Source organism: Tuberibacillus calidus DSM 17572, from assembly GCF_000430685.1.
GTDB lineage: Bacteria > Bacillota > Bacilli > Bacillales > Sporolactobacillaceae > Tuberibacillus > Tuberibacillus calidus.
This window is the reverse complement of record NZ_KE387194.1, coordinates 61,962-115,540: the sequence shown is the minus strand read 5'-3', so window position 1 is coordinate 115,540 and position 53,579 is coordinate 61,962. Positions and strand designations below refer to the sequence as shown.

42 protein-coding genes, 2 pseudogenes and 2 riboswitches (1 of these 46 only partly in view) are annotated in these 53,579 nt (G+C 45.3%); of the genes and pseudogenes, 12 read left to right on the top strand and 32 right to left on the bottom strand.

Translation table 11 applies throughout. The features are described 5' to 3' along the window. Nucleotides 1-802: 802 nt before the first annotated feature. Nucleotides 803-1,177 (bottom strand): annotated as a pseudogene (locus tag H532_RS0115720) (DinB/UmuC family translesion DNA polymerase); the annotation flags it as partial. 454 nt (nt 1,178-1,631) lie between these two features. Here H532_RS0115720 and H532_RS0115715 point away from each other — a divergent pair. The 3 genes and pseudogenes from H532_RS0115715 to H532_RS20085 all read left to right on the top strand — a co-directional run. Next, nucleotides 1,632-1,946 carry a hypothetical protein gene (locus tag H532_RS0115715; protein WP_027726263.1) on the top strand — a complete coding sequence of 105 codons (315 nt, stop codon included), beginning with the start codon at nt 1,632-1,634 and terminating at the stop codon, nt 1,944-1,946. Nucleotides 1,947-1,961: 15 nt separating this feature from the next. Continuing rightward, nucleotides 1,962-2,438 carry a hypothetical protein gene (locus H532_RS0115710; RefSeq protein ID WP_027726262.1) on the top strand — a complete coding sequence of 159 codons (477 nt, stop codon included), beginning with the start codon at nt 1,962-1,964 and terminating at the stop codon, nt 2,436-2,438. Nucleotides 2,439-2,552: 114 nt separating this feature from the next. Further along, nucleotides 2,553-2,732 (top strand): annotated as a pseudogene (locus H532_RS20085) (tyrosine-type recombinase/integrase); the annotation flags it as partial. Nucleotides 2,733-2,793: 61 nt separating this feature from the next. Here the strand turns inward: H532_RS20085 and sufB are convergent. The 20 genes from sufB to H532_RS0115590 all read right to left on the bottom strand — a co-directional run bounded on the left by sufB (nt 2,794) and on the right by H532_RS0115590 (nt 25,037). Next, nucleotides 2,794-4,191 (bottom strand): Fe-S cluster assembly protein SufB, encoded by a 1,398-nt coding sequence (gene sufB, locus H532_RS0115705; protein ID WP_027726261.1) that lies wholly within the window; start codon nt 4,189-4,191, stop codon nt 2,794-2,796. A 106-nt stretch (nt 4,192-4,297) separates the two neighbouring features. Further along, nucleotides 4,298-4,753, bottom strand: coding sequence for a Fe-S cluster assembly sulfur transfer protein SufU (gene sufU / locus H532_RS0115700; RefSeq protein ID WP_027726260.1), 456 nt, complete (start codon nt 4,751-4,753; stop codon nt 4,298-4,300). Beyond that, nucleotides 4,743-5,966 carry a cysteine desulfurase gene (locus H532_RS0115695; protein ID WP_027726259.1) on the bottom strand — a complete coding sequence of 408 codons (1,224 nt, stop codon included), beginning with the start codon at nt 5,964-5,966 and terminating at the stop codon, nt 4,743-4,745. Before H532_RS0115695 ends, sufU begins: the two co-directional genes overlap by 11 nt. Then, nucleotides 5,966-7,276 carry a Fe-S cluster assembly protein SufD gene (gene sufD, locus H532_RS0115690; protein WP_027726258.1) on the bottom strand — a complete coding sequence of 437 codons (1,311 nt, stop codon included), beginning with the start codon at nt 7,274-7,276 and terminating at the stop codon, nt 5,966-5,968. The genes H532_RS0115695 and sufD overlap by 1 nt, the downstream gene beginning before the upstream one ends. 28 nt (nt 7,277-7,304) lie before the next feature. Next, the gene (sufC, locus tag H532_RS0115685; RefSeq protein ID WP_027726257.1) at nt 7,305-8,096 is read right to left on the bottom strand and encodes a Fe-S cluster assembly ATPase SufC; all 792 of its coding nucleotides are present in this window, start codon (nt 8,094-8,096) and stop codon (nt 7,305-7,307) included. A 915-nt stretch (nt 8,097-9,011) separates the two neighbouring features. Further along, nucleotides 9,012-10,127, bottom strand: coding sequence for a homoserine O-acetyltransferase MetX (metX, locus tag H532_RS19175; RefSeq protein WP_051263382.1), 1,116 nt, complete (start codon nt 10,125-10,127; stop codon nt 9,012-9,014). Nucleotides 10,128-10,140: 13 nt separating this feature from the next. Then, on the bottom strand, nt 10,141-11,439 hold the full coding sequence (locus H532_RS0115670) for a homocysteine synthase (protein WP_038112732.1): 1,299 nt from the start codon (nt 11,437-11,439) through the stop codon (nt 10,141-10,143). 80 nt (nt 11,440-11,519) lie between these two features. Beyond that, a riboswitch (SAM riboswitch) is annotated at nt 11,520-11,623 on the bottom strand. Nucleotides 11,624-11,693: 70 nt separating this feature from the next. Then, nucleotides 11,694-11,796: riboswitch (SAM riboswitch) on the bottom strand. A 91-nt stretch (nt 11,797-11,887) separates the two neighbouring features. Continuing rightward, nucleotides 11,888-12,238: a hypothetical protein gene (locus H532_RS0115660; protein WP_027726255.1), complete on the bottom strand. Its 351-nt coding sequence runs from the start codon at nt 12,236-12,238 to the stop codon at nt 11,888-11,890. A gap of 84 nt (nt 12,239-12,322) precedes the next feature. Next, a complete protein-coding gene (locus H532_RS0115655) occupies nt 12,323-13,276 on the bottom strand; it encodes an anti-sigma-I factor RsgI family protein (RefSeq protein ID WP_027726254.1) in 954 nt (317 codons plus the stop codon). 14 nt (nt 13,277-13,290) lie between these two features. Further along, nucleotides 13,291-13,443 carry an anti-sigma factor domain-containing protein gene (locus H532_RS20080; RefSeq protein ID WP_081412502.1) on the bottom strand — a complete coding sequence of 51 codons (153 nt, stop codon included), beginning with the start codon at nt 13,441-13,443 and terminating at the stop codon, nt 13,291-13,293. 47 nt (nt 13,444-13,490) lie between these two features. Then, nucleotides 13,491-14,243 carry an RNA polymerase sigma-I factor gene (sigI, locus tag H532_RS0115645; protein ID WP_027726253.1) on the bottom strand — a complete coding sequence of 251 codons (753 nt, stop codon included), beginning with the start codon at nt 14,241-14,243 and terminating at the stop codon, nt 13,491-13,493. A 203-nt stretch (nt 14,244-14,446) separates the two neighbouring features. Beyond that, nucleotides 14,447-14,758, bottom strand: a complete 312-nt coding sequence (locus H532_RS0115640; RefSeq protein WP_051263381.1) for a thioredoxin family protein — start codon at nt 14,756-14,758, stop codon at nt 14,447-14,449. A 350-nt stretch (nt 14,759-15,108) separates the two neighbouring features. Continuing rightward, nucleotides 15,109-15,492, bottom strand: coding sequence for a glycine cleavage system protein GcvH (gene gcvH, locus H532_RS0115630; RefSeq protein ID WP_027726250.1), 384 nt, complete (start codon nt 15,490-15,492; stop codon nt 15,109-15,111). Nucleotides 15,493-15,561: 69 nt separating this feature from the next. After that, entirely contained in the window at nt 15,562-15,927 is a 366-nt protein-coding gene (locus tag H532_RS0115625; RefSeq protein ID WP_027726249.1) for an arsenate reductase family protein, read from the bottom strand. Nucleotides 15,928-15,959: 32 nt separating this feature from the next. Beyond that, nucleotides 15,960-16,241, bottom strand: coding sequence for a hypothetical protein (locus H532_RS0115620; RefSeq protein WP_027726248.1), 282 nt, complete (start codon nt 16,239-16,241; stop codon nt 15,960-15,962). 361 nt (nt 16,242-16,602) lie between these two features. Then, entirely contained in the window at nt 16,603-17,028 is a 426-nt protein-coding gene (locus tag H532_RS0115615) for a hypothetical protein (protein WP_027726247.1), read from the bottom strand. An 844-nt stretch (nt 17,029-17,872) separates the two neighbouring features. After that, nucleotides 17,873-19,657: an acyl-CoA dehydrogenase family protein gene (locus tag H532_RS0115605; RefSeq protein ID WP_027726246.1), complete on the bottom strand. Its 1,785-nt coding sequence runs from the start codon at nt 19,655-19,657 to the stop codon at nt 17,873-17,875. A 22-nt stretch (nt 19,658-19,679) separates the two neighbouring features. Further along, complete coding sequence (locus H532_RS0115600) at nt 19,680-20,852, bottom strand: acetyl-CoA C-acetyltransferase (RefSeq protein ID WP_027726245.1); 1,173 nt, start codon at nt 20,850-20,852, stop codon at nt 19,680-19,682. Nucleotides 20,853-20,868: 16 nt separating this feature from the next. Continuing rightward, a complete protein-coding gene (locus tag H532_RS0115595; protein WP_051263380.1) occupies nt 20,869-23,292 on the bottom strand; it encodes a 3-hydroxyacyl-CoA dehydrogenase/enoyl-CoA hydratase family protein in 2,424 nt (807 codons plus the stop codon). Between the two features lie 821 nt (nt 23,293-24,113). After that, nucleotides 24,114-25,037: a proline dehydrogenase family protein gene (locus tag H532_RS0115590; RefSeq protein ID WP_027726243.1), complete on the bottom strand. Its 924-nt coding sequence runs from the start codon at nt 25,035-25,037 to the stop codon at nt 24,114-24,116. 311 nt (nt 25,038-25,348) lie between these two features. On the opposite strand from H532_RS0115590, the gene H532_RS0115585 reads away from it, so the two are divergent. The 3 genes from H532_RS0115585 (at nt 25,349) to H532_RS0115575 (ending at nt 28,341) form a co-directional block, all read left to right on the top strand. Continuing rightward, nucleotides 25,349-25,642 carry a hypothetical protein gene (locus H532_RS0115585; protein ID WP_027726242.1) on the top strand — a complete coding sequence of 98 codons (294 nt, stop codon included), beginning with the start codon at nt 25,349-25,351 and terminating at the stop codon, nt 25,640-25,642. Further along, nucleotides 25,639-25,968 carry a spore coat protein gene (locus H532_RS0115580; RefSeq protein ID WP_027726241.1) on the top strand — a complete coding sequence of 110 codons (330 nt, stop codon included), beginning with the start codon at nt 25,639-25,641 and terminating at the stop codon, nt 25,966-25,968. The genes H532_RS0115585 and H532_RS0115580 overlap by 4 nt, the downstream gene beginning before the upstream one ends. A 408-nt stretch (nt 25,969-26,376) precedes the next feature. Continuing rightward, on the top strand, nt 26,377-28,341 hold the full coding sequence (locus tag H532_RS0115575; protein ID WP_027726240.1) for a S9 family peptidase: 1,965 nt from the start codon (nt 26,377-26,379) through the stop codon (nt 28,339-28,341). Between the two features lie 635 nt (nt 28,342-28,976). On the opposite strand, the gene H532_RS0115570 is transcribed toward H532_RS0115575, so the two are convergent. The 3 genes from H532_RS0115570 to H532_RS0115560 all read right to left on the bottom strand — a co-directional run bounded on the left by H532_RS0115570 (nt 28,977) and on the right by H532_RS0115560 (nt 32,543). Continuing rightward, nucleotides 28,977-31,280, bottom strand: a complete 2,304-nt coding sequence (locus H532_RS0115570; RefSeq protein WP_027726239.1) for a YhgE/Pip domain-containing protein — start codon at nt 31,278-31,280, stop codon at nt 28,977-28,979. Nucleotides 31,281-31,481: 201 nt separating this feature from the next. Continuing rightward, entirely contained in the window at nt 31,482-32,066 is a 585-nt protein-coding gene (locus H532_RS0115565) for a TetR/AcrR family transcriptional regulator (protein ID WP_038112721.1), read from the bottom strand. 99 nt (nt 32,067-32,165) lie between these two features. Continuing rightward, on the bottom strand, nt 32,166-32,543 hold the full coding sequence (locus H532_RS0115560; RefSeq protein ID WP_342662311.1) for a DUF488 domain-containing protein: 378 nt from the start codon (nt 32,541-32,543) through the stop codon (nt 32,166-32,168). Between the two features lie 429 nt (nt 32,544-32,972). Between H532_RS0115560 and acs the strand changes: the two genes are divergently transcribed. The 4 genes from acs (at nt 32,973) to H532_RS0115540 (ending at nt 37,014) form a co-directional block, all read left to right on the top strand. Then, nucleotides 32,973-34,928: an acetate--CoA ligase gene (gene acs, locus H532_RS0115555; protein ID WP_027726236.1), complete on the top strand. Its 1,956-nt coding sequence runs from the start codon at nt 32,973-32,975 to the stop codon at nt 34,926-34,928. A gap of 451 nt (nt 34,929-35,379) precedes the next feature. Then, nucleotides 35,380-35,622, top strand: coding sequence for a zinc ribbon domain-containing protein (locus H532_RS0115550; protein WP_027726235.1), 243 nt, complete (start codon nt 35,380-35,382; stop codon nt 35,620-35,622). Between the two features lie 209 nt (nt 35,623-35,831). Beyond that, complete coding sequence (locus H532_RS0115545; protein WP_027726234.1) at nt 35,832-36,296, top strand: hypothetical protein; 465 nt, start codon at nt 35,832-35,834, stop codon at nt 36,294-36,296. 67 nt (nt 36,297-36,363) lie between these two features. Beyond that, nucleotides 36,364-37,014 (top strand): GDSL-type esterase/lipase family protein, encoded by a 651-nt coding sequence (locus H532_RS0115540; protein WP_027726233.1) that lies wholly within the window; start codon nt 36,364-36,366, stop codon nt 37,012-37,014. 39 nt (nt 37,015-37,053) lie between these two features. Here the strand turns inward: H532_RS0115540 and H532_RS19170 are convergent, their stop codons facing one another. From H532_RS19170 to gltB, 6 genes are all read right to left on the bottom strand, one after another. Continuing rightward, nucleotides 37,054-38,349, bottom strand: coding sequence for an MDR family MFS transporter (locus H532_RS19170; protein WP_038112719.1), 1,296 nt, complete (start codon nt 38,347-38,349; stop codon nt 37,054-37,056). Nucleotides 38,350-38,748: 399 nt separating this feature from the next. After that, nucleotides 38,749-39,336, bottom strand: a complete 588-nt coding sequence (locus tag H532_RS0115530) for a histidine phosphatase family protein (protein ID WP_027726232.1) — start codon at nt 39,334-39,336, stop codon at nt 38,749-38,751. A gap of 63 nt (nt 39,337-39,399) precedes the next feature. Further along, on the bottom strand, nt 39,400-40,059 hold the full coding sequence (locus H532_RS0115525; RefSeq protein WP_027726231.1) for a YpjP family protein: 660 nt from the start codon (nt 40,057-40,059) through the stop codon (nt 39,400-39,402). Nucleotides 40,060-40,226: 167 nt separating this feature from the next. Then, nucleotides 40,227-41,519, bottom strand: a complete 1,293-nt coding sequence (locus H532_RS0115520) for an MDR family MFS transporter (RefSeq protein ID WP_027726230.1) — start codon at nt 41,517-41,519, stop codon at nt 40,227-40,229. Between the two features lie 446 nt (nt 41,520-41,965). Further along, the gene (locus H532_RS0115515; protein WP_027726229.1) at nt 41,966-43,408 is read right to left on the bottom strand and encodes a glutamate synthase subunit beta; all 1,443 of its coding nucleotides are present in this window, start codon (nt 43,406-43,408) and stop codon (nt 41,966-41,968) included. A 205-nt stretch (nt 43,409-43,613) separates the two neighbouring features. Then, nucleotides 43,614-48,122, bottom strand: a complete 4,509-nt coding sequence (gltB, locus tag H532_RS0115510; RefSeq protein ID WP_245566488.1) for a glutamate synthase large subunit — start codon at nt 48,120-48,122, stop codon at nt 43,614-43,616. A 215-nt stretch (nt 48,123-48,337) separates the two neighbouring features. Between gltB and gltC the strand changes: the two genes are divergently transcribed. Further along, the gene (gene gltC / locus H532_RS0115505) at nt 48,338-49,246 is read left to right on the top strand and encodes a glutamate biosynthesis transcriptional regulator GltC (protein WP_425426312.1); all 909 of its coding nucleotides are present in this window, start codon (nt 48,338-48,340) and stop codon (nt 49,244-49,246) included. 154 nt (nt 49,247-49,400) lie between these two features. Here the strand turns inward: gltC and H532_RS0115495 are convergent, their stop codons facing one another. Next, nucleotides 49,401-50,399 (bottom strand): NAD(P)/FAD-dependent oxidoreductase, encoded by a 999-nt coding sequence (locus H532_RS0115495; RefSeq protein ID WP_027726226.1) that lies wholly within the window; start codon nt 50,397-50,399, stop codon nt 49,401-49,403. Between the two features lie 736 nt (nt 50,400-51,135). Beyond that, nucleotides 51,136-51,930 (bottom strand): TIGR00266 family protein, encoded by a 795-nt coding sequence (locus H532_RS0115480; RefSeq protein WP_027726224.1) that lies wholly within the window; start codon nt 51,928-51,930, stop codon nt 51,136-51,138. Between the two features lie 323 nt (nt 51,931-52,253). Here H532_RS0115480 and H532_RS0115470 point away from each other — a divergent pair, with 323 nt between their 5' ends. Next, a protein-coding gene (locus H532_RS0115470; protein ID WP_027726223.1) for a TaqI-like C-terminal specificity domain-containing protein crosses the window boundary here: on the top strand, nt 52,254-53,579 show its 5' portion. 774 nt of this gene lie beyond the right edge of the window; 1,326 of the gene's 2,100 nt are visible here — the first part of the coding sequence; its start codon is at nt 52,254-52,256; the stop codon falls past the right edge of the window.

Sequence of the window (53,579 nt, the reverse complement as noted above, 5' to 3'; positions counted from 1 at the left end):
CCAGCCGAACCTCAAAAGGGAGGAAAAAGAAAGGGAAACCAGGAAGACCGAGAAAACATCCCAGAAAACTAAAAGCAGTCAAATTTATGGTTAAATAATTGAATTCCACAAAATGGTAACTTGTCTATTTCTAAGACAACGTTGCCTTTTTTCATTAATTAAAAGAAAAACAAATTCCATTAAATTACATTAAAGGATAATAAATGAAATCCAACTTTTTATCATTATGGTATTTTAAAAAATCGCCAAGATTGATTTGAGCCATTCCACATAAATGTAATTATATTCCAGCTATTTGCAAACCTAGTGCGGTAAATAACCAAAATCCAGCGGTAAACGGACAAATCTTGACGGTAAACAGCAATAATCCGAAGGGCACCAGTTGTACCTCGCGAGTTAACTTATGAAGCTAAGTCAAAACGAATAAGAAAAAGGCTGGGATATAAAAAGTCACATTAAAACCAAAAACCCCGGATCTCTTTTAGAGGGATCCAGGGTTATTTTTGAGAATCGGTCAAACCTTTTACTGGTTGGTTAACCGATGGAGCCTTCCATTTCGAATTTGATTATTTATGGTTTTCACACAGTATAATGCCATTTAAAAAACCTTGATTTTATGCGGTTATTTAAAAATGGTTTTTCATGAATTATGATGTTTTTTCACACCAACTTGGACAAAACTTGGACAAAGCAGAGAAGGTGTTTTACACCTCTCCGCTTTGTTTTTTAGCGGCAAAAGGGGCTAGATTGATCACGCTCTATGCCCTCCGAGAAGCTTGCTTCGCTCCAACGCGGTGCCCGCTTACGTATAGGAGACGGCGCGCAGCAACGCGGTCGAGCCGTATTTTTCGCAGATTTGGCCCATCACATAACCGAAGCGGCGGCGCTTTTCATAGTTCGGATCAAAAAGGTCCAGCTGATAGCCGTCATCATCGGAGACGTTGGAGAGCGTCACCGAAAGCTTGCGCACGGTCTGGCCGCCGTAAAACTTATGAAAAAGATCGAGGCAGGCGCGATAAATGTCCATTGTGATGTTGGTCGGCCGCTCCATCGTTTTGGACCGGTGAAAGCCTCCGCCGCCTTCCGCTTTGCTGTAGCCGACGCCGAGGCAGACGGTTCGCCCGACTTTGCCGTCCTGGCGGGCGCGGCGCGCGACTTCCTCACACATTTCTAGTATGTTCTTTATCCAATGTAAAATAACACCATGGTGATAAATGGTATGCTTAAATGGCAGGTGTGGGGATTTCGATGAGTGGCCGTGGTGAGAGGCTGGACATACAAAATTATTTATTATCTGAGCGTGGCTAAGGGAAGTTAATGGAAAAATCGGCGGTATATAAAAAACCGACGATTAGTCGGTCTTCAATGTGCGCTTGCCAACACATCCAAGCCGCGATTAATCACTAGGGGTATCCCGCTATTACAAACTCCATTTTATTTTAGTAAATAGTCTATCATAAAAACGCCCCTTTTAACTCTTCCAAATGATACATTACCCTTGTGTGATTATTATAAAGTAAATGTTAAAGTTTTTATATTAGAAAAAGGATTATTTCTTTTAATGCAGAAAATAAATATTTAAAATTTATTCCAATCAATATTAATAATTAAATTAATATGGAGGCAATATTATGCTAAAAAGGATTAGTGTGTTAACACTAGCCATTCTTCTTTTATTCACTATAGTCTACACGCCCAAAAATATGGCAAGCGCAAATGCTGGGCTTGCGTGGGGACCTGTTTTTGTAGGGAACTTAAAATTTTATATGACAAATTTAAGCCTACCTGATGATTACGATCCAAAGGACTATATAACTGAACCGCAACCAACTGAAGCAACAATCGGGATTGATATCTATGATATTCAACTAGATGATGATGGTAATGAAATGTTAAACAATACTAGCTATATTCCTGTCTTACCTTCAGTTGAAGTTGTTCCTTAAGAAAGGGTGTGTCATATGACAAAAAAAATTGTTATATTAAACCTTGTTGACTTCCCACACTGGGAAACGCTGATCGATTTTTATTTTGATGAATGTGACGCTTTTGAAATCTTCTTTCCCGATGATACAGAATCAACGGAAGATTATAACCCACTCATTACTGGATATAAAGATTTTTTAAATTTGCCACAAATAAATGTCAACCAATGGGATGGCATGGAAAATAGCGTCTGTATTACTGGTCCATTAAACGATGAAGCTAAAAATACATTTTATAAATATGTTAAAGATAATCATGATGATAAGTACCCAGCACGTTTATGGACATTTTTCTTAGTCAAAAACAAAACAAAAGTTTTTAAAATTGATGACTTTACTGTTTGTATATTAGAAACCAAACCAGAATTAATGGAAAAATTAAATAAACTAGGCATAGATTTTGATGATATCGATAATATAAATGTTAGCGATTTTGATTTTGATGATGTATAATTTCTAGGTTGTCATTTACAAAAAAATGAGGTAGGGTTTCCCGTGGAGAAAGACTAAAAGAAGAAGGAACCCTACCTCATGTCTAATTTTTTGTCCTCCCCATGCCCCCGGTTTCCCCATGCCTTAAGACATACTCACGCTGTTCACTTGCTTGAAGCAGGCGCAAATATAAAATACGTGTCCGAAAGGCTCGGACACGCAAGCGTGAAAGTGACCGCTGATACCTACCTTCACGTCACGAAGAAGATCGAAGACGACGCGTTGGCGATGTATCAGCGGTATATAAATTCTTAATTACTTGGACAAAACCTGGACAAATCGACTATTTCCACGCAAAAACCCTTGATATATCAGCTTATCCAATACTACCTTCCATTTCGAACTTAATGAGACGGTTCATCTCGACGGCGTATTCCATCGGCAGTTCTTTGGTGAACGGTTCGATGAAGCCCATGACGATCATTTCGGTCGCTTCTTGTTCGGAGACGCCGCGGCTCATCAAATAGAAGAGCTGTTCTTCGGAGACTTTCGACACTTTGGCTTCGTGTTCCAGTGAAATGTCTTGGTTCAAAATTTCGTTGTATGGAATCGTGTCCGATGTCGATTGATTATCCATAATGAGCGTATCGCATTCGACATTGGAACGCGAATTGGTCGCTTTGCGTCCGAAGTGCACCAGCCCGCGGTAGGTGACTTTACCGCCTTGTTTCGAAATGGATTTCGACACGATGGTGGACGATGTATTCGGTGCCAAGTGCATCATTTTCGCGCCAGCATCTTGGTGTTGGCCTTTTCCGGCAATGGCAATGGAAAGGGTATTGCCGCGGGCGCCTTCCCCTTTAAGAAGGACGGCCGGATATTTCATCGTCACTTTAGAACCGATGTTGCCGTCAATCCATTCCATCGTGGCATTTTCATAGGCGACGGCACGTTTCGTAACGAGGTTGTACACGTTGTTTGCCCAGTTTTGAATCGTTGTGTAACGGCAATAGCCGCCTTTTTTCACAATGATCTCAACGACAGCGCTGTGCAGCGAGTTCGTCGTATACACCGGTGCCGTACACCCTTCGACATAGTGGACGGATGCGCCTTCGTCAACGATGATGAGCGTTCTTTCAAATTGCCCCATATTTTCGGAGTTAATGCGGAAATACGCTTGGAGCGGTGTTTCGCATTTCACACCCGGTGGCACGTAGATGAAGGAACCGCCAGACCAAACCGCGGAGTTCAGCGCGGCGAATTTATTATCAGAAAACGGGATGACGGTTGCAAAATATTGTTTGAAAAGTTCTTCGTGTTCTTTCAACGCTGAGTCCGTATCTTTGAAAATAATCCCTTTTTCTTCGAGATCTTGTTTCATGCTGTGGTAGACGACTTCGGATTCATATTGAGCGGAAACACCGGCCAGGTATTTTTGTTCCGCTTCAGGGATGCCGAGTTTATCAAACGTTTTTTTGATTTCTTCCGGCACCTCATCCCACGTTTTCCCTTGTTTTTCAGACGGTTTGACATAGTAGGTAATATCGTCAAAATCAATATCGTTTAAATCGGCGCCCCACTGCGGCATCGGGCGTTTATAAAAATGATCCAGCGCCTTTAAGCGGAATTCGAGCATCCATTGCGGTTCGTTTTTCATTCGCGAGATGCTTTCCACAACTTCCTTAGTCAGACCGCGATCCGTGCGGAACACGGAGACGTCGGGGTCTCTAAACCCATATTTATAATCACCGATTTCGGGCATTTTCTTCGCCATCGACAATCCCTCCTTAAAGAATGTGATCCGGAACGAGTGGTGTTACGCTTTCGCTCCATGTCGTTCTAAAAAAGAACGGATCTATTATGTCACACAGCCGCTTTGGCTAATCTTCTTCGTTCCATTTTTCTTGCGCAAAACCCTTTTCCATTGCTTTCCACGGGAGGGTTGCGCATTTTATACGTGCCGGAAACTTCGTGACACCGGATAACGCTTCAATGTCTCCGAGGTCTATGCCCTCTGCATGATAGTCCTTACCTAAAACCATATCAGAAAAAATGCGGGCCATATGCAAAGCTTCTTCGACGGTTAACCCTTTAATCGCTTCCGTCATCATCGAAGCGGAGGCGATGCTGATCGAACAGCCTTCGCCTAGAAATTTAGCATCCGTAATTTTTCCATCTTCGACTTTCATGTGTAAATCGATGCGATCACCGCATGTCGGGTTATTCATATTGACGGTGAGTTTCCCATCATCATCAATCGTACCCTTATTTCGCGGTTTTTTATAATGGTCCATAATGACGGACCGGTAAAGTTGATCTAAGTTATTAAAGGACATCGCCGAAATACTCCTTCGCTTTCCGAATGCCGTCGGCTAATTTTTCCACTTCCGCCTTCGTATTATACAGATAAAAGCTGGCGCGGGCCGTGGCGGAGACGCCGAGCCATCGCATTAAAGGCTGGCAACAATGGTGTCCGGCCCGAACGGCAATGCCCATGGTGTCCAAAATTGTCGATAAATCATGGGCGTGGACGCCCTTTAAGTTAAAGGTTACGATGCCAACGCGGTTTTCCATCGGTCCATAGATCTCGATGCCATCAATGTCACTTAGTAATTCCAACGCATAACGGGCAAGTTCCGTTTCATGTACGTGAATATTTTCCAAACCGACTTCCGTTAAAAAGTCAATCGCACTAGCTAGACCAACCGCCTCAGCGATGGGCATCGTGCCAGCCTCGAACTTCCAAGGCAGCTCTTTCCATGTGGAGTCGTATAAATCGACAAAGTCAATCATTTCACCGCCGGTTTCAAACGGCTCCATGTTCTCAAGCAAGGCTTTTTTTCCATACAATACGCCGATGCCGGTCGGCCCGGCCATTTTATGTGAGGAAAAGGCGTAAAAGTCGCAATCGAGGTCTCTGACATCGATTTTCATGTGCGGTGCGCTTTGCGCTCCATCAACGACCATTACTGCTCCATTTTCATGGGCGATCTTTGCCACTTCTTTCACCGGGTTGATCGTGCCGAGCACATTGGAGGCGTGGGCCATCGCCACGATCTTGGTGCGAGGTGTTACGGTCTTTCTGACATCGTCAAGGTCAATCGTTCCGTCCGATTGAAGCGGGATATATTTTAACGTTGCCCCCGTCGCTTTACAAGCTTGTTGCCACGGAATGAGGTTCGCATGGTGCTCCATCGGAGTGATGACGACCTCATCGCCTTCTTTCAAATTGGCCCGCCCATAGCTATAAGCCACCGTATTCAAAGCCGTTGTCGTCCCGCGGGTAAAAATGACTTCCTCGGTCGATCCGGCATTGATGAAACGGCGCACTTTTTCGCGCGCCCCTTCATAGGCATCGGTCGCGAGCGTTCCAAGCGTGTGCACGCCACGATGGATATTGGAGTTATATTCTTTATAATAACGCTCCATCGCTTCAATGACCGCTTTCGGCTTTTGGGATGTGGCACCATTATCCAAGTAGACGAGGGGAGCGCCGTTTACTTCCTGATGCAATATGGGGAATTGTTCACGGATGGTTTCGATATCCATTATTGCACTTTCCCTTCGATCACTGCCGCGAGCTGTTCCTTGACGCCTTCAATCGGAAGTTGTGAGACAACGGGTTCAAGGAAGCCGTGGATGATTAAACGTTCCGCTTCATTTTTCGGAATGCCTCGGCTCATCAAGTAATACAGTTGGATCGGGTCGATGCGCCCGACTGAAGCGGCGTGTCCTGCGACGACATCATCTTCGTCGATGAGGAGAATCGGGTTGGCATCGCCACGGGCTTTCGAACTCAACATCAGGACGCGTTGCGTTTGTTCACCGTCTGATTTTGAGGCCCCGTGTTCGATTTTGGTAATGCCGTTGAAAATGGCTTGTGCTTCCTCACGTTGCACGCCATGGATGAGCATATTGCTCGTTGAATTTTTGCCATAGTGTTTAATCCGGTTAACAAAATTTTGTTTTTGCGTACCGCGTCCGATGCTGACTGCTTTCGTGTCAACAGAGGAGCCGTCACCAGCGAGCTCACTGTAAGTTTCCGTAATTAAATCGCCGTCATTCATTTGCCCAAGCGCCCATTGTAAGTTACCGTCGCGCCCGACATAACCCCTGCGATTGATAAACGTCGTGACATCGCTCGACAAGTATTCAACACCGCCGAATTGAACGCGGGCATTTTCTCCGACATACACTTCGGTGATGATATTCGCCACGGCTTGGCCACTGTTCGTTGTTGACAAGTAGTTTTCAACGTAGGTGACCGAGCTATTCGCTTCCGTAGCAATAATGACGTGGTTGATTAAGCCGCCGTTGTCGTGGTCAAGCCAAAATACAGCTTGAAGCGGTACTTCGATATCAACGTTTTTCGGTACATACAGAAAGAGACCGCTGTTCACTAACGCCGCATTCAATGCGGTTAATTTATGTGCATCCAGCTTCGCTGCTTTTGAAAAATAATACTTTTTCACTAAGTCGCCGTGGTCGCGCAAGGCTGTTGCGAGATCCGTAAAAATAACACCCTTGGCCTTTAAGTCCTCTGAAAGTGTAGCATAGGCCGTCGAGCCGTTGTGCAAAACGAGCAAATTCCCTGATTGCTCTCCTTGACCGATCAACGATCGAACGTTTTCGGGTAAATCCGCAACGGCATCGACCGTTCTTGTGGGTAGCTCATGCTCGAATTGCGTGAAATTCCAGCCGATGATCCGCGTTTTTTCCGGTTTCGGAAGCGGTAGTGTTTGCGCGAGTTCCAACCCTTTTTTTCTTAAGTCAAGAAACCAATCGGGCTCACCGCGGCGGCCGGAAAAGTTTTCTAAATATGATGTATCATAATGAAGGTTTTTCATTTCCGTAGCCATTGTCATCCTCCTATTCGTTTGATTCTCCTTACGCTTCTTGCTCTACCGTTCCTTCTTCTTCCTCGATGCCGAGTTCTTTTTTCAGGCCATCATAACCTTCTGCTTCCAAGCGCTCGGCAAGTTCCGGACCGCCGGATTTGACAATACGCCCTTGCATCATGACGTGAACTTTATCCGGGGTAATGTAGTTAAGCAAACGTTGGTAGTGAGTGATGATTAAGCAGCTGAACTCCGGTGACCGCATGGCATTGACGCCTTTTGCGACGACTTTAAGAGCGTCGATGTCAAGGCCAGAGTCGATTTCATCAAGAATCGCCAATTTCGGTTCAAGCATCATCAGTTGGAGGATTTCATTGCGTTTTTTCTCACCACCGGAGAACCCTTCATTAAGGTAACGTGTGGCAAACTCTTCGCCCATGTCTAACAAAGCCATTTTTTCATCGAGTTTCTTAATAAATTTCATGAGCGGGATTTCGTTACCTTCCCCGCGGCGGGCATTGATCGCCGTTCTCAAGAAATCGGAGTTCGTCACACCAGCGATTTCACTTGGATATTGCATCGCTAAGAACATCCCAGCACGCGCTCTTTCGTCGACTTCCATTTCTAATAAATCTTGTCCGAGGAAAGTGACTTTTCCTTCCGTGATTTCATATTTTGGATGACCCATCAACGCTGAAGCCAAGGTTGATTTCCCGGTTCCGTTTGGACCCATGATCGCGTGAATTTCGCCGCCATGAATTTCCAGGTCGAAGCCTTTAACAATTTCCTTACCTTCTATGGCAACATGTAAATTTTCAATCTTAAGTACAGGTTGAGACATAAAAAGACCTCCATTTTCCGCATTATTTTTATCGAATACCCAATGGATCGGCTATTCTCAATCTATTCTCATTCTAATCTAGTATTAAATTTAAATCAAGAAACAACTTCAACGTGAAGGATGTCCCTTTGGTCGAAAAGTTTCTTCCTATTTATATTATTAAAACTGGGCTCGGCTAGGTTTTTGCGAGAAGCTAAAGCTTTCGTCCTGCTTATGGCTGTAGGCATATTACTAATCCATACTGTTTGTGAGAAAAGTTGGCCGACACCCTCCTTTAAATGATATATCTCATACCAGTATAAAAAAGATGGCAGGCGTATTCAAAAATTGATGTGTTTGTCAGAGAGAAACTCATTGGCTGTCCATGGTGACATGCATGAAAGTTAAAAAAAAAAAACGGTTTTAGCGCTGTTTTTTGCGCGATTTCTTGGCTCGTTCTATTTGATGATCGCGTATGCGCTTCAATTTGAGCTTTTGCTTTTTCCATATTATGGAGCGTCTGCGCATTTTCTGCCCTTTGTCATATAAAAAGTGAGCATAAATCACGTTTTTGTGCATTTTGGTGCTCTTTCCAACGCCAAAGTGAGCATACGCTCCAGGTTTTTACATTTTTAAATTTGGTTCTTTTAAACGAAGACAAAAACTTAGTCGTGCTTATGCAGACCAAAAAATTTTTCCTTTCTTACGAGTAGAATTTAGCAAAAAACGGCCTGCTGCATCACCTCGTTAAAGAAGACTTGGCACAGCAAAAAACATGGCCCTGCCAAGCCTTTTAGACGATGGCAGAGCCTTAGTTGCACTTTTACAGGCTACTTAACCTTTCAGGAAAAGGTGGAGCCTTAGTTGCACTTATACTGGCTGGAATCTCGCCAGTACAAGAAATGGGCGGACAATGTTGATTACTATGATCAGGCCTTAAATGGAGCGATGGGGTTTAAGTGAATGGCCTTCCAGCCATGTTTTAATTTTATCCCCCCATTTTTCAAATTCAACAAGGAAACCGTCATGGCCGTAACGGGTATCTACCTCAAAAAACGAAGAATGATCGTTGACGGTGCGGTGGACGTTGACCATTTCCCGAATCACATCGGATGGATAGATTAGGTCACCGGTAAAACTAACCGCGAGCAAATCGGCCTTCATCGATTTCATGGCGTTTTCCCAGCCCCCACGCCCGCGGCCAATATCGTGGGTGTCCATGGCTTTTAATAGATAAAGATAACTGTTGGCGTCAAAGCGCTCGACTAACTTCTGTCCCTGGTAGCGCAGGTACGATTCAACTTGAAAGGCATCTTCCGTGGCGCTTTTCCCCCAGCCTTCCCGATCTTCGCGGTGAAATTGCCGATTAAATAAATCTTGCGAACGGTAAGTCAACATGGCTAGCATTCTCGCGGTCGCTAAACCCGATTGAGGCTTTTGATCATAGGAGTAAAATCCGTTTTGCCAATGTGGGTCATCGGTGATCGCTTTTCGGCCAATATAATTAAAGGCGATGCCAAAATCGGATAAATAGGGAGTCGCGGCAAGACAGACTGCCTTTTGAAAACGCTCCGGATAACTCACCGCCAGTTCCAACACTTGCATGCCGCCCAAAGAACCGCCAATGACGCAAGCCACTTGGTCGATGCCGAGATAATTGAGGGCTTCTACTTGCACCATGGCCATATCGCGAATCGTAAAAAACGGAAACTCGCTTTGATAAGGCTGATTCGTTTTCGGATTGACGGATGTTGGCCCCGTCGAGCCATAACAACTTCCAAGGGCATTAAAAGTGATGACTTGGTATTGATTCGTATCAATCGCTTGGTTTGGACCGACAAGACCGCGCCACCAGCCTTTACGGCTCACGGTTCCGACGGTTTCATGACTTCCGGTTAAAGCATGGCAGACAAGAACGACAGGGGCATCCGGGTCGCCGACTTGCTCAAATCTTAACGAAACATGCTCAAGTTTTCTTCCGGATTCTAATGTCACGGGACCGATGGCGATATCTCCATAAACCGGAACTTGGGCAATGCTTTCCGTAATCATCTGCCCCACCCGTTCAATCGGCGGACACCGGAACGGCGATTTGAGCCAGTGCTTGATCTAAATCTTGGATGAGGTCATCCACATTTTCAATGCCGACAGACAAGCGAACCAAATCTTCCGTCACTCCTGTTTTCACTAAGTCTTCTGGACTGAGTTGTTGATGAGTGGTGCTCGCCGGATGAATGACCAAGGATTTGGCATCGCCGACATTAGCCAGGTGAGACCATAATTTCAGCGAGTCGATGAATTGGGCGCCTGCTTCTCTTCCGCCTTTAATTCCGAAGACGACGATGCCTCCGTAACCGTTGTTGAGATATTTTTTCGCTAAGCCATGTGTCGGATGGTCAGCGAGCCCTGGATAACTGACCCAAGCCACTTTTGGATGTTTTTGCAAGTGTTCGGCCACTTTTTCCGCGTTTTTAAAATGCTGCGGAATCCGCAAATGCAAGGTTTCAATGCCTTGTAAAATTAGAAAGGCATTAAACGGGCTTATCGATGCGCCAATATCTCTTAAAAGTTGCACGCGGAGTTTAGTAATATAAGCTGCTTCCCCCACATCTTGAGCATAGCGAATGCCGTGGTAGCTTTCATCAGGCGTTGTAAAATCCGGAAAATTCCCGTTCGCCCAATCGAATTTTCCGCCATCGACGATGATTCCTCCGATCGCCGTGCCGTGGCCGCCAAGCCATTTTGTTGCCGAATGCACGACGATATCGGCACCCCATTCAACGGGCCGGCATGCATAAGGCGTCGCAAAGGTATTATCGACGATTAGCGGGATGCCGGCTTCATGGGCGATATCCGCGACTTTTTCCACATCCAAAACATTCAAGCTAGGATTGCCGATGATTTCACCGAATAAAGCTTTTGTTTTCGAGGTAATCGCGGCTCTGAAGTTTTCCGGGTCCGTGCCGTCAACAAATTTTACATTGATGCCGAATTTCGGCAATGTCACCGCAAACAAATTATAGGTTCCGCCATACAGGTCGCTTGAGGCGACAATCTCATCACCAGTACGAGCGATATTCAGGATCGAAAGCGTAATGGCTGCCGCGCCGGAAGCTACAGCAAGAGCCCCAATGCCTCCTTCAAGGCTAGCCACTCTTTTTTCAAGCACATCGGTTGTCGGGTTCATGATACGGGTATAAATGTTCCCTGGCTCTTCCAAGGCGAACAGTTTGCGGGCATGCTCCGTGTTTTCAAACACGTAAGACGTCGTTTGATAAATCGGTACCGCGCGCGAGCCTGTCGCCGGGTCTGGGTTTTGTCCTCCGTGGACGGCTAACGTTTCCAACTTTTGAATGTCTGTCATGGTCATCCTCCTCAGTCATCATGGAATTGAATGGTATAAAAAAACTCCTCTTATTTAAGATAAGAGGAGTTTTTTTACTACTCTTATCTCTCAGGCATACGCTGCCTGCAGGAATTGGCACCTTGCGCATCGCGCAGGTTGCCGGGTTTCATCGGGCCAGTCCCTCCACCTCTCTGGATAAGAAAAGCGTATAAAGTTGTTTTGGAGAAAAATAAAAAACCTTCGATAGACAGAAGGTTTAAAAGCAATGCCCCTCCTTATCTATCAAGCTTAAAAGCTTGCAGGAATTAGCACCTTGCGCATCGCGCAGGTTGCCGGGTTTCATCGGGCCAGTCCCTCCGCCTCTCTGGATAAGTTCTAAAGCTATAAATATTTTGAATGATGATCTTGAAAAGAATTTTACCTCGGCTTTTTCCAAATGTCAATCCATTATATATAAAATTTTTAGTTAGTTATGTAGAATGGGCGATGTTTCGCCTGTCAAAACAAAGAGAGATTCCAGAGACAAAAGATAACGAAGGCTGCCGTTAGCTGTAATCCGCCCTTCTTCTTCCATCCGCATCAGCCGGTCAGCACCGCGGAGCAATGATGCGATACAACCGCTGTCCCCGCTTAACGTGACGTCGACATGGTCGGGTTCTGTCAGCATCAGCTGACAGCTTCCGTCGTGAAAGTGTAACCATACGCGCTCTTCGTTTCCATTGATTTCGCAAATCATCTCTTTGTTTTTATATAACGGAATGAGTGCCGGTTTCGCCGATAATGCCGTAACAAAGTGTTCTGAAGCCTCTTTGATCATTTTCATTCACCTCGAAAAATTAAAAGAACAATTAATGCGGTTTGTTTTTATTTTACAATGATCTTTCTGATGTTTATACATCCATTATCCGGCTCGGCGATTCACTTTTTCATTTTTATTCCAGTGCTTGTTCGGCTTCTTCTTCTGCATCTGATGCGGCATCTTCTTCTGCTTTAGCGGATGGTTCGGCTTCTTCCGTTTTTCATCCAATACCCTTTTTAATTTCTGTGGCTGTTTTTCCATATTATGAGCAGAACGAATCGGCCCTTTTCGGAAAGCATCCGGGTTCTTCAATAACTTCAACTTCGGTTCAGGCCCATGTTTCCCTTTTAATTCCGGCTTCATCCCTTCCCATCGTTGGGGTTTGACAAGACCTGCTTTCCCCTTTAATTCAAACGGTTGATCATCTTTAGCATGAGGCTCTCTTGTTGGTTCAGAAGCTTTTGTTGTTGCTGCTTCCTCTTGTAAATGGACTTGATGTAATTCCTTCAATGTCATATGCTTGACATCTTCTAATTTAAGGTTCGGGTTCTCTTTGCCCTTTTCTAAATAGATCATGTATTTGCCTGTTGAAAGGCCGGCTTTCTCGGCTTCTTTACGGCGATCCATCGTCGTATGAATCACCTCAAGCGTTCCTTTGCTTTCTTTAAAGCGACGGTTTGTTTTTATTTGCTTGACGGCTGAGTTGATTTGGTTAGCTAAACGCGCGCGTTTAGATGATGCCACTTTATCCGTGATGATCGTGCTCACGATTAGTTCCGGTGCATTTTCCAGATATCCTTCGCTTGCCAAAGCTTTGGTGAGCGCAGCCGTAAAGGTGTCAAAAGGCATATTTACACAATCGTCGACTTTAGCCAACAAGTTTTTGCCGTCATCGTTCAGGGCTTTCACACTGATGACGCGAAAATGTTCATTTAAAGCGGCTTCGATGCTTGGATTCACATCAAAACTGACATATGCCGCAACCGCTTTATTATTAATAAATTGACTGGAAAGCCAAAAAAAGATGGCAACAGAAAAACAGGCGACTAAAACCATTGGTAATTTCCGGGCTAAACGCGGCTTTGAAACAGATCGCTATCAAAGACGGATTGACCAATGGAAACGCTCGCCTCTTTTTTCAGCTTCACTCTTTGAAATGACCCGTCATCGGTTAACAGAACCGCTTTGCGGCCTTCCTTCTCCATTAAAATCCCCCGCAGCAACCACTTTCCTCCTTCCTGTCAATCTCTCTCTTCTCTTTTTAAGCGCTTTATTCGATGCTTTCCGGCTCGATATACGGTTTGAGCGCTGTAAACCCGCCCAGATGAATCAACGCCACCGCTATAATAAATTTTCGATTCCGCTCAATGGTTTTTCGACTGCACGAGACGAATTGGAGTAATTCTTTGATCGGTAATTGTTTTTTCTCTTTTAGATACTGGGCCAATTCCGGTTTTTCAACGAGCATTTTCGCGATTTGTTTAGCATTTTCCCGGGCATCGATATGTTTCGGGCAGTTTTTGCTCAACACTTTAAAGGTAATGCCGTATTCCGCTAATAATTCTTTGTAGGCTTCAATTTGTTCGAGCCGTTCTTGAATTTGCTGCTGTTCTTCATAGTATTGGAGTGCGGCTTGCTGTTCAATATAGCTCTCCTCTTGACCCTCTTCATCGACATCTGGCTGTTCAAGGTAATAATTTTTCGCCGATCTTGCTTCTTTTCGAATATAATCGATGATTCGGCGGCGGATCACCATATCAGCGAATGTCAAAAATCGCGTGCCTTGAGTATCTTTATATTGATTGATGGCTTCATTAAAAGCAAATAATCCAATGCTATATTCATCCATTGTATGGTCAATAAATCGATTGCAAACTTTAGATGCGACTTTCTTTATAAAAGGTTGATAATTCGTAATAATGCGGTTTCTCAGTCGTTCGTCACCGTTTTGTATTCTAAAAATCTTATCTTCTAGCTTTAAAACCGTACCGGAATCCGATACAAGTGGTTGTATGTTATTCATCGGTTTCACCTCTCACCTTTCAACGTTTTGAGGTCCCTTTTCCCCATTGATGTTCAATCTATTTTTGTCTTCCGGTGCGCTGTTACATCTTTTATACCACGCGATGACCATTAATAAATATACATTTTTATAACAAAGCGCTTCATTTGCTTTACATTTGTCATAGAGTGACCATTATTTGGAATAATAATAGGTTTTTCGTCCTATTTCGTAAACTTTTGATACTGCTCAAACAATTTCGAAACGGATTCGATGGCGTACATTTTTTCCAATACTCGGCCATTTCGTTCAAAAATCAGGCAAGGCACGCTTTCGATTTGCCACTTCTGAACATACGGTTTCCATTCATTGATGCGGCATTCATAGGTCGGAAGCGGCTTCGGTAATGACGCCAAACAAATTTTTAACATCTCCCTTGCCAGTTGGCAAGTCCCGCACATGGGCGTCGTAAAAAACAACACGCGTACAGATAAAGCCGAAAGTTGTTCATAACTTTCCATGGACAATGTTTCCATTGCCTCACCTCATTTCAAGTCACATAACGAGTGCGTATCATCGTTTTTTTATCTTTGAACTCCCCCACTTAATGTTCTGCCGAAAAATTGAAGTGGGAGACGCTAAGTGTCTGTTTGTTTTTGAAAACTAGAGAGATCTCCACCCTAGCACAACTTAAGGATGAAGTCTTCTAACATTAAATGATAAAGAAACCTCGCCAATTGTTCAGTTTCTTGGCGAAAAACTTGGCTCATTAACATTGATACACTTGCATTGTACGACGTCATAATGTCACTGGCAAAAGTTTTACCCTTCCATATAGTGTAAAAAAAATGCCCGTCGAATCCGACGGGCATTTCACATATCTTTCTTATTCTTCGCTCGTGGCTTTCTCATATTCATCCGGAGACAAAAGCTCGTTAAGTTCCGCTGGGTCTTTCATCTCCACCTTAATCATCCAAGCCTTTTCATAGGGGGATTCATTGACCCATTCCGGGGAATCAGCCAGTGCTTCATTCACTTCGATGACTTTACCGCTAACCGGTGCATAAAGCTCGGAAACGGTTTTAACCGATTCAACGCTTCCGAAGGCATCATCTGCAGTGACTTCATCACCGACTTCTGGAAGTTCGACAAATACAATGTCACCGAGTTCATCTTGGGCAAAATCGGTAATGCCGACAACCGCTACATTACCTTCAACTCTTACCCATTCATGTTCTTCCGAATACTTCAAGTCCTTTGGTATGTTCATGCTCTTTATCCCTCCGCGTTTTATCAAATCCATCATAGCCCAGAAACAAGCCTTCTGCAAGCCATGAATTTATAAATTTCCCCAAACCTTTTCAAATGTTTCTTCATCAAAGCCGACCGTCACTTTGTCTTCATTATCGGTGACGATCGGTCTTTTAATGAGCCGTCCGTCCGATGCTAGCCAATTTAACAGTTCGTCATCGGACGAATGTTGAATTTTATCTTTCATCCCTAAATCTCGATAACGACGACCGCTTGTGTTGAAAAATTTCTTAATTGGCAAGCCGCTTTGTTTATAAAACTTTTCCAATTCAACTTTAGTTGGTGGCGATGTAAGAATAGGGATGACATCTAGTTCGTAACCATGGGCCTCCAACCATTTTTTTGCTTTACGGCATGTCCCGCAATTTTCATAGCCATAAAAAGTTAAACGCATCACTTCACCCCTCGTAAGAAACGATGAAACAACTACTTGTTCAGCCGTTCATCTTCCTTTATTTTATTGATCGCTTCTATTAAGCGATCATCTGCACCTGTTAAGACGAGCATGATGGCCAATTGCTCAAAAGAAATATACGAACTGCCGATATCTAATTCCCTTATGCGCAATTCCTGATCACTGACCGATTCCATTTCCAGCAAGCCGCCTTTTTCCCCGGAGCTGAGTCTTGCGGACAAATGCCCTTCGTCGGTCTCGCTGACGGTGATGGTGTAGTCACCCATTTGCAAGTCCCGGACTACGTTTGCCATTTGGCACCTCCTATGTATAAAACACACCTTTATAGACTTCTCTCGACAATATCTTTTTTCTTATATTATAACAGAAACAGCGCTTACATCATACGTATTAGGATCTTTTTAGTATAGGATGCAAATGAGATGAACAGGAACGCGGGCCATAACAAAAGTGGACCATGTGAATATAAACCTCTACTGATTTGTAATAAAAAAACAGGGTACAAACATTCATAACATTGTAACCCCTGTTGAAAATGATAGCTCCCATTCATTTCGGACAGTCATAGCTTTGTTTTCAAAGGATCTCCAATCCCTCGTTTTTAACTAGAACTCAGAAGGTAACTGCTAATTGATGCGTGGATCCCACGAGGAATTACTTAATATTTTCGACAAGCACTTTAGGCTCATACATGCTCAGTATTTCAAAGGTTGAATCAACGGTTGCAATAACATGATGTTCAATATGATAAACATCGGTTCCCGGTCCGGGTAGCTGATTGTACCAATCAATGAAATCAGAACTGGTGCTTTTGTAGAGATACCAAGGAAGTTTTCGATCTCCAAAATATTTTTGTCTTGCCTCTGACGCTTCATGAACTAAATAACTCGCTTTTATTTCATCCATAAATCGAAACGCCTCAACAAAATTTGCCGTCTTAAGTTGCTGATTATAAATGAAACTAAAAATTTTACGATCATCTCCAACCTTAATAATTAGACCCCTTGGACCGTAATGAACATCTATTTGTTCCAGTATCTCTACATGTTCATAGTTAGTGGGATGCCATATCTCCATCATGTTATCACTACCTTTCGTTACCTGTATCGTATTTTGTATTTACCCCAGTTCAGTGTAAGCACGGCCTGACCTTTCCTTTCTCATCTTCTATCAATTGTTATTTTCTTAATATTTATTATATATTAACAAATACCAATTTCCACCTAAACATGGTCAGACAAAAGGATTTGCATTTGTAGCAATGCTCGGCAAAATGTACGATTAGAAACACGGCCGCCGTCACAGTCCTCAGCCCATAGAGCTAATGGCTTGTCAAAAGGTACGCGATCAGAAACGTGTAACTTTTAGGGCTAATAGGTTCGTCAAAGGTAAAGCAAACCGGAAAAGCGTAATATTTTATGAGCTGGAGGCCGCGCAAATGATACGCAATCACGGGAATTGGAATTATCTGGACGCTATTTCGGCCAAAAACCAAAAAAGCATATTATTTTGAGGCCATTCCGCCAGCGAAATGATACGCAATCCGAAAAAGCCTATCATTTCATGAGCTTGGGGCTGCGCTAATGATACGCAATCACAGGAATTGGAATTATCTGGACGCTATTTCGGCCAAAAACCAAAAAAGCATATTATTTTGAGGCCATTCCGCCAGCCAAATGATACGCAATCCGAAAAAGCCTATCATTTCATGAGCGGGAAGCCGTGTAAATGATATGCAATCACGTAAAATAGAAATAACTGGTGCCAATTAGTGAATGCGGACAAGTTACCACCTAATTACGATTCTTTGATAACAAAGTTTCATTTACGTCACACTAATGATTTTTCATCAAAAAAATTCCCCCGGCCAGGCCGGAGGACAAAGTGAGGAATGTGTTCATGGAAAGGCATGGGTGTCAAATTTTCAAACGATATACGTTTCAGCTTTCATAACGTTTTGGGCAATGGCACGTTTTTTGGCAACGACATTGGACGGTGTAAAGCGCGTTAGTTTACGCAAGGCGGAAAGCATCATGCGCAAGTTGTCGCCTTCTTCGATCACTAATAGCGATTCTTTGGCGAGTGCTTCGATTTTTTGGAAGGCTTCTTGGCAGAAGACCTCGGTCATGAGAAGCTTTTGCTGATTTTTCTCAAGACCCGTTTTGTCGATCGCCTTTTGAGTCCGCGTGATGACGGATTCCATCGCATAAATGTTGCTGACGATATCCGCCACATTGGCGAGGAGCTCTTGCTCGTGTTCAAGGTTTTTCCCGAACTTTTGCACGCCGAGTCCGGCGACCATTAAGAACACTTTTTTCGCATTCTTTAACAGATAGCGTTCTTGATCAAGCGGGGCATCTCCTGGCTCTTCCGGCATGAGCATGAGCAATTCCTCTTGAAGCGTTTGCGCTTTTTGTAAAAGTGGCAGGTCCCCCTTCATCGTCTTGCGTAAAATTTGCGACGGCACGAGCAAGCGGTTGATTTCGTTTGTGCCTTCGAAAATCCGGTTGATCCGGGAATCCCGGTAGGCCCCTTCTACTTCATACTCTTGCATGTAACCGTAACCGCCGTGAATTTGCACCGCTTCATCAACGATGTAGTCCAATGCTTCTGAGGCAAAAACTTTATTGAGCGAGCATTCAATCGCGTATTCCGCAATCGCTTCCGCTACTTTGGCTCCGTCATTGATTTCTTCTTCCGTGAGATTGTCCATGCGGTCGCGGAAAAGACCGACTGTGCGATAGACGGAGCTTTCGGCCGCATAGGTTTGAATGGCCATATTGGCCAGTTTGTTTTGAATTAACGTAAACGATGAAATCGGTGTGTTAAATTGTTTGCGTCCGTTGGCGTAACGCACGGCGACTTCAAGCACGCGTTTGGCAGCGCCGACGCAGCCGACCGCTAATTTATAGCGACCGATATTCAAAATGTTGAAGGCGATTTTATGACCTTTGCCGATTTCACCGAGGACGTTTTCAACCGGCACCGGCACATCTTCTAAAATCAGAGTGCGCGTTGACGAAGCTTTAATCCCCATTTTCTTTTCTTCGGCGCCAGTTGAAACACCCGGGAATTCCCGTTCAACGATAAAGGCGGTAAACTTATCGCCATCGACTTTGGCGTAAACGACGAACACATCAGCAAAGCCCGAGTTCGTAATCCACTGCTTTTCCCCATTTAAAATGTAGTGCGTGCCGGCTTCATTCAATTTCGCGGTTGTCTTGGCACCGAGAGCGTCTGAGCCTGAACCCGGTTCCGTTAAAGCGTAAGCCGCAAATTTCTTACCTGTAGCAAGGTCTGGCAAATACTTTTGTTTTTGTTCGGGTGTCCCGAATAAAACAATCGGCAGAGACCCGATGCCAACATGGGCGCCATAACTCAGTGAAAACGAGCGGGCGAGCGCAAATTTTTCTGTAATCAGGGATGAGGAAATTTTATCGAGTCCCAACCCGCCGTAGGCTTCGGGAACGTCAGCCCCAAGCAACCCAAGGTCGCCGGCTTTCCTCAGCAATTTTTTCGTTAATTCCAAGTCTTGTTTTTCGAGCGTCTCCATGTGTGGCAAAACTTCATTTTGAATGTAATCTTGCGTCGTTTTCGCGATCATTTGTTGTTCTTCGGTGAGGTCCTCCGGCACAAACATTTGATCCGGAGTAAGTTCATCAACGAGAAACGAGCCGCCTTTTAAGGCTTTTTCCGCAGTGTTACTCATTTTCTTCCCCTCCGTAGTATTTTTATAAAAGTTCAAAGACACCAGCCGCCCCCATACCGCCGCCGATGCACATCGTCACGAGGCCAAATTGGGCACCGCGCCGTTTCATTTCGTAAATGGCTGTCAGCGTCAGTTTTGCGCCTGTACATCCGAGCGGGTGTCCGAGAGCGATGGCACCGCCATTGATGTTGACGATTTCTTCATCCAAGCCTAATTCACGAATGACTTGAATGGACTGGGAGGCAAAGGCTTCATTCAACTCAATTACACCAATATCTTTCAATGACAGGCCTGCGAGTTTCAAAGCTTTTGGCACCGCTTTGACAGGTCCGATACCCATGATTTCCGGCGGGACACCGGCTACAGCAAATGAACGAAATTTGGCTAACGGCTTTAAGCCTTCGCTTTCTGCCTTTTCCCGGTCCATGACGAGAACACTCGCTGCCCCATCACTCGTTTGCGAGGAATTCCCAGCGGTGACCGTCCCTTGGCGATGGAAAACCGGTTTAAGTTTGGCTAAGGCCTCTAAAGATGTATCGCGGCGGACGCCTTCGTCTTGAGTAACCGTGAATGTTTTTTCTTGAAGTTTATGGTTCTCGTCCACCCATCGCTTGGTCACTTCCACTGGGACGATTTCTTCGTTGAACTTCCCTTCATCAATCGCTTTAGCCGCTCGTTGGTGGCTGCGAAGAGCAAAGGCGTCTTGTTCTTCGCGGGTAATGCCAAAGCGGCGCGCGACTTCTTCAGCGGTATGTCCCATGCCCATGTAATATTCTGGTTGGGTTTCGACCAGTTTGGGATTCGGCTTGATGACGTGTCCGCCCATCGGCACCAGGCTCATCGTCTCGGTTCCGCCGGCAATGATCGCTTCCGCCCCACCGGCAATAATTCGTTCCGCCGCGTAGGCGATCGCTTGTAAACCGGAAGAGCAATACCGGTTAATCGTAATGGCTGGAGTTGTTTCCGGGAGTCCGCTGAGCGCTCCGATCAAACGGGCAACGTTCAAGCCTTGTTCTGCCTCAGGGATGGCACAGCCGATAATAATGTCATCGATTTCCCCTTCATAGCCAGATCGCTTTAACGTTTCTTTAACGGTGATGGCGCCGAGATCATCGGGCCTCATATTGGCAAAACTGCCTTTGCCGGCTTTGCCGACCGGCGTTCTTGCACCGGCCACAATAACAGCTTCTCTCATGGTTTCACCCCTTTTCCTAATTGCGTAATGGTTTGCCTTTAGCGAGCATGTATTGCATGCGCTGTTGGGTTTTCGGTTCACCTAACAGGCTTAAGAACGCTTCTCTTTCAAGGTCGAGCAAATATTGTTCATCCACTTCCGTCCCTTGTGGCACCGGCCCGCCAGAGAGAACATAAGCCAGTTTTTTAGCGATTTTCACATCGTGGTCTGAAGCGTACCCCGAATACCGCATCGTTTCAGCGCCCATCACCATGGCGGCGTAGCCTGCTTCGCCGGATACCGGAATCTTGCGCGGGACAGGCGGACGATAGCCTTCGTAATAGAGCGTTAAAACTTTTTGTTTGGCATCATGGAGCAGATGGTCGCTGTTCACGCTGATGCCATCGGTCGGCCTTAAAAAGCCCAATTTGCGCGCTTCTTCCGCCGACGTTGACACTTGAGCTGTCGCAATCAATTTAAAAACTTGGTTGCTGACAGCGGTTAGATCTACGGGCACGCCCTCCGGCAGGCGCTCTAAATAACGGATGAGCAATTCCTTATTGCCACCGCCGCCGGGAATCAGCCCGACGCCGACTTCGACTTGACCCATGTAGGTTTCCATCGAAGCTTGAATCGCATCGCAAGCAAGGCTCACTTCCATGCCCCCGCCAAGCGCCATTTGAAACGGTGCGGCCACGACCGGGCGATTCATATATTTCAAGCGCAACATCGTTTTATGGAATTGGCGGACGACCAAGTCTAATTCAAAGAAGTTGTCGTCTTGCGCTTCCATTAACATTAAGGCGATGTTCGCGCCGACGCAGAAGTTTTTGCCTTGGTTGCCGATGACAAGCCCTTTATAATTTTTTTCCACTTCATCAGCCGCTTGGTTCATCAATTGAAGAATATCCAGTCCAAGCGCATTGTTTGGCGAGTGAAATTCGAGTAATGCCACATCATCGCCGATATCGATTAAGCTTGCGCCGTTGTTTTTCTTAATGACGCGGTTTTGCTTTTTCAGAAGGTGAAGATGAATGACTTTTGGGTTTTCTGTGATGTCAACATAAGTACCGTCCTTGTAATACGCGCGCTTGCCGTTTTCTTCCTTATAAAAAGATGTAAATCCTTTGGTTAGCATGTCTTCGATCCAATCTGGAATGCGGGCGCCTTCTTCCTTCATGCGGTTGACCGATGTTTCGAGGCCAATGGCATCCCATGTTTCAAACGGACCGAGTTCCCAGCCAAAACCCCATTTCATGGCGCGGTCAATATCATAGAGGTTATCCGCAATTTCATAAGTTTTTTGGGCTGTATAAAGAAGCGTCGACTTTAAAAGAGTCCAAATGATTTCACCAGCGCGGTCATTGGCATAGGCGAGCATCTTCATTTTTTGCTTGGTCGATTTTAATGCTTTCGCCTGTTCAATCGAAGGCGCTTTCAGTTTTTCACGCGGCGAATACGTTAACGTTTTTGGATCAAGTTGCAAAATGTCTTTGCCTTTTTTCAAGTAAAAGCCTTGACCCGATTTACTTCCGATCCAGCCTTTCTCAACCATAGTGCGTATGAATTCGGGGACGACAAATACGGCTTTTTCCTCGGGATCCGACACGTTTTCACGGACATTGTCAGCAACGTGAACAAACGTATCCAAACCGACAACATCGAGCGTGCGAAAGGTCGCGCTCTTCGGCCGTCCGAGAAGCGGCCCTGTGACGGAATCGATTTCACCGACGGTATAGCCGCGCTCCAGCATTTCCTTTGTCGTGACTTGCAAACCATATACACCAATGCGGTTAGCAATAAAGTTTGGGGTATCTTTACAAATGACGACACCTTTGCCAAGCCGTTCCTCCCCGAAAGCGGTCATGAACGAAACGACTTCCGGTAGCGTGTCTTCTGTCGGAATAACTTCAAGCAACTTTAAATAACGAGGCGGGTTAAAGAAGTGAGTGCCTAAGAAATGCGCCTTGAAATCCTCTGACCGGCCTTCTGCCATGGCGCGAATCGAAATACCTGAAGTGTTGGAACTCACGATGGATCCGGGCCGGCGATGCTGATCAATTTTTTCAAAGACGCTTTTTTTAATGGCGAGGTTTTCGACAACCACTTCAATGATCCAGTCGGCTTCTTTTAACCTTTCTAAGTCATCTTCTAAGTTGCCGGTTTCAATCAAAGCGAGGTTGTCCTTAACGGTTAGCGGTGCCGGTTTTTGTTTCAAAAGCTTAGCCTTGGCCGCATCCGCAATGCGGTTACGCACCGCGCGATCCTTCAGGGTTAACCCCTTGGCTTCTTCCTCGGGGGTCAGCCCGTTCGGAACGATATCGAGGAGCAATGTCGGAATGCCAACATTTGCTAAATGCGCAGCGATCGAGGAGCCCATGACACCGGATCCGATGACCGCTGCTTTACGAATCGCTTCCAATTTGCCGATACCTCCTCTTTCTTTTGAATGAATACTCATTCATTTTCGTGCTAAAAAAATATCTACGTTATAATAATACACCCTCTTTTTAATCTTCTCAATATTTATTTAGTAACCCTTTTCATTTTTTTAGCGAACACTACATGGCGAGAGTGGTTTGACAGCTAAATACAGGCTTAAGCGTAGCTTTCGCGCGTTTTCTCAGTTGGAGCCAAAAAATAATTGCGCATGGGCTTCAGTTTTTTACAAATTTTGCTATGATTCTTCCAGATTATGGAGTGTATGCGCATTTTCGTCCCTCTCACCGCTAAAAAATGCGCATAAATGCTGTTTTTGCACATTTTCTTGCTGGTTCTACCTTAAAAGTGCGCATACGCTCCAGTTTTTTACATATTTCACTATATTTCTTCCAGATTATGGAGCGTTTGCTCATTTTCGCGGCTCTTCCAGCCGAAAAATGAGCATAAATGTTGTTTTTGCGCATTTTCCGTGCGTTTAAGGCTTAAAATTGTGCAAACGCTCCAGTTTTTTACATATCCCGCTGCGTTTCTTCCAGATTATGGAGCGTCTGCTCATTTTCATAGCTCTTCCAGCCGAAAAATGAGCATAAATGTGGGTTTTGCTCATTTTCTTGCCGGTTTGGCCTTAAAATTGTGCAAATGCTCCAGTTTTTGACAGACCCAACGACATTTATTCCATTTTATGGAGAGTCTGCTCATTTTCGTGGCTCTTCCAGCCGAAAAATGAGCATAAAAAAGTTTTACACACTTTAAAACCCGTTCTAGCATATAAAAAAAGGCCGCCTCAACCGCCGTTTCACATGGGGTTGAGACGACCTTTCCGACTGCACCGGCCGATGATCAGCTGCCTTTTCCAAAGACGCCTTTCAGTACGAAGGCGACATTAGCCGGCCGTTCCGCCAAGCGGCGCATGAAATAGCCGTACCAGTCGGTGCCGTATGGGACATACAGGCGCATTTTATAGCCTTCTTTTAAAATTTCTTTTTGTCGTTCGACTTTGATGCCATACAACATTTGGAATTCAAACTGGTCATTCGGAATATTGTGTTCTTTTACGAAAGCCTTTGCAAAATTGATGATTTCATCATCATGGGTGGCGATTGCCGTATAGTTGCCATTTAACAAGTGTTTTTCAATCATCTTTTTATAGTTTTCATCGACATCTTTCTTATTCGGAAAAGCAACGGTTTCCGGTTCTTTGTAAGCCCCTTTAACAAGGCGCAGGTTGGGATGATACGCATTTAAGCGATCCAAGTCATCAAGCGTACGGTATAGATAGGCTTGAATAACCGTGCCAAGGTTGTCGTATTCTTTACGCAGCGTTTCAAAAATTTGCAAAGTTTTTTCGCAACGACCGGAATCTTCCATATCGATCGTCACAAATACATCGCACTCTTTTGCAACATCCAAAATTCTTCGCATGTTGCGCATGACTAAGTCATCACTGATATCCATGCCCATTGAAGTGAGTTTTAGGGAGAGCTGGGAATCCAAGTTATTTTCTTTAATCGCCCGAATCGCTTCAATGGAATGTTCGGTCATTTCGTTGGCTTCTTTTTCTGTTTCGACAAATTCCCCCAAATGGTCGATCGTCACAGCAAAGCCTTCTTTATTTAATTCACGGATCGTTTCAACGGCATCCGCTAAGGTTTCACCAGCAACAAAGCGTTTGGCTCCAAATTTTAAGCCATAGCGCTTGGCCAATTTCGTCATGCTTTTATTTTTTGCCATAAACTGAAAGAAGTTGCGCATGAGTTGTTCCATATTTTGCCCCTCCAAGGATTACTAATCCTATATTTTTCTACAATTATTTTATCATTATTTTTACATATAGGGAATAAACCTTCCTAAGTGACACGACAAAAATAGGTAGGATGATTATGGAAAATTTGCCAAATACGAAAGCCTTCTTGATGTCCGATGTGTTACGGGGGGCTTAAAATCGTCCAAGGACACAAAACATTTTTATGTTGTGGTGCATTCCCTTTTATCAAAACGCTCACTTTTCATGAATTGTATAGTTTGCAGAAAAAGGATGCAAATTAAAAGCGAAAAAGCGAAAGGGAGGTTTTTTTATGCCACAGCAGCCCCAGCAACAAAGTGCGGCCACCGGGCAACAATATATGCCGCAGCCGCCTTTTGTTATCAGCACAAAGGATCTGCTTTATCTTGAAGATATGATGTCGTGGAATCTGAATACCATCAAAAAGGTCCATTTTTTTGCTCAACAAGTGCAAGACCCAGAAATAAAAAATAAAATGCATCAAATGTGCCAAATGCACGAGAACCATTATCAAAAACTGCTTAATCACATGCACCAGCATTTGCAAACCGCAAGTCAAACGACGACCGGAGGGATGCAGTCATGACGCAAGTTAAAAACCCTTCCGTTCAAGTGCCGGAAACCCCACAAATGAATGATCGCGACTTTTTAAACGATTGCCTGATGACGGAAAAGTATTTGACGACCGCCTATAGCATCGCCTTGCACGAGATGAGCCACCAAGCGTTATATCAAGACGTTTTGGCCATTTTTCAAGAAACGGAACAATGTCAACGCGACCTTTACGATCTCATGTTCCGAAAAGGCTGGTACGGCGTGGAAGCGGAATCTCCACAAAAAGTGCAACAAGCCTATCAAAAATTTTCCCAGTATGCGACAAACCAGTTTTCCAATCACGGGACGATGCAATAACGTTTGCTGAGGTTGGCCCAACAAAGGCTTTTTCTTATAGGCCTTTGGATTTGGGTCAATTTTTTTACTGGTAAGAAGAATAAATTTTTTTCAGGCCAGCATATGGGCATCTACGGATCTGTCATCCCCTAAAGGCTTTTACTATAAACATGGTCAGCATAAGGGAAAACGGTGGCATTTACCTAAAAAACTTGGCAGAGACAAATTTACTCTAAAAATATCCAGAATTTTTGCCATCTGAAAAAGGTATATTCCTTCGAATATCGAAATAAATAATGCATGAACTCTTTTATATGGGTAAGCATCATCATTTTTCAGGCCAGTAAAGGGCAACTGAGGCTCTGCCTCACCCATAAGGCTTGGCCAGAGCCAAGTTTTTTACCAATATCGGATAGGGGAGGAAAAACCATGGGAAAACGCGCAATAACGATTGATGATTTAACACAACTTAAGTTTGTTGGCACACCGAAACTGTCACCTGACCGCAGACATGTCGTTTACACCATGACTGAGATGAATCTTGAGCAAAATGGTTATGAGAGTGCTTTATGGCTTGCAAAAGCGGGCTACTCTCCAAGACCATTGACGACATTTAAACAAAAAGACAAGCTGATCAAAGATCATCACCCCATTTGGAGTCCTGATGGGAAAAGCATTTACTTTTTATCCAACCGAACGGAAAAACAACAAGTATGGTGCTTGCCGCTAGAAGGTGGTGAAGCCCGGTTAATAACCGATTTTGAAGAAGGCGTCGAAGACTTTGTTCTTTCGCCAGATGGCACAGCGCTGATTTGCCAAGTCGTGATCAAAGAAGAAGACCCTGTGGAAAAAGAAAACGAGGATGTCACGATCGTCACAAGGCTACGGTATCTAGCCAACGGGGAAGGTTTTATAAAAGGGTATACCCATTTATTCCTTTTTGACCTCAACGACGGTTCTTCCAAGCCGTTAACTTCGGGCGCTTACAACGCCCGGTCGCCACGCTTTTCCCCTGATGGCCGTACCTTTGTCTATTTAAAATCCCGCCCGAATCCCGAAGTGAACGGTTATTTCAATGATATCTATAAATATGACCTTGAAACGGGTAAGTCGGCAAAGCTTTATGAGGGTAAAGGCGCCACTTATCTGCCGACGGTCTCTCCTTGCGGCAAATGGGTCGCATTCAACGGCCACCAAGGCGGTGAAGTGAGTCCGAAAAACATCGGCTTATGGATTTTGCCATTTGAAGGGGGAGACGCGCGTTTATTGACTGCCGACTGGGATCGTCCATTGGGCAATTATGTTGGCACGGACGCGAGTTATGATAAAGGTAACGATGATTATCAATGGACCGAAAAAAGTGATGCGCTCATCTTTATGACCACCGTTGGCGGCAACTGCATCTTAAAACAGATCACGCTCGAAGGTGGGGTCTCCGACGTGTTGCCTGAAGCGCAAGGCGTCATCACGTCTTTTGATATCAATGGTGATGCGATCGCATACGTCAAAGCTACTCCCAAAAGACCAGGGGATGTGTATTTTTATCAAAACGGTGAAGCCCTTCAATTAAGTCAACATAACCAGGCATTTTTTGACTCGGTTGAACTTGCCGAACCGGAATTTTTTACCTTCAAAGGTGCGGATGATTGGGAAATTGAGGGCTGGCTCTTAAAACCGCCGCCTTGCGTTCCATCAAAAGGCAAAATTCCGGTTGTTGTTGAAATTCACGGTGGACCGCATACTGCCTACGGAAATATTTTTCATCATGAATTCCAATGTCTGGCCGCGAACGGCTATGCCGTCGTCTATACCAATCCGCGCGGAAGCCAAGGTTACGGTGAAAGCTTCACAGCAGCTTGCGTCGGTGATTGGGGTGGAAAAGATTATGAAGATATTATGCGCGGGCTCGATGCCGCATTGGAAAAAGACCCAGAGCTTGACCGGGATGCGCTCTTTGTCACCGGGGGGAGCTACGGCGGTTTTATGACGAATACCATCATCACTAAAACCGACCGATTTAAAGCCGCCGTCACGCAGCGGTGCATCAGCAATATCTACAGCTTTTTCGGGACGAGTGATATCGGTTACTATTTTGGTCATCGCCAGCTCAAGGCGGATCAATGGAGAGACGAAGATAAAATTATGGCCTTTTCGCCGATTCGCCATGCGCAAAACGTCAAAACTCCAACGTGCATCATCCATAGCGAAGAAGACTTCCGCTGCCCGATTGAACAAGCAGAACAATGGTATGTGGCGCTCCGCCGGCTTGGTGTTGAAACGCGCTTTGTTCGTTTTAAAGGTGAAAACCATGAACTTTCCCGCTCAGGCAAGCCAAAAAACCGCCTTACCCGGCTTCACGAAATTGTGAATTGGTTTAACAAATATCGAGGCTGAAGATACTGATTGTTTGAATGACCAATACTACAAACGAAGACGGGGACAAAAGGGAGAACTCGTTTGACCCCTTCCCAAAAATAACCCTGTATCACTTTACAAGTGGTACGGGGTTATTGGGTTTCATGTAAATTTTTTGGGAAATGGCTTATGTCTCAGCCTCTTTCTTTTTTTGACTTGGTATCCAGATAGTTTTTCCGCGAGGTTCGACTGTTGACCCGCGGATTTCTTCTGTTTATCATCGGGTTTTGCTGGTTTTCCTTCGGGTTTCGGTGGTTTACTCTCGGGTCTTAGCTTTTACCATTGAGTTTCAATCGTTTACCGCCAGGTCTCTTAAATTTACCGACAGGTGTGAACTATTGTAAATTTTTGGAACGAACCACCAGACAAGTTTTTATATCACTTGTTTCACTTTTCCGCTATTTAATTTAATATTTAGGAATACTCTCCTGGCTTCTAAAAATTTCAATATATTGATCGCTTCAACAAATTTTCAAGCTCACGATGGTGGGCATCGTCGGCAGTATCTCGTCGTTTTACCACCAAAATCGAGTCGATATTACGGAGGCAGTCTCAGATTTTTTTATATGAGAAAAGGTTGACTCAACGCCTTCTTTTGAGTCAACCTTAATGGGTCATGCCGTGATTTTTTCTTGAACAGACTCATGCTTTTTCCATTCTTTTTTATAGGCGAAGGTGAGATAAATCACCGTGCAAGCGAGCATGGCAAGCAGGAACATCGATAAGATCAGGCTGTTGTGGGCAAGCAGATCATTCTGTCCCCCGGCTACAAGGTTGCGGAAACCAGCGATACTGTAATTCATCGGCAAGAATTTATGAAAGTCATACAAGGCTTTCGGCAGCAATTCCACTGGGTACGTCCCGCCTGTTGTGGTTAACTGCAAGACCAAAATAATAATGACTAAGAAGCGCCCTGGGTCGCCGAGTGATATGACAAAAAACTGCACAATCGCCATAAACGTCCAGCTGGTCAATAGGCTAAATGCGATAAATAACCACGGTTGATCGACATGGAGGCCGATCGGCCCCAGAATGACGGCATCCGCAATCAGCGCTTGAAAAAGCCCGACAATCATTAAAAATAGATATTTTCCAAGCCCCCAAGAAAAACCGCTCTTTGGCTTTTGGTAAGGTTTTCTCATGTCATAAATAACGGTTAATAAAAGCGCCCCGACAAATAACCCAAGCGATAAAAAGTAAGGCGTGAAGCCTTGGCCATACTTATCGACCGCTCCGGACGATTTCTTCGCTTGGACCGGGTTGGCAAACATGTTTTCATTGCTGTTTGAATGGTGTTGTGCCTTCGTTTTTCCGTAGGCATCACGCAAATGATCGGACAGCTGCCCCGTGCCATCCTCTATCTTTTTCATTCCGTCAGCGAGTTGGCCGGCACCTTCACCCAATTGGTGTGTGCCGTTATCATACGCGGCTAAACTTTTTTCCAATGTCCATAAGTTTTGCTGCAAGGTTAGGCTTCCGTTAGCCAGTTTTTGCTCGCCGGCATGGACTTGACGGATGCCTTGCACGAGCGCCTGCCATTGTTGGTTTAGAGCTTCGGTGCCGTCTGCCATCTGCTTTGCGCCATCGGCCAATTGGCTCGTTGCACCCGGCAATTGCTGCAAGTTTTGTTGCAAGGTGGTCAAGCCGTTAGCTAATTTTTGCAAGTTCCCGTTTAAATCATTGAATCCATTGACGAGCGCCTTTTCTCCATCCGTCAGTTGTTCTAGCGCAGCCGGGAGTTGTTGTAAGGCTTCCAATTGGTTCACCGCGCCATTGATGCCGGTCATTTGTGCTTGTAGTTGATCACTTAAGGCTTTTATTTCCGCAAATTGCGCTTTTTGCGCCTCGTTTAATGTGCCATTATACTGATCAATTTTTGTAAAAAGTAACGACGCACCATTCAGCCAATCGTTCAACCCGTCCAATTGTCGATCCAAATCATTTAACGGTTGCATATTGTCATTGAGTTTTTGAAGGCCTTCGTATTCGTCTTCAAGACCTTTGGATAACTGTGCCAAGCCTTCCGAGAGTGCTTCGCCATTTAGTTGGTCGATCGCTTGCTGATTGCCGGCTGCCATTGCCGAAAGACCCTTATTTAATTGTACTGTCTTATCGGCTAAAGTTTTTGCCCCATCCGCCAAGTTTTGAATGTTGGCCGTATTAGCTTTTGTCTTTTTGTAAAGCACATCAGTGCCATCTTGCACAGCTTGGATGCCATCGGTTAAGTCGCCGGCACCTTCTGCTAACTTTCTTACGCCGTCTTGTAATTGAATGCCAGCGCCGCCCAATTTTTCTAAATTCGCCTTCAAGGCCTGCAAGCCATCCAGTTCTTTTTTTGCACCGTCGTTTAAATCCCCTGCGCCATCGGCGGCTTGTTTTAAACCTTTCGTTAATTCATCCACTTTTTCAAACAGATTTTTCGTATAGGTTTTTGTAATCTCTTTAGATAATTTGTTTTTAATTTTTTGCGCGCCGCTATCGGTAATCATGGAGGATATATAATTGAATCCGCTGTTGACCTCATAATACAGCGTCGGCCTCAACGGCTTATTCTCCATGACCGTCGCCGTCTTTTCAGAAAAGCGACTCGGAATCGTAATCGTCATATAATAACGATTTTTCTCCATGCCCTGCTTCGCCGCTTCGGCGCTGACAAAATGCCACTCAAAGCTTTTATTTTTTTTAAGCTCCTTAACGAGATCATCACCGAGGTTCACTGGTTCGCCGCCGAGCTTTGCACCAGCGTCGAGATTAACGACGGCTACAGGGAGATGCTCCGTATGGTCATAGGGATCCCAGAACGCCCAAATAAACATTCCGGCATAAATAATTGGGACCAATAGGATGGCGCTTATAAAAACGATGTGCTTCTTCTCGGCAAAGAAGGAACGACATTCGGATAAAAAAACTTGAAACATTGTATCATCACCTATCATTCATTTATTGATTAATTTGGTCATTTGGTCAATTGTAGCCATAAAAAAATGGGCGATGCTAAAGTCAACTTGGCTCTCCTAAAAAACATGGCTATGCCAAGCCTTTAAGCGTTGGCAGAGCCTTTGTCACCCTTATGCTAGCCGAAAAAATGATAGGCCTTCTTTTCAGCCTAAATTCTACCTTTATGGCATAGCATTCCGTGGTTTTAATCCAAGCACAATAAATTGATCAAAAAGATCGGCGATTTCTTCTTCGCTTAGCGACTGTTCATTTTTCTCTTCCCATTCAAAAACGAGCGCGATATAAATCTTCAACATAATAAAGGCTGTTTTCCTAGGATCACAGGGGATGATTTCCCCTTTCTCGATGGCCTTAACAATATGACGCTCTATGAAAGCTAAAATCGCCCGTTCAACTTTATCCAAAGCCGCTTGAGCTTTTCCCGTTCCGATGTCCCTGACTTCCTGCGACAATTTCAATGTTAACTGGTGCTGCTTGCGAAACGCGAGAATATCATAGATGGCTCGATGCAAATTATTAAAAAAAGTATCGGTTGGGTCAATGGCTGCTTCGGCCTTTCTTTTGAGCGTGTCAATAAGGTTTTCCAAAATTTCATCGAAAAGGTCTTCTTTATTTTTAAAAAAAGTATAGATCGTGCCCTTGGCCACATCCGCCAGTTTTGCCACTTGAACCATCGTAGTGCCTTTATAACCGTAAAGCTGAAAAGACTGTTCAGCCGCCGCCACAATGCGCTTCCGCTTATCCATCTTGATCACTCCACAAAATGACCAAATAACTATTTTAGTCAAAACGTCTAATATGAGTATAGGTGAAAATACCAATGCCGTCAATTCCCAAGGATGCTTTTACTCGTGATTTTTATCTAAAAAATAATCTCTCAGAACGACCACATGATTATGGACGGGGTCCTTGGCCGCATACACAAAAGTCACATCGCCTTCTTCGAGTTTTTGAAGAACAGAACGGACCGCCTTTTGCTTTACGGGCTCCGTCTCCAGTTCTTCAAGATATCTGACCTTGAAATCCTCAAATTTTTCGGGGTCATGGCAAAACCATTTTCTGAGTTCCGGGCTCGGAGCGATGTCTTTCAGCCACAGATCGACACCCGCGTTTTCCTTTTTTATCCCGCGCGGCCAGAGCCGATCGACTAAAATACGGAACCCATCCTCCGGTGCAATTCCTTCATAAATTCTCTTCATTTTTAATGAATACAAGTTCCTCACCCTTTCTTTTCTAATCATCTTCCACCCGCATCCAATCGTCAAGATGAATAGCGCATCCTCAGTATGGGATCTCCGAACTTTTTTTAGAACATAGCCAAATCCGAGACAAAGGTTTCCAACCGCCTGCGCCACATTTTTCACATTTTTTAAAAAGTACTTAGCTCCAAAAGAAAACTTAAATCTGGCACGCCTTATAGGTGAAGGAAACAGCCCTAGTTGCCCTTATGCTGGCCTGGTTAAAAAGCCAGTGCAAACCTTTTAGTGAAGGCAAGTCCTTAGTTGGACATACGCTTACATGAAAAAATTTTATACTTTTTTACCATTACAAAAAAAATTAAGACAAAATAGTTCACAATTCCGCCAAAAATTGTTATCGTAATATTATAGAATTTTAAATTTATTGATCATAGAAACAGGATGGTGATATGGATGGCTAACGATACGAAACAACTAGACGCTTTGCTAAAGGAAGAACGCACATTTGAACCCAATCCTGAATTTACCCAACGGGCAAATTTTAATGACCCGGCGATTTATGAGAATGCGGCCCGGGACCCCGAAGCCTATTGGGATGAACAAGCCCAAAACATCACTTGGTTCAAGCCTTACGATAAAGTCTTGGAATGGGATGCACCTCATGCCAAATGGTTTCTCGGTGGTAAGTTAAATGCCGCATATAACTGCGTCGACCGCCACCGTCAAGGACCGCGGAAAAATAAAGCCGCCCTCATTTGGGAAGGTGAAAAAGGCGGAAGTAAAGTCTTTACTTATGACATGCTAGGCCGGGAAGTTGACCGCGCTGCCCATATGTTAACCAACCTCGGTGTGAAAAAAGGCGATCGCGTCGCCGTTTATCTGCCAATGGTACCGGAACTTCCGATTACGCTTCTTGCCTGTGCCAAAATCGGTGCCATTCATACCGTTGTGTTTGCCGGTTTCTCAGCGAAATCCCTGCGCGACCGCATTGAAGATGCCAACGCGAAGCTGCTCGTAACGGCGGATGCCAGTTGGCGCCGCGGAAAACAGGTCCCATTGAAAGCATTTGCCGACGAAGCGGTGGAAAATACAAGCGTCGAAAAGGTGCTTGTCGTAAAAGCCGTTGGCGAAGAAGCGAGCATTTCATTGACAGAAGGCCGCGACCTTCTCTGGGACGAGGAAATTGAAAGGGCTTCCAGAGAGCCGTTTCCGGCTGCGGAAATGGATGCAGAAGACATCCTTTACCTTTTATATACATCCGGGACGACCGGAAAACCGAAAGGCATCGTGCATACGACCGGCGGCTATTTAGTCGGTGTGAATACATCGATGCGCAGCGTTTTCGATATAAAAGATGAAGACGTTTACTTCTGCACCGCCGATATCGGCTGGGTGACGGGACACTCTTATATCGTCTACGGACCGCTGTCGGCCGGGGCAACCGTCGTGATGTATGAAGGCGCTCCGGACTATCCCGACCGTGACCGTTTTTGGGATATTATTGAAAAATACGGCGTGACGATTTTCTATACGGCGCCAACATCCATCCGGACCTTCATGAAATGGGGCACATCCTATGTGGAAAAACACGACCTCAGCACGCTTCGTCTGCTAGGAACGGTCGGCGAACCGATCAATCCGGAGGCGTGGATGTGGTTCCACAAATATGTTGGTAAAGAAAAAACACCGATCGTCGATACTTGGTGGCAGACAGAAACCGGCTGCGCCATGATTGCGCCGCTTCCCGGTCTGACCAAAACAAAACCCGGATCCGCTACAAAACCATTGCCAGGCATCATTGCCGATGTCGTTGACGATGACGGTCAGCCCGTTGAAAAAGGCGGCGGCAACCTTGTCATCAAATACCCGTGGCCATCCATGCTGCGAACGGTTTGGGGGGACGATGAACGCTTCCGCAACACCTATTTCGGTAAGTTCCCGGGCTGGTATTTACCAGGAGATGCCGCGCATAAAGATGAAGATGGTTACATTTGGATCCTCGGGCGCATTGATGATGTCATCAACGTCTCCGGCCACCGGATCGGTACGATGGAAGTGGAAAGCGCGCTTGTAAGCCATCCAGCCGTTGCCGAAGCCGCCGTGATCGGAAGAAGCGATGATGTCAAAGGGCAAGCAATCACCGCCTTTGTCATTTTAAAAGAAGGTTATGAGCCATCCAACGCCATGACCGCCGAACTGAAAGAAACCGTTGCTGAACAAATTGGTAAACTCGCCCGTCCGGAAGAAATCTATTACACAGCTGAACTCCCGAAAACCCGGAGTGCAAAAATCATGCGGCGCCTTTTGCGCGACATTGCTGAAGGCCGTGTCCTTGGCGATACAACGACACTCACTGACCCGTCCGTCATTGAAGAACTGAAAAAGCAATATCAACATAAAGAAGAGTGATTGAAAGAAAACGAGGCTCTGCCAAGCCTTTTGGGCGGCGGTAGAGCCTTTTCTTATGCTGGCCTAAAAGGTTATATTTCTTATCTGTAAAATCCTTTTGAGCGATCGCAGTGCCTCGTTGCCCTTATACTGGACAAAAATGTTTTTTATAACCAGTACGAACCTTCTAGGCGAATGCGGAACGCCGTGTTTTCCTTATGCTTGCCTAATAAATAAAATAGCTTTCTTACCAGTGCAAGCCCTGTAGGCTTGGCGAATCCTTCGTTGCAATTTAGCTGTCCTAAAAAAATACCCGTCGAATCATAGGAGTCTTATTTTAAGGGCTGCCTAGTTTTTTATAAAAGTATGTCTAAAACCTTAACACTACCAATGATTTGACATTTTTGAAACGTTTCCGCGCTCAAACCGTATATCAGTTAGTGTAAAAAATTCTACAGTTTGGGGGATTTCAATGGCAGTGATTGAACGGGAAATTCAAGCACGATTTAAATGTACGAAATGCGGGAACGAGGACTGTTATATAGAAGAATTGGCAATGACGGGAACGGGGCTGAGTAAAATGTTTGATATTCAAAATAATTATTATATGTTCGTTTCCTGCACCCATTGCGGTTTTACGGAAGTTTACAATTCGAATGTGCTCAAAGGCCATCGCGGTCAACTAAGCAATATTCTGGATTTACTTTTCGGTTAACGAAGTGAGACTGGAAAAAACCGATAAAGCTAACCTGAAAAGAGCGGTACCCACCAAAACGTGTTGGTGAAGGTACCTCTCTTTTTATTAGTTTGCAGAAGTCAAAAGAGTTGCCAAGCTGCAGCTTGGCTTTTCATTTTTTAATTAAGGTCACATAAACTGTACAAAGCCTCTCCAATTCGTTACACGTGAGAAGGGGGAGATGTGTTTTGGCCATAAAAGCGCAAAAAAGGATTGCTCTGAAAATTCTTCTGGGAATGGTCGTCGTCCTTATACTCGGGTTTTCTTTTTATTACGTCTGGACCCACTGGCCGCGCCATGAAGTGATCCAAACCGTAAAGGAATTTTATGATGATGAACAAGGGGGCGATTACGGCAGTGCCTGGACACTCCTCCACCCGCAAATCAAGAAAAAATTTACCCAAGCGGATTATATCGAAAAAAGAACCACATTATTTATGGATGATTATGGCGTCAAAGGCTTTTCCTATAAAATTGACGATGTTGATCATCTAAAAAAATGGCGTGTGAACGCAGACAGCCCCTACTTAAAAGATGTGTACCGCGTAACGGTCATCCAGTCCTTCACCGGTATATTCGGAAAAGCTCAGCTTTATAAAGACGTTTATGTCGCCAAGGATCAAGGCGAATGGAAAATTTTATGGGAGTATTAGTTTTCCGTCGTGCCGCTCTTCCGCCCCATGAATAAAATAAAACAAATGCTTGAAGGGGTGGGTCTTTTTGACTGATCAATGGCAAAGACCGCTGCACTATGTTGCCATAGGTGATTCATTAACTGTTGGGATTGGCTCCGATCTCTTTCATCCCAGTTTTGTTGGCTACTATGCTGATCTCGCTTCCCGCGCCCTTGAGCGACCCGTGTTTACTGACAAATTTGCCCGATCAGGGGCAACAACCGCCGAAATTTTTAACGTTCTTTATTTACCTGCGATTTCGGAGTCCCTTCGCACTTCGGATCTCGTAACACTGACGGCTGGGGGCAATGATTCAATCGACGCAGCGCAAGCCTTTTTATTGGATGGGAATGAAGCAAGGCTCCTGTCAGCCTCAGAGAGGGCGATCGCTCATATCAAAAAAATCATTGAACGCATTCACTTTTTGCACAATCCGGAACATCATTGTTATGCTATACGCCTTCTTAATTTGTACAACCCATTTCCCTCCATCCCCCAAGCCGACACCTGGATTCAAAGTTTCAACCGTCATCTTAACGAGTACGCTCGTTATCCTCATATAAAAATTGCGGACATCTACAGTGCTTTTCAAGGCAGGCAAAACGCCTTGTTACACGGCATCCATCCCAATGACCGCGGGTATGAAGTGATGGCCGAAGTTTTGGACAGTCTTGGATATGCACCTCTAAAACATTAAACGGCCCGCCAGGAGTTTTGGCAGACCGTTATTGAAAGTTTATGAGCTTTTTACAACTTTCATGTGATGGGCGGTTTGCCCCCTTTTTTCAAACTGTGTAAACATGATCCCGTAAAGGCCAGCGCTCATAAATGCCAAAAGCCCTAGAATCATAAATGTCCAAGAATAGCCAACCCAGCCGGACAACGGAATGGCGATTGGTGCAATGGTCCGACCGATTGAAAAGCGCAGGCTTGATGCGGCAAAATATTGACCGCGAATGTGTTCGGGCGCGAGCTTTGATATGAAGGCATCCTGAATGCCAACGACCATAATCTCCGCACAGGTAAAAATTGCCATAGCTAAAAACATGATCCAAATATTTAAGGTATGCCCGAAAATCATGATGCCGATGCCGTAGAAACACGACGACAAAATAAACACGCGGCGTTCTTTATATTTCGTCATCCATCTGGTCATAAAAACGGTAAAGAGCACGACAATCAGGCCATTTTCAGAGACAATGGCGCTGAACGCTTCCTTCCCTGTGATGTGCAAAGACCATCCACCAATAGAGAAAAGCGTTTGTTTAGGCACTTGATCCGTTGTGTATACGGCGATGAGCAAATCCAATTGCATAAACGTTTGTGCAACAAGTATGCCAGCGATAATAAACAATAAAAACAGCCGATCCTTAGTAATGATTTTATAATCGCTTAATTGCCGATTAATATAACTGAGCCAGCCTGTCGTTTCCATTTCTTCATTGGCTTTTTTGCCGACCGGAACGGTTTCCCTGAGAAACCGCTGTAAAACAACGGCCAAAGCGAGCGATGCCAATAAGCAAACGATGATAAACGGAAAGCGGTAGTCAAAGAAGAAAATGCCTCCCAAAAGCGGCCCGATGACGACGGTAATGTTTGTGGATGTATAGAAAACCGCGAAAATCGCACTGCGATGTTTTTCATTGACGACATCCGCAATCATGGCATGGCTAGCTGGCCAGTACAGCTGACCGAACAAACCTAATGCGGAAAAAGCTAAAAACGCAAGCATCGGCGAATGCACCCAAGGTGAGACGCCGAGTGCAAATGGAATAAAAGCTAAAGCCTGACCGTATCCGGCAATCACCATCATCCGCTTGCGGCCAAAATGGTCCGCGCAATAGCCGCCGATTAAACCGACAACGACACTGATCACTTGTGAAATCACAAGGAGCATGCCCGCTGTGCTTTTTCCGAACGCATCCGAAAAATATATGGCCATAAACGGGAAAAACATCCAGAATAATAAATTAATAACGCCTTCCCCTAATAACCGGATTTTTAAATTGGTATCCCAATCTCTCCACTTCATGTGTTTCCCCTCCTCTTTCGCCCTTATTTCTGATTTAGAGCGAATTCAGACATCTTTAACTGACGTATGAAATTTCTTGGTGCCTTTTTCAGTCACAAGGATGGAATGGCCAAAGGGTCACGAGTGGGTAGATGATACCAATTTACCCATACAAAAAGAGGCCATTCATCGGGTGCATACCACTCCCGACATAGACCTCTTCCTTAAAGGCATCTATGTAGGCACATGGTAACCCCGTCCAAGTGATGAAAAAGGCATGCTTAAATAAAACTCATCAAACAATGAGTTTTATTCCAATTAGCCTAGTCTCACCACAAGTTGGACAAAGATTACCATAAAAAACAACTCCTATCGGTTAAGTAATTCTAAATTATCATAAACATCATAAATAAGCAATAGTTATTTTTCATCATAATTAGGCAATTTGGCATCCCAGGAAACATGACAAATGTCCAAGCATTTTTGCTTTTCAAAAGTCAGAACGTAAATATCCGGCATTTTTAATTCGTTTTTCCAGAATAAATAATCATAGCGGGCATCATAGTGCTGCATGATTAAAGCCATTAGATTTCCGTGCGTGCCGATAACGATGTTTCTTTTATTGTGATACGTCACCAAGACATCATTAAGAGCAAGAATCCCTCTCTCCGCAGCCTCTCGATTGCTTTCACCGCCGGGATGTGAAAACAACGGATCATCCCAGACAGCCTTTATAGCCGTATGGAAATCTTCCACCGCATCCCCTGCCAATACCCTTTCCCTGAATCTTTCATCCAATAAAACTTGCAGGTTTTTGGCTTTGGCAATGCCGTTTACGGTATCCATCGCTCTTTTGTAAGGGCTGGAAATAACTAAATCAATGTCAAAAGGGAGCAGCGCTTCGGTGATGCGTTCGGCATCCCTTTTTCCCCTTTCGGTCAAACCGCGCCCATATTCATCGGGGCTGTAAGTCGATTCTGCGTGTCTTACCATATAAATTTTATTCATATATGATCACTCCGGTAATAAAATAGCCCGGCGCCTGTTTTAAGCAGAGACCGAGCATTTTTTCTAAGCCATCCATTTCGGCGGGGTGTTTTTGCCCCAGTTGATTTTTCCGACTTCATAATGGTTTTGGAAATTATCGTCCTTCACATGATAATGAAAGGTAAAATAATATCCGTCGAGCGGCGGGTGGTCCCTTCGGACATGGAATTTCACCCATTCTTTACCGGTCCGCTCATCGTAGAGATGCATGATCCGTTCTCCGGTTCCGGAGGCGGGATTATGGCTGACTGCCAAATGGCGAAGCGTCTCCGTATCGGTCATCGCTCCAAGGGAGGTGACGGCTTTGGCAAATTTCGGAACGATATCTTTTTTATACGTTTCCCCGATCACCCCGGCAATGTTGTCACCGAACTTTTGCATCCCTTGCGACTCTGCCTCTTTTATTGTAAATCGTTCCAATTCCGCAAGCATTTCATTCTTCGTTTCACATTGAGCAGCAATGGCTCTCCAGCTTTCATCGCTTCTCTTTTCAGCTTCCTGAGTATCGGCTTCTTTGGTTTGCACCAAAACGATTGGCTCAGCTTCACTTCGGGTGCGGGCACCATCATTTCCGTAACGGTTCGGACGGTTGTTGTCACTATGATAGTTGACGGTTGGGACGACGGTACCCAATGTCAGAACTGCAACTAAAGTGACTACCGTTTTCTTTAACCACTGCGGCATTCCGACCGTCTCCTCCCCATCAAAGATTCTCTATTTCACGTTTTCCATACTTTTGGGACGATACATTATATATAACATGATCTCCGTTCAGTCCCTATAAGTTTGAAAAACATTTGACAATATAAATACGACAAACCCGTCCAAAAAGTTTCATTGGCCGATGTTTTTTATAAATGAGAAGCCTTTTCCACCTGCAAGGCCTTGTTGCCTTTTTTATTTAGCAACCTACCCGATTGAAAAAAGAGCCCAGCCGCTGCAAGGCCGAATAAGATAATTAAGACAGTCATAATGGCCGGATTGAGCAGTGAACCGATCGTAATCATCAGCCCTCCAATGATCGCACTTAAAAATTGCATCATTGAGTTTGCGGCCATATAGGAACTCCGAGCATTTTCCGGTGCAATATCCGCAAGATACGCCTGTTTGATCGGTACATAGGTTAATTCCCCGAGGGTGGCGATTAACATGGCCAAAATCAACAAACTAGGCACCGTGCCAATCATGATATAGGCATAGCCCGCTGTAAAAATGATGACCCCGGTAATAATCGCTAGTTGGTCACTAACTTTTTTCACCATCCAAGCAATCAAAAAGGTCCCCACTACGACCAACAATGTGTTTTCCGTTTGTAAAAATCCCAGAAGCCAAACACCATTGACGTGAAAATCCAACCATCCGGCAAAAAGCGGCTGATCATGAATGGCTTGGGCCATGCGGACGCCAGCATAATTGGTTAATTGATTTTCAATAATGCTTGTTAATAAAACCGCCAAAATAAAAAATAAAAAGATTTTATCGTAGAGAATAAAAGCATAGTTTTTCAGAAAGCCGCCTGCTTTCTCATTCCCATTTCCAGATGGATGAGATGTTTTTTCTGCCGGTTGTGGAACATATGTATCGGTAATAAAAAACAATGTGATAAAATAGGAAATCAATGTCACAAGGGCGACTAGGCAAAACAAAAGAAAATGATGGGTCTGAAACAGAAAGGCGCCGATCATGCTGCCAATGGCCATCGAAAGATTGTTCACCCAATATTGAATTTGAAAAATGAGGCGCCGTGTCTCTGAGGTGCTGGAATCAATTAACAATGCTTGTGCAGCCGGCATCGCTATGCCTTCGAAAAACTCTACTACAAGAAACACAACATACGTTAAATACGGGGCGTCCATCCATGGTGAATTCAATAGAGCAATCACCCCGAAGCCGCAAGCCATGATGAGATCAGTCATGAGCATGAGCTTCCGTCTTCCGATGCGGTCGCCATAGAAACCACCAATCACTCCGCCCAATACGGCACTTAAAATCACTGTGGCAAAAAGAAAGCCGGTGATCGTTGCACCCACTTTTTGGGAGAAATAGACAGCTAGAAATGGCGTCACCATTCTATATACAATTACCAAAAAGAAATTCACGGTGATACGGATTTTAACATTTGGATGAAGTGCTTTGAGCGTCATCACTTTTCCCCCACCCCTCAATTTTTGCGAGAGTAAATTTTACTTGTTAAATTCTTTATATTGTAAGAACCAGCTTAAAATGGCTGTTTTTTAGCCGCTTACAACGGCTAATTTCATCATAATAGCTATTTTTATTGGAATTTATCCAAGGGGACCGCGCAGGTGCTAACACAAATACTGCTTATTGTTAAACACCAAAAAATAGATCTATATTCATTTATGATTGATTTTCAGCTGGTTACCAGAGCAAATTCATCATAAAAACCATTTTTAATAGAAATTCTCCGAGGGTAACACAAAAGCTAACTTTACGGATAAAGTCATGCATTAACACGGCAAAACGTAATCATATTTGTTCCAATTCATGGTTGAACAGCCTCATTATAACATAAAAACTCCCAATAGCATTCAAAAAATTCGACAAATTTCGCTATCGGGAGTTCGGATTAATTTTTCAGTTTTTCATTCACAATATCAGCGACCTCACGTCCTTCGCGCATGGCCCATACGATTAAACTTTGTCCGCGCCGCGCATCGCCGGCAGCGTAGACGTTTGGACGATTCGTGGCAAAAGTTTTCCGTGGGGCTAGGATGGTACCGTTGGCGGACAGTTTTATATCTGTGTAATCCGCAAAATTTTTCTCCACCCCTTCAAAGCCGATGGCGATAAGGACAAGATCCGCTTCCCAAGATTGTTCCGTTTCTGGGATTTCCTCCAAAGACCCATCCTCATTGACCTTTATGCCGACCGTCTCAAGCATAGAAACTGACTCAGTGCCGCGAAAGCGTACCGTTGAGATCCCAAATTGGCGCGGGTCATGACCAAAACGGGCGATAGCTTCTTCATGGGCATAATCCAATTTAAAGATTTGTGGGGGTTCCGGCCAGGGGTTATTCGCCCGCCGAACTTTTGGCGGACGCTCGTGTTTGCCAAATTGCACGACGCTTAGGCAATTTTGTCTGAGGGCTGTTGCCACGCAGTCAGCCCCCGTGTCACCGCCACCGATGACAATGACCTTTTTCCTTTCTGCTGTGATCTTCGGCGCACGGCCTTCAAGCAGTGCTTTGGTGCTTTCTTCCAAATAATCCATCGCATAATGGATGCCTTTCAACGTGCGGCCGGGGATCTTTAAATCGCGATGTCTCGCTGCACCGACACATAATATGACCGCATCAAATTGAGCTTCTAGTTTTTCCAGAGGAATGGCCTTGCCGACTTCTGTATTCAGGATAAAAGTGATCCCTTCTTTTTTTAAATGCTCAATCCGCCTTTCGACCACCCATTTTTCCAACTTCATGTTGGGGATGCCGTACATGAGTAAACCGCCTGGGCGATCGGCTTTTTCAAAAACCGTGACGGAATGACCCGCTTGATTGAGATTGTCGGCACACGCAAGGCCTGCCGGTCCTGAACCGATGACGGCTACTTTTTTCCCCGTCCGTTTTTTTGGACGGCGGACGATCACCCAGCCTTCCTCGAAAGCCTTATCAATAATCGCTCGCTCAATGGATTTGATGGCAACCGGTTCGGTGGGTAAATTGGCGTTACACGATCCTTCGCAAGGCGCAGGACAAACCCGGCTTGTGAATTCAGGAAAATTATTCGTTTTGAAGAGCCGCTCGTAAGCTTCACGCCAATGGCCGCGGTAAACCAAGTCATTCCATTCGGGAATGAGATTATATAAAGGGCACCCGATCGTGAGTTTCTGCCAAGCTTCACCCATTTGACAAAATGGTGTGCCACAATCCATACAGCGGGCGGCTTGGTCTTGAATCAGGCGTTCATCACTTGGCAATGTCAACTCCTGCCAATCCCGCTGCCTTTCCCAAGCCCCCCTTTCCGGGGTCTTTTGCCGATCGATTTCTAGAAAACCGCCTAACCGTCCCAATCCACACACTCCTTTCCCCTCATAGAAAATGATCCATCACCGTTTGGGATATCTAGTAACACTCAAAAAATCCGGCGATGTTGCAAAAAAAGTTCGAATCATGAATGGCTCGCAGGTGGTGAGTCACCGGGAAACGTACGAAAAATGCTCGATGGTAATCATTTCATGAGACGCGTCAGAGTTGGAAAAACTTAACCGTTTCCGTTTAAACCAACTCGAAGTTCTCTTCGATTTCAGGTGCAGCCAGTTTCCCAGCCTTTTTAAGATTAAACGCAAGCAGTTTGGCTTCTTCTTCAGAATGACCGCGTGCTTTGAGTTCCGCAATGGCCTGAAGCATTTGGGCATAATCCACTGGAATGACTTTTATGAAACGGCTGCATGCCTCTTCCCAGTTTTCCAATATTTCTTTAGCTTTCGGGCTTTCCGTATAAAGATAATGTTTCTCGATCATTTGTTTGACCGCATCCCTCTCATCAGGGTCATTCAAGGCAGTTACGGCCACCATTTCCCGATTGATTCTGGCAGCTGCCTGGCCATCAAGAAGATAAGCCACACCTCCGGACATGCCGGCAGCAAAGTTTTTGCCGATTGTTCCTAAAATGACGACTAGCCCGCCTGTCATATATTCACAGCCGTGTTCACCGACGCCCTCGACAACGATCTTGGCGCCGCTGTTTCTGACGGCAAAGCGACTCCCAGCCGAACCGCGAATAAAGGCTTCACCCGAAACGGCCCCGTAAAATGCGACGTTTCCGATAATCGCCTCACCAAACGGATGCGTGCCTTCGGAAAACGGTTTGATGATCAGTTTTCCGCCAGATAGCCCTTTTCCGACATAATCATTGGCATCGCCTTCCAAATCCAGCGTGACACCTTTCGGAATAAAGGCACCGAAGCTTTGACCGGCTGAGCCCTTTAAGCGAATGTGCACCGTGTGATCCGGAAGTTCGTTTTGTTGGTATTTATCAGTGATGTAATGCCCGACTAACGTACCTACCGCCCGATCGGTATTTTTTACGAATGTATCCACATGAACAGGTTGCTCTGATGCCAGAACGGGACGGACTGTTTCGAATAAAACGCGTTCATCAAAGTGTTTATGCGCGTGGCCGCGGCGCTTTTTCTCCTCATAGCGGCGGAACATTCTTCCCGAAGGCGCCTCAAGTAGTTTCGTCAGGTTTAAGCGGGAGGCTTTTTCATGGTGTTTCACTTCCGGTTTCACCGTTAAAAGTTCTGTCCTACCGACAACTTCATCTAATGAACGAAAGCCTAGTGCGGCGAGTCGCTTCCGAACGTCTTCTGCCACGAACCGAAAATAATTCACGACATGTTCGGGTTTACCCATCATTTTTTTCCGAAGTTCCGGATTTTGCGTCGCAATCCCGACGGGGCATGTATCGGTATGACACATGCGCATGATGATGCAGCCAAGCACAACAAGCGGTGCTGTCGCAAATCCGAATTCTTCCGCCCCTAAACATGCGGCCATCAAAACATCACGGCCCGTTAACAATTTTCCATCAGCCTCTAAAACGACGTCATCGCGCAAGCCATTGAGCAAAAGGGTTTGGTGTGTTTCCGCCAGTCCCAGCTCCCAAGGCATGCCCGCATGCTGGATGCTTGAGCGTGGAGACGCCCCGGTTCCGCCGTCATAGCCGCTGATTAAAATCGTGTCAGCGAGCCCTTTAGCCACACCGGTAGCGATTGTGCCGACACCCGCCTTCGCCACGAGTTTGACACTCACTTTAGCTTTCGGATTAGCGCTTTTTAAGTCATAGATGAGTTGCGCCAAATCTTCGATAGAATAAATATCGTGGTGCGGCGGTGGAGAGATCAGCCCAACGCCCGGCGTTGAACCGCGTACCTCCGCAATCCACGGATAGACTTTTTTCGCCGGTAATTGGCCGCCTTCACCGGGTTTTGCGCCCTGGGCCATTTTGATTTGAATTTCATCGGCATTCGTTAAATATAGGCTAGAAACGCCGAAGCGACCTGATGCGACTTGTTTAATCGCACTGCGGCGAAGGTCGCCATTTTCATCAGGAAAATAACGGGCAGGGTCTTCGCCGCCTTCACCGCTATTAGATTTTCCGCCAATGCGATTCATGGCGATGGCAAGTGCTTCATGCGCCTCTTGACTTAAAGAGCCGTACGACATCGCCCCTGTCTTGAAGCGTTTTAAGATGGCTTCAATCGGCTCTACTTCCTCAAGCGGAATTGGCGGGCGATCCGATTGGAAATCCAACAGACTGCGGATGGAGGAAAAGCATTCTTGATCTGCCGCTTCGCTAAACTTCCGATACAGAGGCCAACTGTTTAGGCGAGAAGCTTGTTGCAGCCAGTGAATCGTCTTCGGATTAAAGCGGTGATACTCACCTTCCTTCCGCCACTGAAGGACGCTTCCCGAGTCTAAATCCGAAGCCGCAAAGGCAGCTTGATGACGGCGTTTAGTTTCACGATCCAGATCATCAATTGTCAAACCGCCAAGCTGAGAGACCATGCCGGTGAAATAACGATCGACCACCTCTTCACTGAGCCCAAGCGCTTCAAACGCTTGGGAGCCTCGGTAGCTTTGGACAGTCGAGATGCCGAGCTTTGACATAATTTTCAACAAGCCGGCATTTAATGCTTTGATATAGTTCGCACAAGCTTTTTCGCTCGTCATGCCTTTCACATGGCCGGTTTCAACGAGGCGGCGCACCGTTAGCAACCCTAAATATGGATGCACCGCATCAACCCCGCAGCCGATGAGCATCGCTATATGATGGCTGTCCCTCGCCTCTCCCGTATCAGCGACTATGCTCACGTTGAGTCTCTGACCTTTTCGAATGAAATGGTGATGTAAACCGGAAGAAGCAAGCAGCATCGGCATCGGAATACGGTCCTCGGTCGGATATCGATCCGTTAAAACGAGGATGGTAGCGCCCGCCCGGACTGCCTCTTCTGCTTCCTGAAACAGTCGCTCCAACGCCTCTTTAAGATTTTCCTTTTCTTGATACAGGACGGTGAGCGTGGCCGTTTGAAAAGCAGGATTCCATTGCGTGATTAAATCCTCATATTCACCATCGCTCAGAATGGGGGACGGACATTGGATGCGCCGGGCGCAAGCCACACTCGGTGTTAAGACATCCCCAGTCCTGCCAAGCCACGTGATGGTTGACGTTATACATTCTTCCCGCAAGGCATCAATCGGCGGATTCGTCACTTGGGCAAAACTTTGTTTAAAGTAGTTATAAAGAAGCTGCGGCCTTTCCGATAAAACCGCAAGCGGCGTATCCATTCCCATCGACCCCGTTGCTTCTTTTCCATCCGTCACCATTGGTAAAATAGCTTTTTGGATTTCCTCGTAGGTATAATCAAAAGCCTTTTGTAAAACAGGAACGTCGGCTTCTGTCTCGGGAAGTCGGGATGGCGTCTTGCCGTCGAGTACCGTCACCGCTTCATCGAGCCACATGCTGTATGGGTGTTCTGCGGCGAGCTCACGTTTTAACGCCTCACTCGCAAGGCGCTTTCCTTTTTCCAAATCGACCCACAACCATTCGCCCGGTTGCAAATTGGCTTTTATTTTGACATCGGCTGGAGCAACATCGACGACGCCGAATTCCGAAGAAAAGATCAGGCGGCCGTCTTTCGTCACGACATACCTGGCCGGTCTCAAACCGTTACGATCAAGCCCCGCGCCGATAAACCGGCCATCGGTAAAGGCAAGCGCCATCGGGCCGTCCCAAGGTTCCATTAAAGTGCTGTAGAATTCGTAAAAAGCGGCCATTTCAGGATCCGCCAATGATTCCCGTGGTTCAGGGACGAGCACCATCGCCGCTTTAGCTGGATGCATGCCGCTGACCAATAAAAATTCAAGCGCATTATCAAGGGTGGCTGAATCGCTCCCATTCTCTTCTATAATTGGCAGGATGTCATCCAAAGGCACTCCTAAGTCAACGTCGAAAACCGCCTCCCGAGCTTTCATCCATAACCGATTTCCTTGAATCGTATTAATTTCTCCATTATGAATCAACGTCCGATATGGATGGGCTTTGGCCCATGATGGAAAGGTATTGGTACTAAAGCGGGAATGAACGAAACCGATCGCCGACCGGTAATCGGGGTCTGATAAATCGGTATAAAAAAACCCGAGTTGTTCGGGGCTTAAAAAACCTTTATAAACGATCGTGCGTGAAGATAAACTGCTAATATAAAAATCTTTTATTTTCTGTAGCCGCCGTTCGATCTTTTTCCTCAGAACGTAGAGCCGTTTATCAAAACCTTTATCATCCAAATGTGCCGATTTCCCAATAAAAAATTGGCAGATCTGTGGGCATGTCTCATAGGCGCGGCCTTTCAGCACGTCTTTATTAACCGGGACGGTTCGAAAACCGAGTAAAGATAACCCTAACTGTCCTGACTCCTCCGAAATCGCGGCAGCGATGTGCGACTCAGAAGCCTCTCTTGGAACAAACATCATACCGACGGCATAGTCTCCTGACTCAGGTAAATCTGCCATTGTTTTGCGAAAAAGAGCATCGGGAATTTGCGTCAAAATCCCCGCACCGTCACCGGTTTTCTTATTATGCCCGGCGCGGTGGTCGAGCCGTCTTAACATTTCCAAAGCTTGATCTATAATAAAACGTTCCGGTTTTCCGTTAATGTTAGCGATAAAACCGATGCCACAAGCATCATGTTCAAATGCCGGATGATACATACCTTTTTCCGCCATCATCCACCCCTCCCGTGAGACCATTTCAAAATGTAGGTTAGTTTCATTTTAAGTGGAAGGAATCAATCTAAACAATATATAATTAAGATAAAAAATATATCAAAATGAGATAGATTGTGGTGAGAGGGTTTAGACCCTTGGCCAACTAAGGAGAACGAAGACCCGTAAGTTGTGAGGCTTTAAAGGAGGGTCTTCTCACTTGTGGGATGGGAGGAATGGAAATGGAATGGCGGCAAATTTTATATTTTATTGAAGTTGCAAGACACGAGCATGTCACTGAAGCCGCGCATCGGTTGCATGTAGCCCAATCAGCGGTTAGCCGACAGATCAACCTGCTTGAAGCAGAGCTTGGCGTTTCTCTTTTTACAAGAGAAGGCCGGAATGTCCAGCTCACGTCGATCGGGCGGGTTTTTCTCGATTACGCCGAACGCGCGGTAGCAGAGATTGAACAAGGCATTGAGAAAATTGAAGAATATTTAAACCCGGAAAAAGGCATGATTCGCCTAGGATTCGCCACAAGCTTATCGGCCCATACGCTGCCGATTGCCCTCTCTCAATTTCGCGAACAGTATCCCGGGATTCGGTTTCAGTTATATCAAGCCTCTCAATCCTCGTTAATCGAACAGGTGGAAAAAGGAAAGCTCGATATCGTTTTTTGTGCCCCTGTACCTAAAGAACATAACAATGTGGACGGCCGCATCTTTTACCGCGAGCAATTTTATGCGATATTACCGACAACACATCCGATGTCCGAGCAAAACTTTCTTCGTTTAGACCAATTAAGAGACGAGCTTTTTGTCGGTTTTCATCAGGGACATGTGCTTCACGAATACTTTATCAAAACTTGCGAACAAATCGGTTTTCAACCGAAACTGTCTTTTGAAGGCGAAGATATCGAGACCATTAAATCACTTGTTGCGTCCGGCTTCGGCGTGGCGATCCTGCCCGAAAATGCCCTTTTGAATCTCTCTTTAGATCTCGTTAAAATCCCGCTGGTCGATCCCGAACTCTATCGGTCAGTCGGCGTGGTGATACCGAAGCGGCGCGAGCTTGGGCCGTCGGAGTCTCTGCTTTTGATGTTTTTGGAGTCTTTCTATCAACGTTTATCACGGTTCGGGGAATAGAATATAGTGGCGCATAAAAAAACAGCTGAAGACTTCGTGAACCAGTCTCAGCTGTTTTCCTATAATTTTTATGTGAGGCTTGATATGGTCGGCTTTTTTGGCTTAAAATAGACCCTTGTCCTAAGCCGATCGGGCAACAATGACGCCTATCTTTTTATTGCCCGAACATCGAAGTACTGTGCATCGGTTGGGTACGCGCTTTAGGGTCAAGATAGGATTTGGCATTATTCACAGCCGTTGGCCCTTCACCGAATCCCGTGGCAATGAGTTTGACTTTACCAGGATAAGTGGTGACGTCGCCCGCCGCATACACCCCTTCGATATTGGTTTCCATCTTCGTATTGACTACGATGGAATTCTTCTCGATCTCAAGCCCCCAGTCTTTAATGGGGCCGAGAGCGGAAATAAAACCATGGTTAACGATGACCTCATCCACTTCAATCGTTTCCGTATTTTCTCCCTTTGGTGTTTGAATGACGACTTCGTGAATGTTGTCGCCGTCGCCATGCAATTCGGTAATGACAAATGGCGTTTTGACCACAACGCTTGATTGCAACATCTGCTCAACACTGCGTTCATGGGCGCGGAACTTATCCCGCCGGTGAACGATGTAAACTTTTTCAGCAATCGGCTCAAGCATATTGGCCCAGTCAACCGCCGAATCGCCGCCACCGGAGATAACAACTTTTTTCCCCTTAAATCGGTTCATGTCTTTCACAAAATAATGGAGTGTTTTTCCTTCATACATTTTTTCATTTTCCAGATCCAGGCGCCGCGGTTGAAAAGCACCTACTCCCGCCGTAATGATCACGGTTCTGGTATAATGCTCGCTGCCATCGCTAGTCCTGAGAATAAAAGTGCCGTCTTCTTGTTTTTCTAGCGTTTCGACCGATTCCTCCAAAACGATGGTAGGATCAAATTGCTTCGCTTGTTCAATGAGATTTTCTACGAGGTCCCAGGCCTTAATCCTCGGAAAACCAGCCACATCGTAAATATATTTTTCGGGATAAAGGGCAGTCAGTTGCCCACCCAGCTGCGGCATGCTTTCAATAATCTTCGTTTTCATCTGTCTCATGCCACTATAAAAGGCGGTGAACAACCCCGTCGGGCCGCCGCCAATGATCGTGACATCAAAAAGTTCTTTTTCGCTCATGGTTTCACCCCTGTGGTTATCCTCTATTTATAAGAAAACTATTTTTTGTTAGACAAAAAAACTTACACTATCAGCTTAATATATCAAACGCGTTTGCGCAAAACTTTTCTAGTGTAAAACCTTTAAAGAAAACGATATTTTTGGCAAATGGCAGGACCATAGCGTCCTTATGCTCGACTAAAAAAAGATAGAGTTTCTTGCTAGAACCAAAAAGCATATCATTTCTCGCCTCAATGGCCGGCAATTTGATGCGCAATCTGAAATTGCATATTATTTTCCCGCCCGGAAGCCTTACAACTGATATGCAATTTTTAAAAATGGGAAATTATGGATGGATTTTTAACCGAAATTCAAAAAAGCATATCATTTCTCGCCTCAATGGCCAGCATTTTGATACGCAATCTGAAATTGCATATCATTTTCCCGCCCGGAACCCTTTCAACTGATACACAATCTTTATAAAAGGAAAAAGTTGATAAGAAAAGCCGGGCATCCACCCGGTCTTTTTTGTATAACATCAAAAATCGTCAATATCTGGATGTTGTGCAACGTTTCAGCCGCTGATGAACCGAAAGGCTGCTATTCCACCCATTCGGTAAAATCAATCTGAAAGGCCTATTGATCTCCTTCTCACCTCAAAATGGCCGAAAGAACCTCAGACAGCCGCCCATGCCAGCGGGCGGCTGCCGAGAAGCTGATTCCAGATCGGCTCCATACGCCGAGCGATCGCTAAAAATTAATCATCGCCGTCTAACAAGTTCCATACGCCGCCTAGGAGGCTGCCTTCACCGCGGCTTTTTCCGCCCGGGATTTGCGGGGCTGCGCTAAAGACGCGGCTTGCCAAACGGCTGAACGGGAGGGATTGCACCCACACTTTCCCCGGACCTCTTAATGTCGCAAAGAACAGGCCCTCGCCGCCAAATAAAGCGGTCTTAATGCCGCGGACCATTTCGATATTATAATCGACGTATTGTGTCATAGCCACGAGGCAGCCGGTATCGACGCGCAACAGTTCGCCGGAGGCAAGGTCGATTTCTTTAATTGTTCCGCCCGCATGCACAAACGCGAGACCATCGCCTTCCAATTTCTCCATAATAAAACCTTCACCGCCGAAAAAGCCGGTGCCAAGCTTACGCTGAAACTCGATGCCAACGCTAACACCTTTTGCGGCACAAAGAAAGGCATCCTTCTGACAAATGATTTTGCCACCTAACTCGCTTAAATCCATCGGGATGATTTTACCAGGATAAGGGGCGGCAAAGGACACATGTCTTTTTCCGCTACCCCTGTTAGTAAATGCCGTCATAAACAAACTTTCGCCCGTCAGCAGGCGTTTCCCGGCTCCCAGTAATTTCCCCATAAAGCCGCCTTGATTACTGCCATCACCGAAAATCGTTTCCATTTCAATGGCATCATCCATCATCATGAGGCTGCCCGCTTCAGCAATCGTCGTTTCATTCGGATCCAATTCGATTTCCACGAATTGCATATCATCCCCGTAAATTTTATAGTCGATGTCGTGATTGTTCATATTTTCCCTCCTCGTTTTAAAGACGGATCAAGGCGCTGCATCAATTTTCGCCTGATCTCTCAAATCGTTCATCGTCTAGCAACATGATGGCTGGAAGCATTGGCGGCTTTACTGTATACGGATTGTATCCAAGGCAAAAAAAGCTTCACAAGCCCACTTTTTTCCACATTTTGCTTTAACGATGATTCCCATATTTATTATATCTTTAGTCCTAGCCGAATACATCCATTTTTCCACCTCACTATTTGGGGATCAAGGCACCTTTTCTAGGGTGCTTGTGTTAGACTATATAGGAGTAAGACAACACGTTAAGGGGAAAGAACATGAAAAGCACCGTTATGCAGCCAACTTATGTTGATATAAGGGAGACCGCGGCGATGCTCTCTGTCTCCCAAGCCACCGTCCGTAATTGGGTAAAGGCTGGAAAATTGCAACCAGTGGAGAAAGAAAACCGCAGACTCCTTTTTGAGAGAAAGGCGATCGAAAAACTCGTCGAAGAAATCGCATCGGGCAAATCTCATCGTTTAAAAAGCCGACGAAACAAAAAGGCCGTGAAAGGACATGTTATCCCAGCGGAATACGTCTCATCAAAAGTTTATTTAGAGGCGGCGGAAACGATTTTACATTGGGTGAGCCATACAAATGAAAAAATCGATCTGAGGCTCATTTTATATGAAATCGCCCTGAATTTATTGGTGGAAAGGCGTCTTCTTCATGTACCAGAAACAGATGTCAGCCTGACAGAGGGTCTCCAAAACGGGCGGTGGGCACTTGGCAGTTATCGAACTGTCTTCCATGAACTTTTTAATCCGGCCCAACCTTTAAATGAAGAGGATAAAACCATTTTACGGAAAATCCGAAACATGCATCTCCCTTTTATTGAAGGTGATGATCTGCTCGGCCTTTTATATATGTCATTATCGAGTCTTGGTACCCGAAAAAATAAAGGGTCGTACTACACGCCTTCCGACATCGTCGACCAGCTCATCAACCAAAGCCTCCGATACATGGATCGCTCCTTGACGCCGCGGGTCGTGGATCCTTGCTGCGGCTCGGGCAATTTCATGATCCGGCTTTTTATCGAGTTGAAAAGGCGCCTTCTTGAAAACGGATGGTCAGTGGAAGCGGCTGAAAAAGCGCTGCTTTCGGAATCGTTATATGCCTGGGACATTGACCCAACGGCTGTGATACTTACAAAAATCAACCTCTTGTTACTTTTGGAAACGCCTTATGACGATCAGGAGCATTGCCTTCTTCACATTCGCGAACAAGATACTTTGGCAACTTATGGCACGTTGTTCGGGGCAGAAAATGACGACACCTTTGACCTTGTCATCGGAAATCCCCCATGGGGCTACAGCTTTTCTGATGAAGAAGCCGAACTTTTAAGGCAGAAATTTGTCACCGCAAACGGGCCGCTAGAGTCCTTTGACCTTTTTATTGAGTATGGGATCGATGTCCTCAAACCCGGCGGGATTTTATCCTATGTCTTGCCGGAATCTTTACTGAATGTGCAAATTCATGAGACAACGAGAAAATTCCTGATTGAACAAGCCGAACTCTGTCAAATCAACCTATTGGGGCATCGTTTTTCAAAGGTGTTTGCGCCATCCATCTTGGTCACCGCGCGAAAAACCACAAAAGTAGCC

Coding starts and splice junctions, on each gene's coding strand:
- H532_RS0115715 (WP_027726263.1), top strand. CDS start 1,632: ATGCTAAAAAGGATTAGTGTGTTAACACTAGCCATTCTTCTTTTATTC.
- H532_RS0115620 (WP_027726248.1), bottom strand. CDS start 16,241: ATGGCAAACGTAGTCCGGGACTTGCAAATGGGTGACTACACCATCACC.
- H532_RS0115655 (WP_027726254.1), bottom strand. CDS start 13,276: ATGGTTTTAGTCGCCTGTTTTTCTGTTGCCATCTTTTTTTGGCTTTCC.
- gcvH (WP_027726250.1), bottom strand. CDS start 15,492: ATGAACATACCAAAGGACTTGAAGTATTCGGAAGAACATGAATGGGTA.
- H532_RS0115625 (WP_027726249.1), bottom strand. CDS start 15,927: ATGCGTTTAACTTTTTATGGCTATGAAAATTGCGGGACATGCCGTAAA.
- gltC (WP_425426312.1), top strand. CDS start 48,338: ATGGAAATGGAATGGCGGCAAATTTTATATTTTATTGAAGTTGCAAGA.
- acs (WP_027726236.1), top strand. CDS start 32,973: ATGGCTAACGATACGAAACAACTAGACGCTTTGCTAAAGGAAGAACGC.
- H532_RS0115495 (WP_027726226.1), bottom strand. CDS start 50,399: ATGAGCGAAAAAGAACTTTTTGATGTCACGATCATTGGCGGCGGCCCG.
- sufC (WP_027726257.1), bottom strand. CDS start 8,096: ATGTCTCAACCTGTACTTAAGATTGAAAATTTACATGTTGCCATAGAA.
- H532_RS0115585 (WP_027726242.1), top strand. CDS start 25,349: ATGCCACAGCAGCCCCAGCAACAAAGTGCGGCCACCGGGCAACAATAT.
- sufB (WP_027726261.1), bottom strand. CDS start 4,191: ATGGCGAAGAAAATGCCCGAAATCGGTGATTATAAATATGGGTTTAGA.
- H532_RS0115525 (WP_027726231.1), bottom strand. CDS start 40,059: ATGCCGCAGTGGTTAAAGAAAACGGTAGTCACTTTAGTTGCAGTTCTG.
- H532_RS0115480 (WP_027726224.1), bottom strand. CDS start 51,930: ATGAACAATCACGACATCGACTATAAAATTTACGGGGATGATATGCAA.
- metX (WP_051263382.1), bottom strand. CDS start 10,127: ATGATTACGGAAAGCATTGCCCAAGTTCCGGTTTATGGAGATATCGCC.
- H532_RS0115615 (WP_027726247.1), bottom strand. CDS start 17,028: ATGATGGAGATATGGCATCCCACTAACTATGAACATGTAGAGATACTG.
- H532_RS0115550 (WP_027726235.1), top strand. CDS start 35,380: ATGGCAGTGATTGAACGGGAAATTCAAGCACGATTTAAATGTACGAAA.
- H532_RS0115640 (WP_051263381.1), bottom strand. CDS start 14,758: ATGGAAACATTGTCCATGGAAAGTTATGAACAACTTTCGGCTTTATCT.
- sigI (WP_027726253.1), bottom strand. CDS start 14,243: ATGAATAACATACAACCACTTGTATCGGATTCCGGTACGGTTTTAAAG.
- H532_RS0115600 (WP_027726245.1), bottom strand. CDS start 20,852: ATGAGAGAAGCTGTTATTGTGGCCGGTGCAAGAACGCCGGTCGGCAAA.
- H532_RS0115710 (WP_027726262.1), top strand. CDS start 1,962: ATGACAAAAAAAATTGTTATATTAAACCTTGTTGACTTCCCACACTGG.
- sufU (WP_027726260.1), bottom strand. CDS start 4,753: ATGTCCTTTAATAACTTAGATCAACTTTACCGGTCCGTCATTATGGAC.
- H532_RS0115670 (WP_038112732.1), bottom strand. CDS start 11,439: ATGACAGACATTCAAAAGTTGGAAACGTTAGCCGTCCACGGAGGACAA.
- H532_RS0115570 (WP_027726239.1), bottom strand. CDS start 31,280: ATGTTTCAAGTTTTTTTATCCGAATGTCGTTCCTTCTTTGCCGAGAAG.
- sufD (WP_027726258.1), bottom strand. CDS start 7,276: ATGGCTACGGAAATGAAAAACCTTCATTATGATACATCATATTTAGAA.
- H532_RS19170 (WP_038112719.1), bottom strand. CDS start 38,349: ATGAAGTGGAGAGATTGGGATACCAATTTAAAAATCCGGTTATTAGGG.
- H532_RS0115595 (WP_051263380.1), bottom strand. CDS start 23,292: ATGAGTATTCATTCAAAAGAAAGAGGAGGTATCGGCAAATTGGAAGCG.
- H532_RS0115575 (WP_027726240.1), top strand. CDS start 26,377: ATGGGAAAACGCGCAATAACGATTGATGATTTAACACAACTTAAGTTT.
- gltB (WP_245566488.1), bottom strand. CDS start 48,122: ATGGCGGAAAAAGGTATGTATCATCCGGCATTTGAACATGATGCTTGT.
- H532_RS0115590 (WP_027726243.1), bottom strand. CDS start 25,037: ATGGAACAACTCATGCGCAACTTCTTTCAGTTTATGGCAAAAAATAAA.
- H532_RS0115580 (WP_027726241.1), top strand. CDS start 25,639: ATGACGCAAGTTAAAAACCCTTCCGTTCAAGTGCCGGAAACCCCACAA.
- H532_RS0115530 (WP_027726232.1), bottom strand. CDS start 39,336: ATGAATAAAATTTATATGGTAAGACACGCAGAATCGACTTACAGCCCC.
- H532_RS0115520 (WP_027726230.1), bottom strand. CDS start 41,519: ATGACGCTCAAAGCACTTCATCCAAATGTTAAAATCCGTATCACCGTG.
- H532_RS0115605 (WP_027726246.1), bottom strand. CDS start 19,657: ATGAGTAACACTGCGGAAAAAGCCTTAAAAGGCGGCTCGTTTCTCGTT.
- H532_RS0115695 (WP_027726259.1), bottom strand. CDS start 5,966: ATGGATATCGAAACCATCCGTGAACAATTCCCCATATTGCATCAGGAA.
- H532_RS0115660 (WP_027726255.1), bottom strand. CDS start 12,238: ATGATCAAAGAGGCTTCAGAACACTTTGTTACGGCATTATCGGCGAAA.
- H532_RS0115565 (WP_038112721.1), bottom strand. CDS start 32,066: ATGGATAAGCGGAAGCGCATTGTGGCGGCGGCTGAACAGTCTTTTCAG.